34 protein-coding genes and 2 rRNA genes are annotated in these 47,845 nt (G+C 47.1%); 19 read left to right on the forward strand and 17 right to left on the reverse strand.

The annotated features are described in order from the left end of the window. Positions 1-413: ribosomal RNA gene (locus tag VLX91_12135) — 23S ribosomal RNA — on the forward strand; the annotation flags it as partial. Positions 414-549: 136 nt separating this feature from the next. Beyond that, positions 550-666: ribosomal RNA gene (gene rrf, locus VLX91_12140) — 5S ribosomal RNA — on the forward strand. 70 nt (positions 667-736) lie between these two features. Here the strand turns inward: rrf and VLX91_12145 are convergent. Beyond that, entirely contained in the window at positions 737-2,743 is a 2,007-nt protein-coding gene (locus tag VLX91_12145; protein ID HUI30956.1) for an ATP-binding cassette domain-containing protein, read from the reverse strand. 203 nt (positions 2,744-2,946) lie between these two features. Between VLX91_12145 and VLX91_12150 the strand changes: the two genes are divergently transcribed. Next, positions 2,947-3,462, forward strand: a complete 516-nt coding sequence (locus VLX91_12150; protein HUI30957.1) for a GNAT family N-acetyltransferase — start codon at positions 2,947-2,949, stop codon at positions 3,460-3,462. Here VLX91_12150 and VLX91_12155 read toward each other — a convergent pair. After that, positions 3,409-5,499: a M28 family metallopeptidase gene (locus tag VLX91_12155; GenBank protein HUI30958.1), complete on the reverse strand. Its 2,091-nt coding sequence runs from the start codon at positions 5,497-5,499 to the stop codon at positions 3,409-3,411. The genes VLX91_12150 and VLX91_12155 overlap by 54 nt on opposite strands. Positions 5,500-5,688: 189 nt before the next feature. On the opposite strand from VLX91_12155, the gene VLX91_12160 reads away from it, so the two are divergent. From VLX91_12160 to VLX91_12170, 3 genes are read left to right on the forward strand one after another with little or no spacing between them, the layout of a single operon-like run. Then, on the forward strand, positions 5,689-6,426 hold the full coding sequence (locus VLX91_12160) for a TetR/AcrR family transcriptional regulator (GenBank protein ID HUI30959.1): 738 nt from the start codon (positions 5,689-5,691) through the stop codon (positions 6,424-6,426). Between the two features lie 2 nt (positions 6,427-6,428). Then, complete coding sequence (locus VLX91_12165; protein ID HUI30960.1) at positions 6,429-7,493, forward strand: efflux RND transporter periplasmic adaptor subunit; 1,065 nt, start codon at positions 6,429-6,431, stop codon at positions 7,491-7,493. A gap of 36 nt (positions 7,494-7,529) precedes the next feature. Then, positions 7,530-10,697, forward strand: a complete 3,168-nt coding sequence (locus VLX91_12170; GenBank protein HUI30961.1) for an efflux RND transporter permease subunit — start codon at positions 7,530-7,532, stop codon at positions 10,695-10,697. Positions 10,698-10,735: 38 nt separating this feature from the next. Here VLX91_12170 and VLX91_12175 read toward each other — a convergent pair whose 3' ends face one another. Next, the gene (locus tag VLX91_12175; protein HUI30962.1) at positions 10,736-10,882 is read right to left on the reverse strand and encodes a hypothetical protein; all 147 of its coding nucleotides are present in this window, start codon (positions 10,880-10,882) and stop codon (positions 10,736-10,738) included. A gap of 284 nt (positions 10,883-11,166) precedes the next feature. Between VLX91_12175 and VLX91_12180 the strand changes: the two genes are divergently transcribed. The 3 genes from VLX91_12180 to VLX91_12190 all read left to right on the forward strand — a co-directional run bounded on the left by VLX91_12180 (position 11,167) and on the right by VLX91_12190 (position 14,585). Further along, positions 11,167-12,177, forward strand: a complete 1,011-nt coding sequence (locus tag VLX91_12180) for a glycosyltransferase family 2 protein (GenBank protein ID HUI30963.1) — start codon at positions 11,167-11,169, stop codon at positions 12,175-12,177. Between the two features lie 126 nt (positions 12,178-12,303). Continuing rightward, entirely contained in the window at positions 12,304-13,392 is a 1,089-nt protein-coding gene (locus VLX91_12185) for a glycosyltransferase family 9 protein (GenBank protein HUI30964.1), read from the forward strand. A 56-nt stretch (positions 13,393-13,448) separates the two neighbouring features. Further along, complete coding sequence (locus VLX91_12190) at positions 13,449-14,585, forward strand: glycosyltransferase (protein HUI30965.1); 1,137 nt, start codon at positions 13,449-13,451, stop codon at positions 14,583-14,585. A 138-nt stretch (positions 14,586-14,723) separates the two neighbouring features. On the opposite strand, the gene VLX91_12195 is transcribed toward VLX91_12190, so the two are convergent. After that, positions 14,724-17,219: a YfhO family protein gene (locus VLX91_12195; GenBank protein HUI30966.1), complete on the reverse strand. Its 2,496-nt coding sequence runs from the start codon at positions 17,217-17,219 to the stop codon at positions 14,724-14,726. A gap of 80 nt (positions 17,220-17,299) precedes the next feature. Next, the gene (locus VLX91_12200) at positions 17,300-18,148 is read right to left on the reverse strand and encodes a class I SAM-dependent methyltransferase (protein HUI30967.1); all 849 of its coding nucleotides are present in this window, start codon (positions 18,146-18,148) and stop codon (positions 17,300-17,302) included. Between the two features lie 586 nt (positions 18,149-18,734). On the opposite strand from VLX91_12200, the gene VLX91_12205 reads away from it, so the two are divergent. Beyond that, positions 18,735-20,036 carry a two-component regulator propeller domain-containing protein gene (locus VLX91_12205; GenBank protein ID HUI30968.1) on the forward strand — a complete coding sequence of 434 codons (1,302 nt, stop codon included), beginning with the start codon at positions 18,735-18,737 and terminating at the stop codon, positions 20,034-20,036. Positions 20,037-20,434: 398 nt separating this feature from the next. Here the strand turns inward: VLX91_12205 and VLX91_12210 are convergent, their stop codons facing one another. From VLX91_12210 to VLX91_12245, 8 genes are all read right to left on the reverse strand, one after another. Next, positions 20,435-21,562 (reverse strand): glycosyltransferase family 9 protein, encoded by a 1,128-nt coding sequence (locus tag VLX91_12210; protein HUI30969.1) that lies wholly within the window; start codon positions 21,560-21,562, stop codon positions 20,435-20,437. A gap of 131 nt (positions 21,563-21,693) precedes the next feature. Further along, positions 21,694-22,890 carry a glycosyltransferase family 9 protein gene (locus VLX91_12215; protein ID HUI30970.1) on the reverse strand — a complete coding sequence of 399 codons (1,197 nt, stop codon included), beginning with the start codon at positions 22,888-22,890 and terminating at the stop codon, positions 21,694-21,696. A gap of 57 nt (positions 22,891-22,947) precedes the next feature. Continuing rightward, the gene (locus tag VLX91_12220; GenBank protein HUI30971.1) at positions 22,948-23,868 is read right to left on the reverse strand and encodes a glycosyltransferase family 2 protein; all 921 of its coding nucleotides are present in this window, start codon (positions 23,866-23,868) and stop codon (positions 22,948-22,950) included. Between the two features lie 214 nt (positions 23,869-24,082). Then, positions 24,083-24,688, reverse strand: a complete 606-nt coding sequence (locus tag VLX91_12225; GenBank protein HUI30972.1) for a methyltransferase domain-containing protein — start codon at positions 24,686-24,688, stop codon at positions 24,083-24,085. Positions 24,689-25,084: 396 nt separating this feature from the next. Next, a complete protein-coding gene (locus VLX91_12230) occupies positions 25,085-26,275 on the reverse strand; it encodes a glycosyltransferase family 4 protein (GenBank protein HUI30973.1) in 1,191 nt (396 codons plus the stop codon). Positions 26,276-26,277: 2 nt separating this feature from the next. Further along, positions 26,278-27,735 (reverse strand): flippase, encoded by a 1,458-nt coding sequence (locus tag VLX91_12235; GenBank protein HUI30974.1) that lies wholly within the window; start codon positions 27,733-27,735, stop codon positions 26,278-26,280. A 37-nt stretch (positions 27,736-27,772) separates the two neighbouring features. Further along, on the reverse strand, positions 27,773-28,537 hold the full coding sequence (locus tag VLX91_12240) for a methyltransferase domain-containing protein (protein ID HUI30975.1): 765 nt from the start codon (positions 28,535-28,537) through the stop codon (positions 27,773-27,775). Then, positions 28,537-29,451: a glycosyltransferase family 2 protein gene (locus tag VLX91_12245; protein HUI30976.1), complete on the reverse strand. Its 915-nt coding sequence runs from the start codon at positions 29,449-29,451 to the stop codon at positions 28,537-28,539. The genes VLX91_12240 and VLX91_12245 overlap by 1 nt, the downstream gene beginning before the upstream one ends. A gap of 89 nt (positions 29,452-29,540) precedes the next feature. Here VLX91_12245 and VLX91_12250 point away from each other — a divergent pair, with 89 nt between their 5' ends. The 6 genes from VLX91_12250 to VLX91_12275 all read left to right on the forward strand — a co-directional run bounded on the left by VLX91_12250 (position 29,541) and on the right by VLX91_12275 (position 34,579). Further along, on the forward strand, positions 29,541-30,374 hold the full coding sequence (locus tag VLX91_12250) for an NAD+ synthase (protein ID HUI30977.1): 834 nt from the start codon (positions 29,541-29,543) through the stop codon (positions 30,372-30,374). Between the two features lie 64 nt (positions 30,375-30,438). Continuing rightward, on the forward strand, positions 30,439-31,131 hold the full coding sequence (gene rsmI / locus VLX91_12255; GenBank protein ID HUI30978.1) for a 16S rRNA (cytidine(1402)-2'-O)-methyltransferase: 693 nt from the start codon (positions 30,439-30,441) through the stop codon (positions 31,129-31,131). Next, on the forward strand, positions 31,128-31,805 hold the full coding sequence (locus VLX91_12260) for a CDP-alcohol phosphatidyltransferase family protein (protein ID HUI30979.1): 678 nt from the start codon (positions 31,128-31,130) through the stop codon (positions 31,803-31,805). The genes rsmI and VLX91_12260 overlap by 4 nt, the downstream gene beginning before the upstream one ends. Further along, complete coding sequence (locus VLX91_12265; GenBank protein HUI30980.1) at positions 31,771-33,114, forward strand: inositol-3-phosphate synthase; 1,344 nt, start codon at positions 31,771-31,773, stop codon at positions 33,112-33,114. The genes VLX91_12260 and VLX91_12265 overlap by 35 nt, the downstream gene beginning before the upstream one ends. Before the next feature lie 5 nt (positions 33,115-33,119). Next, positions 33,120-33,719 carry a sigma-70 family RNA polymerase sigma factor gene (locus VLX91_12270; protein HUI30981.1) on the forward strand — a complete coding sequence of 200 codons (600 nt, stop codon included), beginning with the start codon at positions 33,120-33,122 and terminating at the stop codon, positions 33,717-33,719. Between the two features lie 35 nt (positions 33,720-33,754). Further along, positions 33,755-34,579 carry a hypothetical protein gene (locus VLX91_12275; GenBank protein HUI30982.1) on the forward strand — a complete coding sequence of 275 codons (825 nt, stop codon included), beginning with the start codon at positions 33,755-33,757 and terminating at the stop codon, positions 34,577-34,579. On the opposite strand, the gene VLX91_12280 is transcribed toward VLX91_12275, so the two are convergent. The 3 genes from VLX91_12280 to rimO are packed head-to-tail and all read right to left on the reverse strand — an operon-like array spanning position 34,573 to position 39,250. Next, on the reverse strand, positions 34,573-36,669 hold the full coding sequence (locus VLX91_12280) for a glycoside hydrolase family 57 protein (protein HUI30983.1): 2,097 nt from the start codon (positions 36,667-36,669) through the stop codon (positions 34,573-34,575). The two genes, VLX91_12275 and VLX91_12280, sit on opposite strands and share 7 nt — an antisense overlap. Further along, the gene (locus VLX91_12285) at positions 36,666-37,964 is read right to left on the reverse strand and encodes a GWxTD domain-containing protein (GenBank protein ID HUI30984.1); all 1,299 of its coding nucleotides are present in this window, start codon (positions 37,962-37,964) and stop codon (positions 36,666-36,668) included. Before VLX91_12285 ends, VLX91_12280 begins: the two co-directional genes overlap by 4 nt. An 11-nt stretch (positions 37,965-37,975) precedes the next feature. Then, positions 37,976-39,250, reverse strand: a complete 1,275-nt coding sequence (gene rimO / locus VLX91_12290) for a 30S ribosomal protein S12 methylthiotransferase RimO (protein ID HUI30985.1) — start codon at positions 39,248-39,250, stop codon at positions 37,976-37,978. 180 nt (positions 39,251-39,430) lie between these two features. On the opposite strand from rimO, the gene VLX91_12295 reads away from it, so the two are divergent. The 3 genes from VLX91_12295 to VLX91_12305 all read left to right on the forward strand — a co-directional run bounded on the left by VLX91_12295 (position 39,431) and on the right by VLX91_12305 (position 47,313). Next, positions 39,431-42,058 (forward strand): GH116 family glycosyl-hydrolase, encoded by a 2,628-nt coding sequence (locus VLX91_12295; GenBank protein HUI30986.1) that lies wholly within the window; start codon positions 39,431-39,433, stop codon positions 42,056-42,058. A 44-nt stretch (positions 42,059-42,102) separates the two neighbouring features. Next, the gene (locus VLX91_12300; GenBank protein ID HUI30987.1) at positions 42,103-43,413 is read left to right on the forward strand and encodes a T9SS type A sorting domain-containing protein; all 1,311 of its coding nucleotides are present in this window, start codon (positions 42,103-42,105) and stop codon (positions 43,411-43,413) included. 645 nt (positions 43,414-44,058) lie between these two features. Then, entirely contained in the window at positions 44,059-47,313 is a 3,255-nt protein-coding gene (locus tag VLX91_12305) for a S8 family serine peptidase (protein HUI30988.1), read from the forward strand. Between the two features lie 122 nt (positions 47,314-47,435). On the opposite strand, the gene VLX91_12310 is transcribed toward VLX91_12305, so the two are convergent. Then, positions 47,436-47,845, reverse strand: a 410-nt coding sequence (locus VLX91_12310; GenBank protein ID HUI30989.1) for a T9SS type A sorting domain-containing protein, incomplete at its 5' end; no start/stop codon positions are given.

Genomic DNA, 47,845 nt, shown 5'->3' on the forward strand with positions numbered 1-47,845 from the left:
CTCGATGTCGGCTCATCGCATCCTGGGGCTGTAGGAGGTCCCAAGGGTTTGGCTGTTCGCCAATTAAAGCGGTACGTGAGCTGGGTTCAGAACGTCGTGAGACAGTTCGGTCCCTATCTGATGCGGGCGTAGGAAACTTGAAGGGTGTCGCTCTTAGTACGAGAGGACCGGAGTGAACGGACCCATAGTGTACCAGTTGTCGCGCCAGCGGCACGGCTGGGTAGCTATGTCCGGAAGGGATAAGCGCTGAAAGCATCTAAGCGCGAAACCCACCCTAAGATGAGGTTTCCCTTTTTCCGCCGCAAGGCGGAGAACTTAAGACCCCTTGAAGATTACAAGGTTGATAGGCTGCAGGTGTAAGCACAGTAATGTGTTCAGCCGAGCAGTACTAATAGGTCGTGAGACTTAACCTAATCTTTTATTGAGATTAGAGAGACGCCAGATACAAATGAGAAATGCTTTTAGTTCTCCTGCATGGTGTACCATCATGTAGGACTTCCCGATTGTCACAAGTTTGCGAAGCAAATCCCGCGCTTCGCGGAGATTTTTTCCGGTAACTATATCGAGGGGGAAACACCCGTTCCCATTCCGAACACGGCAGTTAAGCCCCTCAGAGCCGATGGTACTCGATGGGTAACTGTCCGGGAGAGTAGGTCGTTGCCGGGAGTATTTTAGAAACCCCGTTCAAATGAACGGGGTTTCTTGTTTTTGTTCAGAACGAAAATGTAATAGACTTTTATGAGGGAAAACTTATCCTTTCAATCTCTTCCGTCAATTTTCCCCACCGGAAATATTTGTCTTCCAGCTTTACTTCAAGCTCTTTGTACTCAACGGAAATCTTCTTTGCTTCATCACCATGTTTGTAAAACTCTGGATCTGCCATCATTGTCTCGATTTCTTTTCTTCGATTCTCCATCCGTGATATTTCCTCTTCGACCACTTTCAATTCTTCTTTCAGAGGCTGCAACCTTTTCGATAGCTCATTTCTTCTCTTCGCTTCAGTTCGGCGCCGTTCCTTACTAGACAACTCGGCATTTTGATCGCTACCGTTTCCCGTTTCGCCTTCTTCAACTCTTCTTGCTTCTGACTTCTCTGCCTCTTGTCCCGTCCAAAAATTTGTATGTCGAGATCCCGCTTCGCGTGATTTCCTTTTATGGAGATAGTCGCTCACATTTCCAGGGAAGACTCTTACTTTCCCATGACTGAACTCTGCGACTTTATTAACGATTGGATCCAGGAAAGCCCGGTCGTGAGACACAATAATGTAAGTCCCTTCGAATTCTTTCAGGGCATCCTGCAGTACTTTCTTCGATTTCATATCGAGATGATTCGTGGGCTCGTCCATGATTAGAAAGTTCGCGGGCTGCAAAAGCATCTTTGCGAGTGCAAGTCTGCTCTTTTCTCCGCCGGATAAAACTGAAACTTTCTTGAAAACGTCGTCGCCATGAAATAGAAAAGCGCCGAGTATAGTCCGCAACTTCGTCCGTATTTCTCCGGTCGCTACACTGTCAACAACTCCCAATGCATCGCTTGAAAGATCCAATTCTTCAGCCTGATGTTGCCCGAAGTACGAGGTGATGACATTATATCCGGCTTTGATTTCACCGGAATCAAATGGCTCAACTCCAGCCAGCATTCTCACGAAAGTAGATTTACCTGCCCCGTTCACTCCGACGACCGCAATTCGGTCACCACGTTCAATTGTAAAGCTCAGCCCGTTGAAAACTTTTTTCTCGCCGTAGTTTTTGTGGACATCTTTGACCTCGATGACAACGCTTCCGCTCTGCCGAGCTGGAGGAAAATGGAAGTGTATTTCCTCTTCAGTGTCTTCGATTTCGATGAGATCGATCTTCTCTAATTGCTTTAACCGGCTCTGCACTTGGCGCGCTTTCGTCGCCTTGTATCTGAATCGCTCAATGAATTGCTGTGTCTGCTTTATCTGCTGCTGCTGGTTCTTGTACGCATTCAACTTCTGTTCTCGGCGGATTTCCTTTTCTTTTTCGTAGAATGAATAATTGCCGGAGTATTCTTCCAGTCTCCCGAGACTTAGTGCCCACGTCCGTTTTGTGAGATTATCTAAAAAAGCCCTGTCATGCGACACAAGGACAACTGCGCCGTTGTATGAGGTGAGCTTTTCTTCGAGCCACTGAAGTGTCTCAATGTCCAAATGATTAGTCGGCTCGTCGAGGAGGAGTACCGACGGCTCCTTAAGAAGAAGCTTTGCCATCTCTATTCGCATTTGCCAGCCGCCGCTGAACTCATCCGTCTGACGTTGAAAATCTTCCGACGAGAAACCCAGCCCGACCAATACCTGTTCAATCTTCGATTTCATTCGAAACGCGTCAAGGTCTTCAAACTTATGCTGGAGTTCACCGAGCACCTCAAGGGTATCAAAATATTCTTCAGAGGCAGGGTCTAGTTCACTAAGTCGGGCCTGTGCTTCCTCCAGCTCTTGTCGAACCAATAACACATCCTCGAAGGCAGTCTCCGCTTCCGCGTAAAGAGTTTTGCCAGATGATGCGATGCCTTCTTGGGGCAGGTAACCGACGTTCACATAGTGGGCTTTATTGATAGAACCAGTGTCAGGTTCGGAAATCGAAGCGATAATCTTCAAAAGTGTAGACTTCCCGGCTCCATTTGGTCCGACTAATCCGATCCGGTCATGTGCGCCGATAGTGAACGACACATCGCGAAAGAGGTACCGATCTCCGAACTGTATGGTTATGTTACTAGCGTTTAACAAATCTCATTTGGTTTTGAGAAATAAAATATAATCATTAAGTCCTCAAGATAGGAAGGCGAATTCATCTTAGCGCCGATCTTCGCTATTTGGATCCGGCGCCCTGGTTTGCACTAAGATGTCCAGTGGCTATCTTTTGATAGACAAACCTATATCGTAGATGATGTTGTATTGTTATTGCCACAAAAGGGAAAGGAGAGGACAGGATGATTCGAGTTGCCAGGGCAAAGGATGCGGAATCTATTGCAGGTCTCTGCGCTCAGTTAGGGTATAAAACGTCAAGTGAAGAAGTGGAATTGCGGTTGAACGAAGCTTTGAAGGACGGTCATAGTGCGGTCTACTCGGCTGATTTTGACGGCAAAATTCTCGGATGGCTCCAGGCGGCAAGCAGTCAAACGATTGAGTCCGGCAGGTGTGCCGAGATCACCGGGCTTGTGGTTGACAAAGCTGCTCGAGGTAAGGGCATCGGACGGAGTCTTGTCCAACAGGCTGAGGAATGGGGAAGAATGATGGAGCAGAAAAATATCAGGGTTCGAACGAACATTAAGAGAAAAGATGCGCCTCTATTTTATCGAGCCCTCGGATTTAATGAAGTCAAAAAACAATTCGTCTTTGATAAATCCGTTGTAAGCCTGCAGCAGTTTAATCCTCCGGTTGGCCTGAATGAGTCACTCGCTTGTTTCCCTTGCGATCCGGTCCTCGATCAGAGTTGCATTTTTTAGTACGTCATCGAGAATGCTCAATTCTTCTTTTAGTTTTTCCGCGTCTTTTTTCTCAATAGCACGTGAGACCCCCGGCAACGGCTGACTCGCGTAACCCGTGTAAGACCCCGGTGCATAGATCTGATGCTTGAACCACGGACTCTGTGGCAAACCTTCTTTGTCTGTAAAGGTGCGCTCCACCTCCATCATGGATGAATTTATTTTCGAGTAGTTGTTCAACTTTCGGATGGCGAGAAGGGAGTCTGCGTTGTCCGCAGCCTTCTCAAATTCGAGAGCCGCATCTATAGTCGCTTTGAAATCCACAGACTTAAGATTCTCTTCTTCATCAGCCTTCTTACTAAGCTCATGAACATACTTTTGAATCTGTTTTGCATAATCGGAGTAGCTGAACGGCAACAGAGAGTCGTCGGCGAGTCGGATGGCAGCAACGCCTAGAAGCTTTGCTACGGTCGCATGGTATTGAAACGTCGGGTCTCCCCAGTGTTCCATCCAATAGAAATTGTCGAGTGCTGAATGATAGACACCGTAGGGACCTCCGAAGCCAAAATCGAATGATGGGACCCCGATATGATCCAGGAAAACCGTAAAGTCCGACCCGCTGCCGAGCCTACCAAGTGTCGTCATCGCTGTGTCAGGGACGGCATCATGCTTTTCGAAATACGATTTGTTCTGACTGATGTACCAGGCATCAAACACACTCTTTTGCGTCTTTGGGTCACTAACACTTTTTGTGATGTCCATGATAAATCGGTCAAGCGATGGGACTGCGTTCGCGCCGAAATTAATCCCGCTGACAGGTGCGTCAATGTTTATGTACACCACCGCGTCTTTTGCGAGTTCATCTTCGTTTTGCTCTCCCCACTCGGTGGAGCCGATTAGTCCGTATTCCTCACCGTCCCATGAGCATAGCGTTATTGATCTCTCCGGTTTCCAGCCTTCCTTCAGAAGTTGTCCAAACCCGCGTGCAGTTTCAAGCATCGACGCCGTTCCGCTGTTCGGGTCGACTGCTCCGAACACCCAAGCGTCGCGGTGATTTCCGATGATTACTTTCTCATCGGGATATTTCTGCCCCTCGATCGTTCCAATCACGTCCCATATCGGTCTGATCGCGTAGTCCATCTCAATTTTCATCTTGACTTCTGCCGGGCCTGGTCCGATATGATAAGCGAATGGTAAGCCACCTTGCCAATCGTGTGGCACGACGGATCCCGCAAGATTGCTGAGAATTTTATCGGCATTGCCGTATGAAATCGGAAGACATGGAATGTGCGGAAGGTCGGTGACATCGGCAAGGGGAATTCTCCTGGCATCCTTTGTGGATGCATAGCCGGGGGTGAGCGGATCTCCAGGGTAGACCGTCAGGTCCTGTATGCTGCCCCGCTGTACTGCATCCCATGGACGCATCGGCCCGCGCGGATATATGTCCCCTAGATCGTAGCCATCGTCTTGCGGGTCGGAATATATGATTACTCCAGCCGCGCCGTGCTCCTCCGCCACTTTTACTTTTATCCCACGAAAACTTTTTCCGTACCTCACGAGCATTATTTTGCCCTTAAAAGATATTCCCAATTTTTCCAGATAATCGTAATCCTCCGGCAAACCGTAATTGGCGTAAATAATTTGTCCTGAGAGATCTCCATTCGGTGAGTATGCATTGAAAGGAAGCACCGCATTCGAATTATAGCTGTCTTTGTCCCATGACCATCCTTTTTCCTCTAAATCGAATTTGAACTCTTCCGGTGCGGTCATCTCAAGCTCCTGGGACTTCGGATAAGGGAGATAGACATAATAAGTGAGAATCCGGGAGTTGATCCCATATTCTTTGAAGCGATTGTTTACAAATACCGCAAGCTCGCTGTCGTCCGGACTCCCGGCGATGTGAGGCTGCTGAGTGAGAATAAAAAGATTTTTCCTGCAGCTGTCGGGATTTGGGATACCCAAAAACTGGGTCTCGATGTTTCTACTTGTTTGTCCGTAAGCGAGCATCGCGGGAAAGATCAGACCTGTCACGATTAAAAGGGAATTGTATTTGAACATCTGGGCTGGCTCCTATTTGAATAATTAGAACAAAATTATTGACACGAATGAACAAATCCAACCCTTTCGAAACTTTACCGTTCCATTTAACGTAGTTACACTTGATTTACTCGAATCTAGTCGATTATCTTAGGTGTATAAACTGACTATCAGTCAGTAGTCGTGAATTACTTCAAGTCTGGAGAATTTATGGGAATACACGAGCGCAAAGAGCGCGAGAAGCAAATGCGGAGAGACCTTATCTTGAAAGCTTCGGAGGAGGTGTTCTTCGAAAAGGGTCTTAGAGCGACTACGCTTGATGAAATCGCCGAAAGAGCGGAAGTAAGTAAAGGAACAATATATTTATACTTCGCGAGCAAGGAGGACCTTTACTTTTCTTTGATGACTAAAGGCCTTTCCATGCTGCTGAAAGTCTTTGAGGATACGGATCCTGATGAATCGGATCCTCAAAGTGCCCTTGTCCATTTTGGTGTTGCCTATCAGAAGTTCAGCGATGAACAATCTTATCTTTTCAAGATGCTGGCTGTGGTAGAGAACCCCGCAGTAAATGAGCAAGTGTCGCCAGGTGTGCTGTCCGAGCTCGAGAGGATGAGCGATAAGGTGTTGAGTTATGTTTCGAAGTTCGTGCAAAAGGGAATCGATGCTGGTACATTTCGAACTGATCTGACTCCTTATGAAGCTGTGATTCTTTTTTGGGTTTCTCTAAGCGGCATTCTCAATTTGAAAATGCGTGCAGCAGCTATGCACGATATCGAGCACATCAATAAGGATTCTGTGTTGCACGGGGTTGACTATGATTTGCTATATAAAAAAGGAATGGACTTCTTAATGAATTTTCTCGTGGGCCATGATTCCCGAAATGTCGTGCTTAACAGAGTCTCTAAAAAGACTAGAAGAACTTTAAATCCTGTAAAGGGGGATAAGTGAAAATGAAATCGCGAAGATCAATTCTGGTTGTCGTGATATCGGTGCTTCTTATTGGAACAATAATTGTGCTCAGGCTTCGCTCGCACGCGATGGTGGATGGAGACGCCGGGTCTTCAACAATTGCTGTGACCGTCTCAAAAGCGGAACCCGGCTCTGTTACAAACAAAATTAACGTCACGGGAGCTCTTGAAGGTGTCCATGAGACTGATATTATTTCAGAGACAAGTGGTAAGATTACAAAGATCAATGCCGAGATCGAAGCATATGTCTCTGTAAATTCCAGTGTCGCTGAAGTAGAAAACGATCTGCAGGAAATTGCAGTGGAGGCGGCACATATAAACAGTGACAAGGCAGCAGCAGACTTAAAACGCGTAAGAAATTTGTTCACTCAGAACGCGGTTTCGGAAACGCAGTTTGAGAATGCGGAGGTTGGAGCAAAAGCTGCATTGGCGCAGTTGAAGCTCGCACAGAAAAATTATGATAATACATTCTTGAGGACCCCGATTGCCGGCAGACTCGCGCAAAAATTCGTGGTGGTCGGCCAGATGATAACGCCGGGTACTAAAGTAGCCACCGTTGTCGATGATAGCCGCATGAAGTTAAAAGTAGGCATCCCGGAAAATTACGTATCTTTTGTGAAACCTGGCAGTGATGTACAGGTAACTTCGGATGCAGTTCCAAATCTAATTTTTTCAGGAACGATAAAGACGATTGCCCTTAAAGCCGATCCTCAGACGAGAACTTTTCAGGCCGAAATCGAACTGCTGAACGACCGCAACAGGTCACTGAAAAGCGGAATGTTTGCCAAGGCTGAGATCGCGACATCTGATGGAGGCGTAGCATCGCTTGTCATCCCGGCCGTTGCAATAATTGAGTCGAACGGGAATTCTCCGGCGGTATTTGCCGTGAAAGATTCTGTTGCTTCATTGAAACACGTTACCCTGGGACGGCGAAATGATTCCGTTGTCGAAGTTTTATCCGGGTTGACTTGTGAGGATCTGGTCGTGAGTTTTGGCCAACAGAATCTGAAGGATGGCACAAAGGTTAAGTACAATGTGGAGAACTGAAAGATTTTCACACTGCAGCTAGGGAGTTGAGTCACAATGAGACTTACGGAAATTGCAATAAAAAGACCCGCTTTCATTACAATGGTGTTCGTTGCGTTGGCGGTGCTCGGAATATATTCTTACAATCAGATGGGTGTAGACCTCCTGCCGAAAACCGACTGGCCCATTGTCACCGTGGTAACCGTTTATCCGGGAGCAGGTCCAAAGGAAGTGGAGAACGATATCTCCAAACCTCTCGAAGATGGATTAAGTTCACTCAATAACATAGACAATATTCGCTCTTATTCGAGAGAGAATGTTTCAATTGTTGTCGTGCAGTTTGGATTCAGCACGGATCTGAATACCGCTGTGAACGATGTACAGAGAAATGTGGACATGATCCGGGCGACACTGCCAAAAGAAGCGGAAGCTCCAAAGATTCAAAAAGCTGATCTCAACTCATTCCCGATAGTGAGAGTTTCCGCCGAGGCATCCATGGAACCAACGGTGCTGTATCAATTCATAAAGGACCGCGTACAGCCTGCACTTGAACAGGTACCTGGGGTAGCGACAATTAATTTGGTCGGCGGAAAACAGCGTGAAATCAGGGTAGAGGTCGAGAACTCTCGACTCAGAGCGTATAATATTTCACTGATGCAGGTAGCCCAGGCGTTGGGAGCCGACAATCTGGATTTTCCTGCCGGAACTATCACTGACGATAACCGCGAGTTTACGGTCAGGCTCTCTGGAAAATTTCAAACCCTCGACCAACTACGAAACATGGTGATCGCATCGACTTCTCAGGGTGTAGTTCATTTGAGCGACATTGCAGATGTGAAAGACACCTATAAAAAAACTGATCAGACGTTCAGCAGAATTGCTGGCATGTCCGCTATCGGCTTGATTATCCAGAAAACGTCTGATGCAAATTCTGTTCAGACTAGCGATGGTGTGCAAAAGGAGCTGAAGAATCTTGAGAAGGTATACTCGGACCGAAGTCTGAAATTCACAGTTGCACAGGATATCACCTCGTTCACAAGGAACTCGATAAGCGAGGTGAAGAGAGATCTCGGCCTGGCGATACTGATGGTCGCGATTACGCTTTTCCTCTTTCTGCATTCGGTGCGCAATTCTCTGATTGTCCTGCTGTCGATACCGACGTCTCTCGTCAGCACATTTGTATTCATGTACGCAATGGGGTTCACGATCAATCTTGTTTCCACTATGGGTTTGGCGCTTGTGATTGGAATTCTTGTCGATGATTCCATAGTCGTTCTCGAGAATATTCACAGGCACATGGAGAAGGGCGAGAACAAGAAGACTGCTGCGATAAATGGACGGAGCGAGATTGGATTTGCGGCAATTGCCATTACTCTTGTCGACGTTGTTGTGTTTCTTCCGATTGCAATGGTTGGCGGACTCGTTGGAAAAATTTTCAGAGAGTTCGGGTTGACCATCGTCGTTTCAACTTTAATCTCGTTGTTCGTATCATTTACATTGACTCCGATGCTTGCCTCGAAATGGTCGAAACTCACTAATTATGACCAGATTACTTTTGTCGGCAGGTTCATAATTTGGTTTGAGAACTTCCAGAAACGTCTTGATGCTGGATATAGAAAGCTTCTCGACTGGGCGCTGGGAAAGAGAAAAACCGTGCTGGCGATCAGCGGGGCTGCCTTGCTTATCAGTCTGCTCCCGCTTCCACTCCACCTGATTGGTTCCGAATTCATGACGCAAGCGGACAGAGGAGAGTTTGCGCTGATCATCGAGATGCCGGTTGGAACTCCAATTGAGAAGACCGACGCCACTATCGCTGCGATCGAAAATCAGTTGAAGAAGGATCCTAACATAGAGCAATACTTCAGCACGGTCGGTATGTCGGAACAAATGTTTTCCAAGTCCACGACCCCGAACTTAGGACAAATTCAAATTAGACTTGTACCTTCGTGGAAACGCAAAGTCAGCACCGGGCAAGAGATGGCTTTCGTCAAAAGCATTGCGGACAATTATCCGGGAGTAGCAGGAAGGGCAAGCGTAATTGGAATGTGGGGCACCGCCAATTACTCGCCTCTGGAAGTGGAAATTCAGGGTGCTGACCTTTCGGAAGTAGTGGCAGCCTCCCAACAGATATCGGATGTCATGGCGAAGACGGATGGAGTTACCGACGTCAAAAGCACATGGGAAAACGCGCGACCGGAATTACAGGTGGTTGTGGACCGCGAAAAGGCGGCTTCATTTGGACTGACACTTGGCGACGTGGCAGCGGTACTCCAGACTGCTGTTCAGGGAAATGTTATTACGAAATATAGCGACAACGGAACGGACTATGATGTAAGATTGCAGCTCGCCGAACGGGACAGAAATCAAGCCTCAGATCTGGGAACTCTCACCCTGATGACAAGAACCGGGAGACAGATTTATCTCAATCAAATTGCAGATGTAATCAGTGGAAATGGCCCTGTCGAGATTGACAGAAAAGATCGAGAACGATTGGTCACAATTCTTGGCAACCTGACGGGTTCCAGAAGTTTGGGCGATGCGACGCGCGACATACAGGCCGGCATCGCTTCGTTGAACCTTCCACCGCGAATCAGGGTGTTCTTCGGCGGTGATAACGAAAACATGTCGGACATGTTCCGGGACATGATGCTTGCTTTGGGAATGGCGGTTCTCTTTGTCTATATGATCATGGTCTCGTTGTTTGAATCTTATGCGCATCCGTTCACAATAATGTTTTCACTACCCGTCGCGCTGGTCGGCGGGTTCGTGGCACTTTTCCTGACAGGACAGACCCTGAACACTTTTTCGATGATAGGATTGATCATGTCGATGGGACTCGTGACGAAAAATGCGATCTTATTAGTGGATTATACGAACACACTTCGTTCGCGCGGTTACAGAATGATCGATGCGATCCTGGAAGCTGGACCGACGAGGTTGCGTCCGATTATTATGACGACTGCGACTATGGTTCTTGGAATGCTGCCGCTTGCGCTTGGACTGGGTGCGGGTTCGGACCTTCGACAGAGTATGGCGATAATTGTTATCGGCGCTTTGATCAGCTCAACATTGTTGACTTTGATACTTGTGCCTGTGATGTATACTTACGTTGATGGCTTGAAGATGAAATTCCCGGCGCTCTTCAGGGAAGTGAAGTGGCTCTCTATGCTTAAAGGCAAACCGCGCCCGCAATACGCCGAGTCATTAGTGAGCGCAGGAAAATGATTGCAGTTTTGATCAGAGGTTAGTCGGAAGGACTACTATTATCCGTAAATATTTTGTTCGTCGTATTCTTTTATGAAAAAATTCCTGCCGGATTTGCCCGAACCACCATTAACAAGAGCAAAAACGAAAACGAGAGCAGCAATCGGCAGAAAAATCAAACCGATGATTTTCAGAAACTTGCCCATTTCCACTTCAACCTTTTATTTCGATTGTTTGCATTCAGAATGTGAACTCCGTCTAATAGAAGACTAAACAAGCAATTAGAGTTCTCAACTTTTTATTTGATCAAATTTAAAGCCAAATATTCAATCAATCAAGGTTTCATTCGTTTTGTCGCCGGTATTTCCACCCACTATGTGCTTTTTATCACAACTTTTTAATTCAAAACGACGATATCATTATTCCTCTGCCAAATCCGGTTCGTTGCATCTTTGACCCCGCAGGGCTATTTTGAAAGAAAGATCGCAAAATGAGTGACAGCTACCAAAAAACAAATGAATTCAAAGTCCGTCAACACGGAAATATGCCTGAGCGGGACAGGCCGCCGAGAAGGATCGATATTTCAATCGTAGTTCCCCTATATAACGAGGAACAATCGTTGATGCCGCTTTCACTATCAATCAGAGATGCACTTGACCGGATGAACTATACTTATGAGGTGATTTTTGTCGATGACGGCTCGACGGACAATTCCTTAAGAGTTTTGAAAGACATACACCGGAAAAACCGCCGGTACAAGTTCATAAGTTTTCGTAAAAATTATGGCAAGTCCGCCGCGCTGTCGGTAGGATTTCAACACTCTCTCGGCCGAATTATTGTTACGATGGATGCGGATCTCCAGGATGATCCGAATGAGATACCGCATCTCGTAGAAAAATTAGAAAGCGGATATGATCTTGTAAATGGTTGGAAAAGAAAGCGGCATGATCCCATTTCAAAAACGATTCCATCCAGGTTTTTTAATTTTACGACATCGCTTCTTACCGGCATAAGACTTCGTGACTTCAACTCCGGGCTGAAAGCTTACAAACGCGAAGTAGTGCAGGATATAAAGGTCTATGGTGAGATGCACAGATTCTTGCCGGTCATGGCTCAATGGGCAGGGTATAGAATCGCAGAAATTCCGGTGATCCATCATCCGCGCAAATATGGCAAAACTAAATTTGGACTGAACAGGTTTTGGCACGGGCTTCTCGATCTGATTACGGTTCTCTTCACCACTCGATACAGCAAACGTCCCCTTCATTTTTTTGGAGTGATGGGTTTGCTGACCTCTCTTTTGGGATTTGCAATTGATCTCGAGTTGACGATAGAGTGGCTGATGGGGAAGACCGCGATCAGCAACCGTCCGCTGTTCACTGTCGGAATTGTCCTGATTATCGTGGGGATTCAGTTCGTGTCTATCGGGCTGCTCGGTGAGATGGTTACGCGAACCAATGTTAGCGAAGAATACTCGATCAAAGAAAAAGTATTCAACTGAAAATTATCAATTCTGGACGTTAGATCCCGAGTTACGCGAGTTTCTGACGCATGATAACCGTGCATAATTTCCGCAATTAATTGAGCAGCAAATTTAGGATTCAAAATCTTCCATTCATTTGGAACAATGTCTCCAGTAGAAAAGTTATTCGTAAATACTGACTGCCGTCATTATCGCGGCCACATTCCTTGCAAGCCTCACAAACTATACGGGGTTCATTGTGCCGGCTGCGATTACTACGATCCGGTGCGCGAGCGGTTATTGATCATAAAATTAGGGGCTCTCGGAGACGTAATTCGTACTACTCCTCTGCTAAGAAAAATAAAATCACTTCATCCTCAGGCCGAAATATGGTGGATAACGCACGCGCCTGAATTTCTTCCCGATGAAGTGGACCGCAAGTTGAAGTTCGAAGCGTCCTCTCTGCTTCAAATCGAAGAGACGGAATTTGATTTTCTCTTCAGCCTGGATAAAGATTACGAAGCCGCGGCTCTTGCAAATCGAGTGAAAGCAAGAGTGAAACGAGGTTTCGTTCTCCATGACGGAAAGACTTATCCTGCCGATGATTTCTCTTACCCGAAATATTTGACCGGTCTCTTCGATGATGTCAATAAGGCAAACACAAAAACCTACCTTGAAGAGATATTCGAACTTTGCGGGCTCACTTTTGGAGGGGAGAAGTATCTACTCTCTAATTTCAATACCGAAGGCTACAAATGGGATCTGAGTTTGCCGCGTCCGGTAATCGGTTTGAACACAGGGTGCGGCGGAAGATGGACGAGTCGTTTGTGGAGTGAAGACAATTGGTCACGAGTGGCGAAGACACTGAAGTCAAAAGGATATGGCGTTTTACTCCTCGGCGGTGAGCAGGAAGATGCGCGAAACAAAAGCATAGCGGCGAAAAGCGGTGCGAAATATTTCGGGTACCATCCGTTAAGGCGGTTCATAAATCTTGTCGACCAGGTCGATCTAGTCGTTACGGGCGTCACCATGGGAATGCACATAGCTATAGGACTTAGCAAAAAAATTGTCTTGATAAACAATATATTCAACAAGCACGAATTTGAATTATATGGACTCGGAAAAATCGTGGAGCCGGACAGAGAGTGCAAGTGTTTCTTTCAGCCAACGTGCGTTAACAAAGACTATTTTTGCCTCGACCATTTGCCTTGCGAGAAAGTCATAGATGCTGTCGCCGAGGTGCTGAAATTGTGATAGCGTATCTGCCGCAAAGCAACATCAAGTATCTGTGGTGATTCGTTCGCGATAATATGAAAATCGTAATCATTGGCACTGCGTATCCTCTCCGTGGTGGAATCGCGCACTATGTTTCTCTCTTATGCCGGTATCTATCCAAACATCACGAAGTCTCGGTCGTCACATTTAAAAGGCAATATCCGAAATTTTTGTTCCCCGGGAAATCGCAGGTAGAGGATCCGGTCCGTGGGAAAGTGACCGATAGCGCTGCGGTGCCGGGCATTCAGGTTATCGATACGCTGAATCCATTAACATGGTACAGAGCGGGCAAAATTGTGGCAAAGTCAAAGCCAGATTTGATAATTTTCAAATACTGGATGCCTTTTTTTGCACCTGCATTCGGCGTCATTGCGAAAGTGGCTAAGAGAAAGTCGGGATGCAAGGTGCTATTCATTTGTGATAATGTAATTCCTCATGAACGTATGCCGCTTGATAAAGCACTCACTTCGTGGCTTTTCAAGAAGGGGGACTCTTTTGTAGTGCAGTCGAAGTCGGTGGAACGGGATTTACTTTCGTTGGTTACATCCCCCAAATATAAATTTGTTCCGCATCCCGTGTATGAAATATTCGGCAAGCCGATTGAGAAAGCGGAAGCGAGACGCAAAATGGGGATCCGCGAGAATGAGAATGTGGCACTTTTCTTCGGATATATCCGGAAATACAAGGGGCTTAATGTTTTACTGGACGCAATGAAGAAAGTTCTGGGGAGAATAAACGTGAAACTTCTGGTGGTCGGTGAATTTTACGACGACAAAAGAAATTATATCCGCCAGATTGTGGAGCTCGGCTTAAAAGATAATGTGGTGGTGATCGGCGATTATGTTCCGAACGACGAAGTAGCGAAATATTTTTCGGCTTCGGACGTCGTGGTCCTGCCATATGTCGACGCAACACAGAGCGGAATCGTACAGATAGCGTACAATTTCAATAGGCCCGCGATAACGACGAACGTCGGCGGACTAGCGGAGGTCGTTTTGAATGGGAAGACGGGTATCGTGGTACGGCCGAATTCTGCGGACGAATTATCGGATGCGATAGCAAAATTTTTTCAGGAGAATCTGGGTTTGAAATTTTCCGAGGCCGTCGCGGAGCAGAAGAAATATTACTCTTGGGACAATCTCGTAAGTGCAATCGAGGAATTAGCAAAGTGATGCAGGGAAACCGAAATGTAGTAATCGGCTCCCAGCGGCTGTCTCTAAAAGATCATGGAGACGTCAGGCGGTGATCCCTTTTTTAATAGCCTGCCGCGGCGATCTCGTGTCTGTGATCTAACCTGCCTAATCGTTCGTCTATCGGGCCTCTGCCGGGGTCTTCTTCCTCTTCCTTAATAGAAGCGTGAAACCGGTCCCCACCAATCCGAGAACCAATACAATATTTGTCACGAGGCTTACACTGCGTCCGGCGTAATAAATTGTCGGATGGAAAACCAGACTCACCGTGTGATTCCCCCTCGGGATCAATATTCCTCTCAAGAAATAATCGCTCTGATAAATTTCCGCCGGCTCGCCATCAATCGTGGCTTCCCACCCTTTCGGATAGTAAATTTCGCTCAACACAAGGAAATTGTTTCCGGTGGCATTTACCTGCATTGCCATGGACTGCAATTCATAATCTGAAAATCTTACTCTCGCATCCGTGCCGGGCGCATCAATTTGAATATGCGGGTCAGTTTGGAGGTAAACCGTTTTTGACGGATCGAATGTCCCGTCACGCAGCGACTGGAGGGTCGTGAGTGCGGAGGCGACTTTGCAGTTATTGACAAAGAACGCCCGCGGTAATGCATTGTCATTTTGCAGAACAAATTGCGAACCATGAAATACGATTCGTCCTAATAAACTGTCCGGTTTGTCGGAGATGACGTATTTTACCCCGAGCAAGCGCAGGACATTCGGATTTGTTATTCCCGCCACGTCCATCATGTCCTGGTAATTCCTTAGCTTTGCTCCGGTATATCCATAGGCATTCTGCAGCTGGAAGTAGGCCAGCGTGTTTGAATACTCCGGTTGAAAGTTATGGAATTGAATGACCCTGTACAGCGTAGTGTCGCGCTGGATAAATGACACAAAATCGGGTTTTGTAAACTGCTGTTCCAATCCGGCCTTGTCGCTGTACTCCATCGGTTTTGCATCCACTCGCCAGAGATCGACAAGCAGGACGAGGGTCAGTGCCCCCAAGGCAGTCACCGTTTTCAGCTTTCCCGTTAAGTACAAATAGATTATGCCGCACGTGGCAGTGCAGATCAGCAGCGAAACATAAAGGTCACTCACCATGTTATCGAACAGAATTGGATACGCCTGCTGCGATACCTTGCGGCTGGAATCGATTATGCCGTAATAAAAGTCTTTGATGCTGCCGTTCAATGTGAGGCTCAAGAGTAAAAGTCCGGCGAAGACGCTTCCCGAAATAAAAATTCTCCTTGCAAACTGTTTGTCCGCATTCTCTCTTGCTTTGATCATCGAATCGATTCCGTAAGCCGCAAGGATCGGGATAAATATCTGCACCAGTACCAGTATCATGCTTGGAGATCGGAAGCGGTTGAAATAAGGGAAGTGATAAAACATCAAGTCGAAAAGGACCGAAAATGTATTTCCAAAAGAAAGAAGCAAAGTCACAATTATGGTGAAGAGTGAAAACTGGACGAACCTGTTCTTCCTGTTCGCCACAAACCCGATTATCGCGAGAATTATCGTGATCACTCCCATGTATTCAGGGGCAACCGTAAATGGCATCTGCCCGAAATACGTGTTGACTCTCACATCCTGGTTGCTGGAAAGTGGACCATTATAAGTGTAGTCGCCGAACCCGTAAAACGAAGGCACGAAGAATGTTGTCAACTCTCCCGGACTGAACGACCAGCTGGTAGCGTAATCATAGCTGAGCCCGGCTCCACTTTGAGCGGCTTCGTTCGAGGTCTGAACAATCGGCTGGGAGCCGCGGATGGAATATTTACTGTACTCGAGTATCGACATGTACTTATCCGAAGACATTGCAAACGCGATAACTCCTGCCGCAATAAGGATGGCGGCATTTCTCGTGAGACTCCGCAGATTTTCTTTTTTGAAGAGAGACACCACAAAATTATATAGGTAATACAAGCCTAAAGTCAAAAGTGTATAGTATATCATCTGGACATGCGAGCCTTCGAGCATCAGGTGAATTGCGATGATGAGAGCGATAAAGTAAGACCATCTGAATTTTTTCGAAAGTTCAATGATGAAGATAAAGATGTACGGAAAGAACGAGATGGTTATTATTTTCGTGCCATGTCCCACCATGATCCAAATTATGATGTTCATAGTGAAAACTGTTGCGGTGGCGGCAAAGAAAGCCGCGAACTTTCCGATTCCCAATCGCCTCAGTAAAACAAAAACTCCGGTACCAAAGAAGAAATAGAAGAGCACCGCCCATGCAACATCAATATTGCCGGTCGCGATGGAGAGTGTCCTTATTATCTCGCCGAAAAGATAGTTCGTGAGGTCGTATGCGCGCGTTCCCGCTATCATGAGGCTCGCGAACGAAGGCATTCCGCTGAAAACATAAGGTATCCAGAGCGGGAAGATGTGCTCATTGCTTGCCTCCTGCAGGTAGGTCTGGAAGCTCATTGGTGAAATGACGTCCGGGCTGACGAACACCTTCCCTTCGAAGAAAGCCTTATTGAAAAACACGACGAGCAGAACGAGAATCAGAATTATGAAAAATGGTGTTTCGTATCTTTCAGGGAGCAGTGATTTTTCCTGAGCAATAGATGCCTTGTTGAGTCTTTGCCTTTTGTCTTTTTGTGCCATTTTGCTTTTTCTCCGATGGAAGGGGTGGTGTCACCTCATTTTAATCATTGATATCGCTATCGACAGAGTGCGCTGGCTACTCAAACTTTTATCTTTTCACCTTCGTGTGCTTTGCACGCCACAACCAATAAGCCGCCGCCGCCTTTTGGGGGAAGGAAATAGTCGAGCGCCATGAAAAGGAGCGAGACAGGAAATGTGATAATGTAATAAAACGGAAGAAGAAGAAAATAAACGCTCGATTTGTTCAGAAGGGTTATAGGTGCCTTCATTACGAGCTTCCAGTAAATATTCCCTCCGAATCCGTAAGTAAAAATGATTCTTTCAACCTTGAGATTAGCGGCCTTGAGTTTTTCCGAGATATCCTGCGGCGAATATCCGTCCCTGAAATGTTCATCGATAAAACTCTCAGACTCCAAGTTTGTGGAATGTTCCTCTCCGTGGTTTGTGCCGGCCGACGGAGTAGAAATTATCACTTTGCCTCCTTCGCGCAAGACCGAGGAGAAATTCTTGAAAACCGCCGCATCGTCTTTGATATGTTCCATTACATCGACGGAAACTATCAAGTCGAATTTATAATCGAACATTCCCGGTAAGGCGTTTGATGACAGGTCGGCGACGACAAATTTTGCATTTGACAATTTCTGATCTTGAGCAAAACGATTGCACCTGTCAACCTCGGATTGAATGATATCGACACCCGTGACCTTGGCACTAAATTTTTTTGCAAGATAGTATGAATATTCTCCGGGTCCGCACCCGGCGTCGAGGACGTCCGTGAAGCCATCTGTTTTAAATATTCTCCTGATCTCTCTTTTGACGTGCCATGATCGCAACAGCATAATACCGAGCCCAAAATAGTATAATTTCCTCATCGTGTGATTGGTGCCTATCGCCGATCCTATCTTTTCTTTAATTGGCTCGTATCTCATCTTTTCTTTCCACACAGAGTTCTTCCGAATGGGTTCTTTAGGAAGGCTATGGTTTTCATCGGGCGCCTTTGACTTTCGATAAGCTTATGCTATGCGAATGGCTTTCTCTCGAACTCAGTTCTTTTGCTCCCGAAGTCAAGGCACCTCAAGCATGATGTAGTCATAAGATCGATATAAAGGTTGTCATGGCCGCGGTTCGACCGTGTATCTTCAATGTTCCATGCGTCGGATTGTCTCTCACCATCTGCTTTCAAGTGTCCACAATTTAATAATTATTGACAAAACATTTAAATTGCTGATCACTTTGAGGGGTCATGGTGCATCCCAAATAATTTTCCAACATTGAACGAACGCAGAAATATGCGGCGTATTGAGATTTTGCGAGGTGAAAGAGTTGCTTTTTTATTTGGTCTAAAGTACATTAATCGCGTCTAGGGAATTTCTATTGTGACACCGACATTCAGTACTACTGGTTTGTACCCAGCAATAATGAGAAATGTTTTTTGGACAAATTTCTCACGATTGCTTCCGTTAGTGCTGGGATGAAGTTTTTCCAATCAAAATTAGGAGAAAGGGAGCGGTTACAATGAAAAAAGTCAATTGTGCTGTTGCCGTGAGCTTCGCGCTTCTTAGCTTTTTTGTTATGATGTCTGATTGTGCCTTTTCGCAGACAACGCAATGGGTGGATTTCTATGCTACGAATTCAGGATTACCAAACAACTGGCTTGAGGGAATTTGTGTGGACAGTTCTGCGGTTGGATGGCTTGGTACTTATGGAGGAGGATTGGCGAGGTATGACGGCGCGAGTTGGACGATATACAACTCAAGTAACTGCGGTCTTTTGAGCAATGTAGTAGATGGGGTTATTAAGGATGCACAAGGGGATGTGTGGATAAGTACGTTGGGAGGAGGAATTGGCAAGTTTGATGGGACGCATTGGACGTTTTATGATAGGAGTAATTCGGGATTATCGGAAGATACTACGAGCAGTTTAGGAATAGATAGTGGGAATGTGTGGATAAGCACATATGGAGGAGGAGTCTGCAAATTTGATGGGACGCACTGGACTGTGTATAACAAGAGCAATTCAGGGCTACCGAGTGACTCTGTGATTGGCCTAGTAGCAGACGGAAATGGGAATATGTGGATGGGAACGAGCGGAGCGGGACTGGTTGAGTTTGATGGCACACACTGGACGACGTATAATACAATTAATTCCGGAATACCGGACAATGTTGTATATCATGTAGTGATAGACAGTGCTGGCAATAAGTGGATCGGAACTGAATACGGAGGCGCAGCTAAGTTCGATGGGACAAACTGGACAGTGTATAACACGAGTAATTCAGGATTGCCGACGAACAATGTCAATTGGATAACGATAGACAGTCACGGTAATAAATGGATAAGCGATTGGTATGGAGGCCTTGTAAAATATAATGACACTACCTGGACGGTGTACAACACGAGTAATTCGGGTCTGCCAACCGTACAACTGGGTACCACAAGCATTGATAAATATAACAACAAGTGGATTTGTACCACCTATGGTATGGCTATCTTTAATGAAAATGGAATAACCAGGATCGGGCTAACAGACGTCAAAAGGACTGATGAGATCCCGACATCGTTTTCCCTATCGCAAAACTATCCGAATCCGTTTAATCCATCGACGACAATCGATTTCGCCTTGCCGAAAAGCGCGCATGTTCTGCTAAGGGTCTATGATATTCTCGGAAGAGTAGTCGAAACACTGATGGATACGACAAAGCCCGCCGGGTACTATTCGGTAAGGTTCGATGGTTCGGGATTATCTAGCGGTGTCTACTTTTACAGCCTGGCGACGCAGGGTTTCAATCAGGTCAAGAAGATGATACTTGTGAAATAACCGGATGACAATAGGTGACTTCGTCCCGGCAAGATCGGGACTCCGAGAGCGTCCGAGAAATCGATGAATAATAGGGGCCGGAAGATGTGTTCGTTCATCATGTAACCCCGCCTTTGACAGCGGGGTTACCTTCATAATAATATCTATAAAATTCATAACGAGAAGATTTCCAAAGTGGATCGCAAAACTCACTTCACCAGAACAAGTTTCTTTGTTTGCACGGACGTCCCAGCTTCGATTCTATAAAAATACGTCCCGCTGCATATTGTCTGCGCCTGGACCAATGTTGCTGATGCAGGCAGAAGCGGATTCTATCCCCGGTTATCCCGCTTATGAAATTGCTAAATTTATCATCCGCAAATCTGGTGTAGGGCCAACACGTTCATATTATTATGTCGTTACGGTATATTTTGGTCCAAACGATTCTTTTTTTGTAATTCAAGTAGATAATCCAGCTTCTTCAAGACATCGCTTACTTCGATTGATTTCATAAGCGTCGAATCTTTGGGATCGACTTTCAGTTGACTTTCTGTCCTTTCGCTGCCTGTCCAGACATATTGGAATATCGGAATATTCATGGGGTATGTGACGATGGGAGGAGTCACGCCCATCAGAGCGATGGTTGGTGTACGTTGTGAAATGGCAATCTGCATCGGGCCGGTGTTGACCGAAATGAAGACATCCATCCGCTGAAACAATGCGGCCAGTTCCAGTAAAGTGGTTTTGCCAACTAGACTTATGACTTCATTTTGCGGTTTCACTTTTTCCATGATGGCGTTAACATAGTCAATGTCATTCTTAGAACCTGTGAAAACAACCTTGGCTTTGTAGTGATTGACTAGTTCGTTTGCTAGCGCGGCAAACTTTGTTTGTTCCCATCTCCGCTCCTTCCACGTTTCGCGGCAGTTTGATTGAATACCGACCAAAAGATCTGAGGCAGATACATTGCACTTGTGCAGCAATTCTGATACTCTCTCTTTGTATTCGGCCGTAACGGGGAAGATCATCTCACGCTCAATTATTTTCCACCCAAACGCTTGCTCGAAAAGCTCTACGCATTCATCAATTCGATAACGCGTTTGGGCTGTCCGCGTCGGTATTGACACACGAATATTGTTGAAGCAGCCCCTGTTGCGATAGTCATAACCGAGTCGATACCTGCCGCCGATAATCCACATAAGGAAATTTGTTCTAAGCGATGTGTTGAGTTGAAGCACCAAGTCGAACTTCTCGGCTCGGAGTCGAAAGAGTGTGCTCAGTTGTCGCAGCAAATATGTTTTGGGTATACTGTGAATACGGTCGACATAAGGATTAGTAGAAAGTATTTCTGCAGTAAATGGATATACGAGAGCATCTACCGTCACATTTGGAAGATTGTCTTTCAATGCCTTATAAACCGGTGACGAGAAGAGCATGTCACCTATGTAGTTAAGGTCAACCACAAGAATTCTGCGAACGCGATCGAGTTTCGTCGGCAGAGCATATTTGCCGATAACTTTTCCCAATATTTTTAGAAAGTATCTCATGTGAGTTTAGACGGCGCTAGTCAATGTATCACCCATATCGTCGCACAGTTCAGAAAGAATCTTCGTCTGGAAGGTGCATATTGAGTCATCCATCATCTTTTCAATGTAGCCTTGATTAACATGAGAACCGTTCATTTATTTCGCGTCACTTGCAACAGTTCGTCCACAACTTCAATTACATTTTGCGGCTCTATTCGGTTGATATCCAATTTAGACCATTCGGAGGAGGGCAAAAAAGGTTTTCGTGACCTTTCAATCTTTCGTAGGAGGGAAGGATGGAAAACAAACCGGGCTGGCACTCCCCACGTTTCAGGGTACGGCACGAACCGCAAGTAACTATTCCCGTTTGACACGCATACTACAGGACATCCAACGGCCACCGCGATATGCAGTGCCCCGGTATCGTTAACGAGGGCGAGTGATGCACTCGAGAGGAGGCACGCCAGCTCAACTAAGGATAGTTTGCCGGTGTAGTCCAGTACTTGAAAATCTTTTAGTCTTGACGCGACTTCGTTTGTATACGGGCGGTCCGCCCCCGAGCCGGCCAACGCAACCCCGAAATTGTATTTTTCACAACCATGACGGGCAACTAAGGCAAAATTCTCCGGGGACCACCTTCTCCATTTTCTCCCAGCTCCAGGAAAGACCACCATGTAATTGGTCGGGGGAAGCGTAACCTTCATCGGCCCGCTCGTTAACTGAATGCTGGTGTGCTCAACGTTAATCGTTTCATCCAAAAGACTTTCAATAAAGCTTTTGTTCCTCATAAACTCAAACGTGGTGCGGGGAAGAGAAGGAATCAGTTTATGATAAAATCTATCGGAAATGAACTTGGCTATAAACGAAGAAGCGACAGTGTCCCCGGTTGCTCCAATTTTCTCCCGCGCCCTGGCAAGTCTGACGACCGGGTCGCCATACAAGAATTCTCGCGACATGACTGGCTGCACCACTACATCATAGTCTTTTGCCCGAATTGCTGACAAGATGGACCATCGATAGGAAAGAGAACTTTTAAACTCCCTGCGGTTTATCCAGATGAAATCATCAACTGAACCCGAGTCTAGATCCAGGGCCAAGTCTTTCCATACTTCATTTCCGCATAAGGTTATTCTATGGCCACTGAACCTATTGCTGTGTCTTATGGAATTCAGGAAATTTCTGAAGAGGACATAGTCTCCGATGGCATCCAGTCTCACAATGAGCATCTCCGGCCGCTTTTCGGGATTGCCAGTTCCGCTTTTTTTCTCGGAAACTTTTCTCCACAACAGGAAGGCGAAGTCATAGGTGAAGTAGAACAGAACCCTGATATAGTATCTCGGACCATACATATGAAGAAAATCTCCTAGTCTGGGCCGTTGGTTTTTTCACAGGGTTTCATATTACTCCTAGAGTTTGTAAAGACTCCCTTCGCCATTACTTCCGGTATAATTAATTAGCCCGTCTCTTAGCCCGAGAAATGCAGCGCGTGCTGCCCTGTAGTTTTTATGTTTGAGAATTAGTCTGACAAATTGTCTGCCGTAGAAATAAATGAAATATTGCAGATTGAACAACCATTTTCTCGGATTTCCGTTCTTTCTAAGAAACAAGATCTTGTTTCTCAGGTTGAAATAAACGTAAGTTGGACTGTCCCACCGAATCGAGCTTGAAACCCTGTGATACAACACAGCGGCCGGTTGGTAAAGAACAGAGTAACCTGCCCGTTTTGCCCTTACCGAATAATCAGCATCTTCAAGGTAAAGAAAGTAGCTGTGGTCTAGCTTGCCGATCTTTTCTATGACCTCGCGTTTGATCAGCATACAGCAGCCTGTAACAAAGTCGGTCTCAACGCAATGTTGTTGCAATCCATCGTCCTCTTTGCCGATTCCGATGTGAGTTCCTAGCCCCCTGTCAATATCCAGCCTGCCGCCCGCGTACCATAATGTATTTGGTTTGTCATAGTAATGAATTTTTGCTCCAATGATTCCAGCCTCAGGTTCTTGTTTAGCGGTCTCCACTAATTTTTCGATCGTGTCTTCTTTCACTATTGTGTCGTTGTTTAGAAGCAGGATAAGGTCTGCCCCATTTTGGAGTGCGTAATCAATTCCCATGTTGTTTGCACCGCCGAATCCAAGATTTTGTTCCGTGGATAACACAACCACGCCATGGCACGCCTGCTGAAGGATTTTTCGAGAGTCTGATGTGCCCCCATTGTCTATTATTATTACATTGAAATCCGTGAGCGAGCTTTTGCGCAGGGATTTCACACAATCAATAGTCTGATCCGCTTCTCCGAAGTTTACGAGAATTATGAACAGAGAATTAATCATTTTCTTCGAAACAGTCCAACCTAGGTTCGGAGGAAAAGCCTGCCATAAGATATCATCGCACGAATGTGGCCACGCATAAAAAATATTTGTGGTTGGAATCAGAAATCCAAGCCAGGAAATCAAGTGCCATGATGTGCCGGCCGGGCAATAACTGCAATCAAGCTGTCAGTTGTTGTTTGCGAAATCTCGACATCCTCACGGCCGGACACAGCGATTAAGCAGGCTTTCGCTTGCCAATGATGTGAAAGCTCCAGTATGCGTCTCTACCAGAATTATAATTGATAACTTCGATGTGATTGCTCTTCAAGAATGGTAACAGGACTTCGATACTCGGTTTCCACTTGTGCATGGAAGAGACCCATGGTCCGCGAGGATTCCATAGCCTCATCGATTTGTGAGGAAGATATAGAAAGAGAATACCACCTAGCTTAAGTTTCCGAATCCACAGACGAAGAGCATCTTGCCAATTCTCGAGATGCTCAAGGCAATGAGAACTGAAAACATAATCGAGTGATCCGTCGTCGAGAAAATCGAGTTTGTATGCGTTTTGTTTGGGATCATTCTGGATCGGAATCGCGCCCGGCAGGGGCCACTCGTCAGCTCCAACGTCTATGCCTTTTCCCACACACCATTTCAATGCAAGGTCGGTAATTGACGATCTAGCATTTCCATGATTCAAGTAATCCGGATACAATTCACCACGGTACTTATGATAAATTTCTCCATTGAGAGTGACTCTGGTGAGGAAAAGGCAATTGATTCTCCAGGCAAGGTAAGAGATCACCTTTGAAGGGTGAAGAATTATGTTCTGAATTTTCATGATAATGAAAACCTGTCCAGCAATCGTCTATGTCTTTTCAACTTAAACATGTTTTCACCGTTTGCTTCTCCGTGAATCGCCGCAATTGTGTTCCCCTGCCTGATATGCGAACATGTTATCCTAAACAACAGGCGCCAGAAAATCAAGTGCAATAAAGGGTTTTCCCTTCAAGGAATGTTGTTCCAGGTACAAATCAGCCATCAAGTAAATCTCTCTGGAAGTTTTTCAATCAAGAATCCGTTGTCGTCCCGGAAGCAACTTGATGAGGTCACTCCAAGGATTGCAGGAGATTGTATTCATGAGATTCTCACGGCTAAATCCGGATTTGTGGGTGGAAGAGGCGGAAGCAGACAGCCCACAAATCAACTTTGACGATGTGAGAATCATGGTGGAGAATTAGTTTTTTCGTCTCCCGAGGCATCCCAGCAGGCCTCTCCGCAAGTTCTCACTGATCGCGGCAGGACTAAAAAGGCGCTCTGCTCGATCACGTGCTTTCAATCCAAGCGACATACGTAATTTCCTGTCCAGTATTATCGATTTTAGGCCTTCGTATAATGCCACATGATCATTTGGCTGAACAAGAATGCCTGCGTCTCCTACAACTTCAGGAATCGAACCTGAGAGAGTGGACACTATGGGTTTGCCGCATGCCATTGCCTCGAGAAAGACTGCCCCGAGTTGTTCCTGCCAATATTTGCGGGGTGTGCTTGGTAAACAGAATATGTCCGCCATGTTGTGGACGAGATCTATTTCCGAGCGCGGAATAAAGCCAGTTCTTATGACGTTCCTATCGAGACCGAGCATTTGAATCCGTTTGTCGACCTCTTGTTCTGCGGGACCTTTTCCAGCTATGACAATTTTCAACTTCGTTCGATCTATCATCGGATCATTTAAAAGTCTCTTTGCGGCGTAAATCAGCTCGAAGGCTCCCTTTGATGCCCGCACTCTGCCAACGAAGAGTATAACCATGTCGTCCGGCTTGATTCCATACCGCTCACGCCATCGCAGCCTGCTGCTCTCGTTCGGTTTGAACTTTTCCGTGTCGGTTCCGTTTCTCGTGACGAATATTTTTGATTCGTCAATTCCCTCCAACAGTAACGCAGCTTTCGCTCGCTCGCTCATTGCAAAGAATCCATCGACCTGATCATAAACCCGATATTTGAAGAATTTTGCAATCGGTTTCCTGTCAAGTGCGAACGGAATATTCTGCCAATGGACTGTTGCGAGTTTGAAATCAAGATGCCTCTTCAAACGTGCGACCTGATAAGTCAGCAAATAGTTGTAATCATTAGTATAGGCTACGTCAAATCCGCGAAGTTTATCTCCAAGACCAAATACGAATTCTGAATCGACACCGGTAAGGTTGTTTATGAGGCCGTAAATTTTTCCGTATGCGCCGAAAGATAAGGAGTTCAATCTGCTGTCAAGGCAAGGAAGTTCCACTATTGGAAGACCGACGTTTGTATCCTGATGGCTACCCGGGCTTATGAACAGTGTAATGTCAAATTCGTCTTCCAGCGGTTTGAACAAAAGTGCCTCTTCCCTGGAATAAAAGTGCCCTCTTATTATTGCAAGTCTCGGTCTCATTTCTACCTCACGTTAACTATTATTTCTTTCAGTGGTGACGGTAGAACTTTTGTGAGAATGGGTTTGTCCTCTTCCGTTATTCCTTTCATCAGATAGAATGTTGTGGCATAAACTGCTACAGCGATCGGTATCTGAAGTAACACAGACGTACCCATTGTGAAATATAAGACTATTGCCATCGGTATGCATGACAAGGCTGGTTTCAGAAAGACCTTCGATAAATAGAGTGTATAGTGGAGTCTTCTCAGGTAAAGAAAAGAAGCGGAAAACAGCAAAGCTTCCACCATGACCAATGACAGGGCTGGCACAAACAGTCCAAACTTGGGAATCAAAAGATAATTCGTCATGGCAACGGCAATTCCTGTCGGGATGGTGACGTGCATCGCAAATCGCTGCTTGTTTATTGCAGGGAAAAAAGTGAATAGTATATAGTTGCCATAGCTGATCATGGTCGATATGATAAGCATCTGTAATGCAGGGATAGTTGGGAGAAACGCCACCGTATATATCGCCACGATCAATTTCTTTGCCGTCAGGATCGTCCCAACTGCCAAGGGGATTGAGACTATGAACATATATCTAACGGAAATATTCAGCACCGATTCAAGTTTTTCTTTGTCTGAATTGTGCAGTTCGGCAAAGAATGGGTAAATCACCTGGGTAAAACTCATGGGGATCACGGTTAATATCATTATTAACTTGAGGGCTGCGTTGTAATACCCTGCAACAGCATTTCCACCCATATATTTTAACAGCGCAGTGGTCACATAAAAATACAGTACGATCCCTAATGAACCTATTGCAACCGGATATCCTTCCCGCAACAAATATCTCCATAATTTCCGTGAAGGGCCAAGGATGACCGCGTTAAGGTACTTTTTCGAGAGGTATACGGTGAGCGCGAGTATCAAGAAAGTGACGAGTGCGCTGCCAACCATCAGTCCGAACAATCCATAACCCAAAATCAATAGCAGAATTACCGCGACCGACGTAGAAAAATCTGTCGCAATCGTGACCACCGAAATGAGTTTCATCATCCTGTGCGCCTGAAATGCCCCGGTGAAGACGGTGATCAGCGACGTTGCTCCGGTGATGAAAATGCTGAAAATTACTGCCCAGTTTGTGAGTCGATCGAAGTGCGAAAAGTATGTTGCACCAGCGATTATTATCGAGGTGCCCCCGAATAACAGAAGTTTCAAATGGAGCGCGCCCGAAACGTACTCGGATGTCTTACTCTTATCTGCTGCAATGTCTCGTGTCAATATCTGTCCTAATCCCATGTCGAAGAAAATCGAGAACATCGCGACAAAATAAGTGGCAAACGTATAAATTCCGAAGGTCTCTACTCCCAAATAAATTGCGATGTACTTCAGTCGAATGAGCCCAAGGATCAGGCTGATTACCTTTGCAGCGAAAATAGCCGCCGTATCGAACGTTATTTTTTTTGCTTGTGATGGCACAGTAGTTTTGGTAATTAAATTGCTTTTTCTGTTGTTGCTATTTTACTGCATCAACATAGAGGCTCTCGTGTTTTCGCTCCGGCGAATCGATGCAAATGTCCGGAAGAATTGATCCGCCAAATTTCTGTTCCTGTACACTTGAGAAGCCATGTTTCTTCAAGATGAATGAGAGCGTCTCGAAGTCGTAGGCAAACTTGTGTTGACCCCATTGACGAAAGACGAAGTTAATTAATTCCATACGGGTATTATACGCGAATCCCATTCCGGCTTCGGAATGGTTTTCGCCTAACACTCTCATCTTTTGAAGCTCATCCCAGTCACCCCGACAATATGCCCGCAAGTACGCGCCCGCGTCAGGAACGATAATTCGTATTACTCCTCCTGGTTGTAGCACCCTGCGACATTCGGCAAGGAAATGAGGGACTTCGTCCTGATAGTCCAGGTGCTCAAAAAAATGTTCAGCGAATATTCCTCTCGCTGAACCATCCTGAAATGGAAGGCTTTTTCGGCAGTCGTAAACACAGTTGACATTCGCGCCGGGAACAGCATCCACGTTGATCCACCCAGGTCTTCCTTGTGGCCCGCAACCCAAATTGACAAGCAGATCCTTTGAGTTAGCGAAACGCTTCCTGACATTCTTCTTTGATATTTTCAGCCATGTCAGACGCAGTTCGAATGGTACGTTTCGAAGAATATGCCGAGGGATGACGGAATAGAAAAGCTTCTTTATTTTTCCCCGAGGGTTTTCTATAGCGTTGTCGTAAGATCTGATAAGTGTATCTTGGGTCGCATCGCCTTTCATTATTGTGCCTCTGAAGTTTCTTGATTGTTGAATAGCTTCCGGAAGCTCCCGCCGCGTTCAGCTGCGATCAGGATGTTCTTTGTTATGTATATCGTCATTAAGAACGGTATTGTCAGCCAATGATACCACTTCGCATATCTTGCCATAAGCCTAAGTTGACTCTTTAGCTTGTTCCAATTCTTGAACCATGACAGGTTGCCGCCGGAACTTGCGGAGACTTTGTGCCAGATCATCGAAGTTGGAATGTAAGCCAGTCTGTATCCCGCTCTCGATGCCCTCAGACACCAGTCGACGTCTTCACCATAGATGAAAAAGGTTTCATCAAGTCTCCCGATTTCCTCGATAACCTCCCGCTTAACGAGCACACAACAACCTGTAAGATAATCGACGTACTTTGTCGCATCATACTGCCCGATGTCGATCTCCCTGATTCCGATATGTGAAACCCACCCCTTCCAAAATTCGATCCTTCCCCCGGCGAACCAAATCATTTTTCGAGTAGCCCGGCGGGAGTCGTCTTTGCCATAGTAAAATATTTTTGGTCCGGCCATGCCTATATTTTCGCCGGTCTCAGTCGCATTAATGAGCTCCGATAAAAAATCAGGATCCACTTCGGTATCGTTGTTCAATAGGAGGACGTAATCCGCTTTATGCTTCATGGCGTAATCTATGCCCGCATTATTGCCTCCGGCAAATCGGAGATTCTCAGAGTTTGTTATGATCTTGACCCATGGGAAATTTTCCCTGACAGATTCTACGGTCCCGTCGGAGGACGCATTGTCCACCAGAGTCACAGAAAAGTTCGGATACTTTACCGACTCCACGGATTTAAGACATGCGATGGTGTCTTCTTTGCCGTTCCAGTTTAAAATTATGATGTGGACCAGCGGATGGGACGAGTTACGCTTGATTATTTTGCCTCCTCATAAAAGAATTTAATAAAATCTCCCGGACTTTTCATGAGAAATTGATTAACGTGCACCAGTTTCTTAATTTTGACGTAATGGAAACCCAGGTCAAGGACCTAAGAATAAATTCAAAGCTGGTCAAGGAGTTGCTGGTACGTTTCATAAAAGACGAGACCGAAAAAGTAGGGTTTAAGAAGTTGGTCGTCGGACTCTCCGGAGGCGTCGATTCCGCACTCTCTGCAGCGCTTGCCTCAGAGGCGATCGGAAAAGAAAATCTGCTCTGCGTAATTCTTCCGCATAAATCTTCATCCAGAGAAAGCGTTGAGGATGCAAAGCTCCTCGCAGATGAATTTTGCCTGCGGACGGAAATTGTTGACATCACATCTTCCGCCGATGCTTTGATCAGACGCGAACCCGGGATGGCTAATGTTCGTCTCGGAAATATTCTTGCGCGAATCCGGATGATCGTTCTGTACGACATTTCTGCGCGCGATAATGCGCTGGTACTCGGCACCAGCAACAAAACGGAATTGCTTCTAGGCTACGGCACGCTCTTCGGCGACATGGCACACGCCATAAATCCCATAGGTGATTTGTACAAGACACAGGTGTGGCAGCTGGCGAAATATGTCGGCGTGCCGGAGAAGATTGTCAAAAAGAAACCGACGGCAGACCTGTGGGCCGGCCAGACTGATGAAGGAGAATTAGGATACACGTACCAGGATATTGACAAAGTCCTCTATCTTCTTGTGGATCAAAAAATGAGAGCTGACGAGGTGATTGAAGCGGGCCACCCTCCAAAGATGGTGACAGATTTGCAGAAAAGGATAATGCTAAGCCAGTTCAAACGGCGCCCGCCAATTATCGCAAAGGTCGGTCACAGAACCATAAATGTCGATTTCAGATATCTCAGGGACTGGGGAGCGTAGTGGCCGTTCCGAAGCTGGAAATGAAAAATGAACAGTGATGAGTGAAGGGAGACGGGGTATCACAGTGTCCGATCGAACGAGTGCGACCGGCAAACTTTTTGTCGTTGCTACACCCATCGGGAATCTTTCTGACATAACCGTCCGCGCGATTGAAACACTGAAATTGGTCGATTTAATTGCGGCTGAAGATACTCGGACAAGTTCCGTACTTCTGAAACACTATGGAATCTCGCGACCGATGGTGAGTTTTCATAGCCACAGCGGCTCCGGTCGCAGCGGTGAGATCGTAAGGAAAATATTAAGCGGAGCAAACGTAGCTCTGATTACCGATGCCGGTACGCCAGGAATTTCAGATCCGGGACACGCGTTAGTGCGCGACGCGATCGAATCCGGAGTGGAAGTTGTGCCGGTACCAGGTGCTTCCGCATTTATGACGGCACTGTCGGCGAGCGGATTGAGGACGGACCGTTTTGTCTTCGAAGGTTTTCTTCCGTCTAAGAAAGGGAGACAGACAAAATTGCGTTCGCTGTCCGCGGAGAGTCGCACGATTATTTTCTACGAGTCTCCGCACAGAATTGAAAAGACAGTCAACGAATTACAGACGTTCCTCGGCGATAGAAAATGTGTTGTTGGAAGAGAGCTCACAAAAATTCACGAGAGTTTCTATCGCGGCACACTTTCTCAGATCTTGAAATTGATCGGCGAATCCGAGAGGAGAGGCGAGTTTGTAGTCATCGTGGAAGGCGCCGGGAATTGAAAAGCCTCATACCGGCAAGAGTCGAAAGCTCATTCAAACAACTCCTTGAACCGCTTGCGAAATGGCTCGGTGATAAAAACACAAACCCGAACTGGCTTACTACGCTCGGTTTTATCCTCAGCATTTTTGCCGCTTTCGAGATTGCAAACGGAAGACTGGTCACCGGCGGTGTGCTGGTTTTACTCGATGGCCTGTTCGACATCATAGATGGAGCGGTGGCGCGAAAAACCGGACGCGTCACGAGATTCGGGGCTGTTTATGATTCGACTATCGACAGGTATTCCGAAGTCGCGGTATTTTTTGGACTCGGCTTCTTTTTGATCGGACATCATTTTTATTTTACGTCAGTTGCTGCCGTGTTCGCTATCGGCGGCTCCATCATGGTAAGTTATATTCGGGCCCGGGCCGAGACCCTCGGTTTCAAGGCAAACGTCGGACTGGCGCGTCGCCAGGAACGAGTCGTCATTTTGGGATTCGGCCTTCTCCTCAATATTTTTGACGACTGGTTTGATAAAATCTTTTCTCCTCTAATTGCCGATCTTTTTGGAAGCAGTTTTGTTCACCCGCCCTTTGCGGTTGCGGCGGCAACCGTTCTGCTGGCAGTTCTGACGAACGTCACCGCAATCGAAAGACTATATTATGTCTACAAGCAATTCAAAGAAGAAAATCGTTAAGCCGGCCGGCCGGCTCACCGTCTTCTTGCCGGGCGTCGGTGCCGTGGCAACTACTTTCATGGCGGGTGTAGAATTGATCAGAAAAGGCTTGAACCAGCCGATCGGCTCGCTCGCACAAATGGGCACGATTCGTCTCGGGAAAAGGACAGAAGGTCGGAGCCCGCTGATAAAAGATTTCGTTTCGCTCGCCGGTTTGAAAGATTTGAAGTTTGCCGGCTGGGACATATCTGGTGGTACGGCATTCGATGCGGCGAAAAAAGCGGGAGTACTTACAGAGGAAGACGTCGGCCGGACAAAAGATTTCCTGCAGAAGATTGATTTAATGCCGGCCGTTTTTGAGAAGAACTATGTCAAGCGTCTCCATCCTAAAATTGTGAAAGAAGCGAAATCTAAGATGGACCTTGCAGAGATGCTGAGAGAAGACATACGAAAGACGATGAGACGACACGGCTCCACGAGAGGAGTGATGGTCTGGTGCGGAAGCACGGAAATTTTCATAGAAGAGGGGAAGGTGCATCAGACGATATCGGCTTTTGAGAAAGGTTTGGCGAAGAATGATCCAGAAATTGCACCGAGTATGATTTACGCGTACGCAGCGTTGAAGGAAGGAATCCCTTTTGCGAACGGTGCTCCCAATCTGACGGTCGACATGCCGGCCATGGTCGAGCTTGCTAAGATTCAAAATGTGCCGATTGCGGGAAAGGACTTCAAGACCGGTCAAACATTGTTGAAGACCGTTCTTGCTCCGATGTTGAAGGCCCGAGCACTCGGCCTGAACGGATGGTTCTCCACTAATATTTTGGGAAATCAGGACGGCGAAGTTCTCGACGAGCCCGGCTCATTCAAGACGAAAGAGGTGAGCAAGCTTTCCGCACTCGAATACATTCTGCAGCCCCGTCTTTATCCGCAGCTTTACTCTGATTTTTATCATAAGGTCAGGATAAATTTCTATCCGCCGCGCGGCGATAACAAAGAGAGCTGGGACAACATCGATATTTTCGGATGGCTTGGATACCCGATGCAGATCAAGGTTAATTTTCTTTGCCGTGATTCGATCCTCGCCGCGCCAATTTTGCTCGACCTTGTTCTTTTCATGGACCTTGCGCAGCGGGCAGAGCTTTCCGGTATTCAAGAATGGCTGTCGTTTTATTTCAAGAGCCCGATGTGCGCGCCGGAGATTTATCCCGAGCATGATTTGTTTATCCAGTTAACGAAGCTCAAAAATTTTCTTCGGTATTTGATGGGAGAGGAATTGATAACACATCTCGGCGTGGAGTATTACGAGGAGAGCAGGGGCCGCAAGAAGTAGGTCAGATGAAGGAAGAAGAACGTCATCGGAGGGCTGAAGAAGACGCCGCTCTCGTGAAACGCGCCATCGGAGGCGATCAAACCGCGATAAAGCACCTTATGAGAAGGTACAGAAATCCGGTTGCACAGATCGTCTATAAACTGGTCAGGGACCGCAGCCAGCTCGAAGATCTCACGCAGGAAGTTTTCATCAAAGCGTTTCAGCATCTCGGCGACTTCGATTATCAGCATCAGTTCGCATCATGGCTGTTTAAGATAACAAACAACCACTGCATCGATTACATCAGGAGAAAAAAGTTAAGCGTTTATTCCATCGACGACCACGTCAAGACCGAAGACGGCGAGATCGGATATGAAATCCCCGATTCCACCTATGAACCCGACCTGAATCTGCTGCGAGAGCAGAAGTCCAGGCTCATCCACCAGGCGATAGATTCGCTTCCCCGAAAATACCGAGAGGTGATTGTTTTGAGACATCAGGAGGAGTTGAGCTACGAAGAAATCGCAAAAAGGACAGGACTCCCCGTAAATACGATAAAAGTTCAGCTATTTCGCGCTCGAGAGATGATGTATAAGTCTCTAAGGGACAAAATCAAGCATTATTGAAACTAATTTTCTTACGTTTCGTAATTGAAAGTGCGATGAAAACTATTCTGGCGACGCTGCTTCTGTTCTCTACTGCATTCTGTCAAAAGTCATTGAACACGGGAGAGAACCTGGACGGCGTCAAATCTCTGAAAGCGACAATCAGCGCGGGAACCGTCCAGCTGACTCTGAAGAAAGTTGACGATCCGTCGAAAGCATTTCGCATATACTGCAGCTACTCCGAAGACGAAAAAGTGCCGACGTTGGACTATGAAGTGGAGGGAACCCAAGGCACGCTTTATTTTGCGAACGAGAAGGAGAGTGTTCACTTCCCATGGTTCCACGGTGACAAAGACACTGCGATCGTTGAGCTTGCGAACTCAGTTCCGGTTTCATTGGCAATGAATTTCGGCGTGTGCGATGCACACGTTGATCTGGGCGGTATGGAGATTGCTAACGCGACGTTTTCGACGGGCGTGTGCGATTTCAAACTTGATTTTTCTACGCCGAATCGGATTGAATGTGAAGACCTTCGTATCAAGACCGGAGTCTCGAGCGTCACGGTCAAGAATCTTGCGAATGCTCACGCCAGAAATGTCGAGTTCAACGGAGGGCTGGGGTCATTGAAAATTGATTTCAGCGGCAAGCTTGAAGACGACTGCTCGGTTCACGTGAAGACCGGACTGGGTTCGGTAGAAATTTTCATCCCGTCCAAAATCAATACGGTTATCACTGCGCCGGGAAGTTTTCTTAATAGCGTCGACGTATCGGGATTCTATTCGCAGGGGGACGGCGAATATCGCTCGAACATGGACAAAGGGCCGCAGTTAAGGTTGGATGTGGATTCTGGGCTGGGTTCGGTTACGATAAAAAGTTACTGAACAATTCCGAATCTGGCTGTACCATCATGGGGGAATGAGTCTATGAGCACGTCATTGTTGTAGAGTGCGATCGTCAAATTAAGGTCATCGAATTTTATCTTTCCTAAATTTAGCGCAACCTGGATTGTGTCGTCTATGCGACATTGCCCGCTGAACTCGAAATCGTTTGCCGGGCATTCTGTCCGGAATGAAAAAACTCTACCGAGTTCGACATATACTTGCGGGTCAGAAAGAAAACGGATAACGATTTTCTCGCTGGAAATTTTTTTCGTCGTGTCGATCCGGAGATAGATATTTGTCAGATCGTTTCCCCAATAGACGCGCTTGATGAGGGTTCCCTCCTTCTGCATCGCGCCGCTCGCCTGTTCCACGATGCCCGCATTTTTCCATTCTTTATCAAGGTCTCGCTTTTCGAATCTGGGAGAAATTTTTGACGAAGGTTGCCGTAACAGCTGTGCGGTTTTCTTCTTGATCGGTTCTTCAAGCTCAGCCGGTGCTTCCATCCCCAGAGATTTATGGACTTGTTTCAAATGATATCTGAACAACTCATCGAACTGGCCTGCCTGAGGGGACTTGTGTTCGTCACCGTACCACCAGCACCAGTCCGAGCCTTCAGCGATCATGAGTTCTTTGTGCGAGCTTTTTATTTCGACTGATTGTTTCCCTTTGGATAACTTCTCGAAAGCGTCACGCGCATGAAATAAGAAATCCCAGGCTTTGTTGTCTTCGGGATGGCCGATCCATATTTTGAAATCGCCGTTTATCCAAGAACCTGGAGAGATATGTTTCAAAATGTTGCCTCGTCGCACCTCGATATCCGACGGAAGGGCTGTTTCTATCCTTGTCTCGTTGGAGAGTCTGTAGTAAAGGGTCCTGAGAAAATCCTTCCCGTCGCTTTGATAAAATTCCCACGCATTCTCACCGTCGAGGATTATAGGAACGACGGCATAATCTAATGCGTTCTCACCAAATCGTTTTCGAACTAAATCCCGGATCCCCAGCAGACGTCCCACGAAATCGCTTGCAGCGTCGTCCGGGCTCCATCGCGAATATACGAATCCGATCAAATCGGAAAGGTCATGGTCTCTGAAGAAAATCTTAATGCGGTTCTTCCCGCTGCCGAAATAATAGGCGAAATACTTTTCCAGGAATTCGGCGCCGGTTTTCTTCCTCGATTTCAAAAGAGTTTTCTTGAGAATTAACTCGTCCGTCGCAGTCCATGCGATTTTATTCTTTACCATTATGTTCAAAGCAGCGTCGCTGACGGACCCTTCGCTCGGCCACATTCCTTTCGGACGGACGCCGAAAATCGTTTCGGCATATTTCAATCCTGATTTAACCTGTTCATCTGCGTCTTCCGGATGCCTGAAACGGTTGGCCGGCAATCTCGTTTCAGGATTCGCTTCTCTGCCTGAGTTGCTGTCGCAAAGGAGCGGAAGGATAGGATGATAGAATGGAGAAGCGCTGATTTCTATTTGTCCGCGGTTTGCAGCTTCGATATGGTGCGGCACGATGCGGCGAAGGATATCGAGCTGCGATCTCAGCAGATGAAGCTTCTCTTCTTCGGTGAAATTTCTCTCCTTGTCCAGGTAATATCTGAACGGCGGGTCAAACCGGGAATATTCACCGACCCAGGATAAGTTCCACCATACCTGTAAATCCCGAAAGTCCTGCGATGAAAAACTTTGCACCGCCGAGCTATCGTCACGACCCTTCTTCATCCATTTGTCCAGAAGTTCCGAGTACCTGCGATAACGCCTGATCATTCTCTCCGTGTTTGCGAGAAAGAATACTTTCAGCGCCCTGATTTTGTCTTCCATCGTAAATGAGTCGGGATTTCTTAACGATAAGTCGTACGCGGCATCAGTCGTTTCATGATCCAGATACTCTTGAAGTTGTTCGAGGAGAGACGGCGTGAAGTTGAAGGTCTGCCTTATATTTTGATAGTCGTCTAAAATCCGCACCATATCCCAGTAGTCTTTGATGCCGTGCATTCTGACCCACGGCAGCAGAAACTTTCCGTCAGCTTTGTAGTAAGGCTGGTGGTGGTGCCAGACGAAGAGAATTTTTAGCGGCTTAGCGTCGTTCACTTGCCGAGATAGTCGGGCCCGTATGGAGGCGAATAGACGTCAGATAACGGAGTAACAAGCCTGTAGTCGCCGAAACCGGTTTCGTCCACGAAAACAATTTGTCGGTTTCGATAATAGTAATCCCAGACTTCGTAGGGCTTGCTGTCTACTTCAAACGGATGGCGATCCACGCTGCTCGGCGGCCCGAATATTATGTAGATCATTCCCATGTCGGTCTTCCATCCCTGAAAATAATGAGTGAAGTGTTCGTTCGCGTAAGCGACGCGGTTGAAGTATTCATCCATTACCCGGAGATCTTTCGAAGATTTGTTGGGATTGTATTTCTGCCAGAAGTCTAAGAAGCGTTTTTCCTTTATGAACATGTCCGGCGCCGATTTGATGCTGTCGATGGTGCTGCCGTTTGCGATGTACATCATTTCATCCGCAGCCTTGTCGAGGTCGGTAATCGTCAGAGGCAAGTCGGGAAAATGAATGGTGAAAAAACGGGAAGCGGTCGCCACCACGGGAGATTCTTTCTCCGCAGACGCAAACAGTGTGACGCTCAACTTGTAAAGTCCCATCGGGATAGAATCTTTGGGAATTTCTGCGACGACGCGCTCCACTCTGTTTTTCCCCGTGATCCATCTTGAAACGGAATAAATCGTCCCGTTTTTCTTGTCGGAAATTTCAGTGGTGGCAAATGCGGAATCCTCCGGCTTTGGGAAATAAACTTCGTAAAAGATCGGGAACGAATCGCTCTGCGAGATGACATTTTCGTCTACGTTTGGAATGATAGTCCGCTTGCCATTGAAGAATGTGGAGCTCTTTAAGAGCATGATGTCCGACAAAGATTGTAACGAATCCGCGTAGTTCCTAGCCCTGAAGCCGCGTTGTGCCGCGTAGGATTTTTGCGTCTCGGAGTCGGTCACGGTAATTTTCAAAGTATATGCGCCGGGTCGCACGATGAATTGTTTTTCCGCAGAGGAGTAGATCGTGTGGCTCGTCGTCTCATCGAAACTCTGGCAGACCGGCCTTTCGCTCCACGTCTCTTCCAGGGCACGATTCCCGTCATCATCTATCAGTTGCAGCGATATTTCGTAAGAGGCCAGGAATTCATTTCCGGCTTTGACAAACTGTATGTCGTCATAAGGCATCTGGAAATAAAAATCCATTCTGCTCTTGCCGTCGTCAGACTTGAAATTCAACGCATCAAAGTAAAAATGCGGGGCCACATAAGTAAAAGATTGCTGCATCTCTACCTGGGCGAACGCTGCCCCCGACAAGAGCAACCATATTGCCCAAATTCTTCTTCCCATTTTTAACCTCCTTAAACACCGTACAGATCATGTTCGTGTGCATCGTGGATCTTTATATTTACGAATTCGCCCGGCAAACTTTTTGAGTTGAAAATGACTTCGGTATCGATCTCCGGAGCATCATGGCTCGTTCTGCCGACGCAGTTATCCCCCTCGTTCTTATCGACGAGCACTTTCAGCGTTTTCCCGATTTTCCTGCCATTCAGTTCTTCGATTATCTGTCTCTGAGCTTCCATTATGGCTGCGTGGCGTCTTTCCTTCTCGTCCTGCGGAACTGGATCTCCGAGAATGGACGCCGTCGTTCCGTCCTCCGGCGAATATGTGAATGCGCCCAGCCTGTCGAACTTGAATTCTTCGACGAATTTAATAAGTTCTTCAAATTCCCGTTCCCCTTCGGCGGGATAACCAACGATCAAAGTGGTTCTTATTGCCACTCCGGGGATGCTTTCGCGGATTTTATAAAGAAGCTCTTCGAGTTTTCTCCTCGTTATGCCGCGCCGCATCGATCTGAGAACATCATCCGATACATGCTGGATCGGAATATCGATGTATTTGCAGATTTTTTCGCCGTCTCGAATTACGTCTAATAATTCTTCTGGAAACTTTGCCGGATAGGCATACATCAATCGTATCCATTCGATCCCGTCCAACTTGTTCAGCCTTGTCATGAGTTCCGGGAGTTCTCGCTTGCCGTAAATGTCCAGGCCGTAATATGTCGTATCCTGTCCGATGACTATCAGCTCCTTGACGCCTTTTTGAGCAAGGAGCTCGGCTTCATGGACGACTTGTTCGAGCGGCTTCGAGACATGTTTGCCGCGCATGAGCGGAATAGCGCAGAACGAACATGGGTTGTCACATCCCTCGGAAATTTTCAGATACGCATAATGGCCCGGGGAAGACAGAAGACGCTCCCCGAGCATCTCATATTTATACTCTGCGCCGAATTCTTTGAGAACATTCCCGATTTCATTCGTGCCGTAGAATGCATCGACCTCATGCAAGCCCTCGCGAAGCTCCTTCTTGTACCTTTCCACCAGACAACCGGTGACGATAACCTTCTTCAAACCGTTTGATTTCTTGCGCTCAGCTACACGAAGAATCGTTTCGATGGATTCTTGTTTCGCGGCATCGATGAAACCGCATGTATTGATGACCGCAACCTCTGCCGATTCGAGAGAGCTGGTGATGGAGTAACCGTTTGCCTTTAGCTGCGCCGAAAGCTCTTCGCTGTCCACCTGGTTCTTGGGGCATCCGACAGTTATTATGTGAATCTTTTTCTCGCTCACAATTCAATTTACCCTTGTCTCAAGTTGTTTTCAATGTTTAAGTCCCGGAAAAAGCGGATTTAGTCGAACTCCAGGATGCTTTGCGGAATATTTTGTCCTCATTAGTTGACTCTTGCTATAATGTGCCGGTTTTGTTATCCTATTTAGTTCCAACATTTCATCATAGAAAGGTGAGGCACCGTGGGATACCGGGTGTGCGCGAGTAGTATTGCGATTATTGTTTCATCGCTCTTGATTTTTCCGTCTCTCCTCGATGCGAGAGTAAACCAAAGAAACATCTGGCCCGTCCCTGCATGTGCATGGTCGAGGTCTCTTGGGAACCATCCTAACGGAGCGACGACATGGAACAAGCGCGGAGTGCCGCTCGGAGGTTTCGGTGCGGGAAATTTCATGTACAATTACTGCGGAACGTTCGGTCCTTGGGAATTCCAGACCGGCAATCATGAAGAGAAGTTTCTCTCTCAGGCGGCCTTTCATGTATTCGAACAAGTTTCTGGAGTGCCCGACGTCGTGAAAACACTTGCGACTGAGGATGTACTGCCGGCATGGAATAGACTTCCGCAGGACTCGGGAACATATTATGCTCTTTATCCGAAGGCATGGTTTGTCTACTCCGGAACTACGGCGGATGTTTCACTTAAACAATTTACTCCTATCATCCCTAACAACTATCGGGAGACGAGCTACCCGGTAAGTGTATTTCAATTTCAATTGTCCAATCCGACGTCCGATACTCTGAAGATAGCTGTCATGTTCACGTTCCCCAATGCGCCGTACGGAAGTGATACTCGAACGGGCCTTGTGAATCAAGCGGTGCAGCAAGATGATATAACCGGCGTGGTCATGAAAGCGAGCAGCTCAGAAAATCCTGCTACGACTCAAAACACGGAGTGGTGCATCGCGACGCAAGCGGTCTCCGGTGCGACAGTTTCGTTCTGCACATCATGGAACGGCAATGGAAACGGCCAGGATATATACGACCGATTCGGCGCAAACGGCGTATTGCCGGACAGTGCAATTGACACCTCTTCGACTGCATCCGCCATCGCGGTGGAAATATCGCTTGCTCCCGGGAGCACGGCAGTTGTGCCGTTCGTGCTCTCCTGGGATTTTCCGAGAGTCCGTTTCGGATGGGGCACGGAATGGTACAGGCGATATACGGAGTATTTCGGATTCACGGGAGATCATTCGTTCGACATAGCTAAAGAAGCTCTTATGAGTTCAGAAGAATGGGAGAGTGAAATCGACCGATGGCAGAATCTCATCATCAATGAACCATTATACCCGGACTGGCTGAAGCAGGGAGCGCTGAACGAATTGTATTTCGATACGTTTGGCGGAGTGTTTTGGGAAAACGGATGCATCACAAAACCTGCCGAGTCTTCGTACGGAACTTTGCCCGCCGACGATCACAAATATTTCTGCACGGAGTGCCCCGACTATTTGTTTCTCGAGAGTTTCGATGTCCGGCAGTATGGAGCACGCCACTATCTCGAGCTTTGGCCCGATATCGACCGGGACGTCTTAAAGTGGAACGCGGACTACGTTGCAAACGATCCGACCGGTGATGTGCCGCACGATGCCGGACGCGCGGGGGAAGATCCATTTTTCCATTACAGTGTAGCTTGCGGCTGCCAGGGCTGGCAGGATATGCCCAACAGATTCATTCAGCAGGTTTACGCATACTATCAAAAAACCCGCGATGAATCTTTCCTGGACTTTGTGTGGCCGGCATGTCTGAAGGCTTACAACCGAGCAAAATCGTTCGACACAAACCATAATGGGATTCCCGACAATGGCAATACGACATATGACACCTTCCCATTCACCGGCGATAATCTGTTTACCGGCGGACTGTTCGTAGCGGCAACCGAAGCGATGGAGCGGATGGCGCTGGCGAAAAATGATACGGCATTTTCAAGGGAGCTGCACCAGGATTACTTGTCTCTGAAATCGACGCTGGATACTCTGTTCTGGAAACCGGACCAGCAATACTACAAGATCGATGCGGGTTCGGCCGGCATAATGGCAGATGGATTGAACGGACAACGCTATTGCGAGACGACAGGATTGGATCCGATACTCCCGCCCGACCGTATTGCATCCCATCTCAACAAGGTTTATGAAATGTGCGTCGCACCACTGCGCGACTACGACGGCGACGGCGAAGGCGACGAGGGAATGGTTAACGGGAGGAATTCAGACGGAAGTCCTATCACCTATGGTCAGCAGCCGGCAGAAGTGTGGAGCGGGACAACGTACTTTGTCGCGGCCATGATGTATCACTGGGGAAGACTCACGAACGACGCACGACTCGAGGAGCGTGCCTTGAAAGCGGCGCACGGGGCTTACTTCCAGACATGGGTGAACGACAGCACTGCGTACTTCTTCGATACGCCCGAGGCATGGTACGCCGACAATCCGCGACAGTTTCGCGCACAGCAGTATCAACGGCCCCGCGCCATCTGGGAGCTATTGCTCGAAATAAAAGATCCATTCGATACTTTGACCTCGATTCATCCACCTGCTTTCGATCATGCACCGGCAAAGTTTGCTCTCTATCAGAATTATCCGAATCCGTTCAACCCAGGTACCGCAATATCATTCAGCATTCCTTCAAGATCATTTGTCAATTTGAAAATATACGATGTCCTCGGAAGGGAGGTCACATCGGTTGTTTCGGAAGAATTATCGGCAGGAAATTACACGCGGCAATTGAATTGCTCTTCATGGCCAAGCGGCGTTTATTTCTGCCGGCTTCAGAGTGCAAACTTCATATCGACGAAGAAATTACTTTTGCTCAAATAGCATCGGATGAGAATATGTTCAGTTTCAATAAAGGAAAGGCGCTCATGAAAGCGTGCTTTTTATTCTCCATTATCTCATTGCTCATGACTCCGGCTGTCGTGTTCCCGCAATGGCAGCAGCTTAATTGCTCCAATCAAAGCGACGTACAATGTTTCGCCGTCGATTCCTCTTCAGCGGGCCCAGACTCAACTGTGATTTTCGCCGGAACATGGGGAGATGGAGTCTTTCGCTCATTAGACCAGGGAGAAACCTGGACTCAAATCAACGCGGGACTTGCCGATTTATACATCAATACGCTTGCTGTCATTCGAAGCAGAACGAATCAATCCGAACTCTTTGCAGGCACCAACTTTGGCCTCTTCATTTCCACGAACGACGGAGCAAACTGGATCGAAGCAGACTCAGGTCTCACGAACATGACCCTTTGTTCCGTTGCTTCAGTAGATACAGTTCTGGTCGCGGGTACCTGGGGCGACGGAATTTTCCGATCAACAGACAATGGAAAAAGCTGGAGTCAGCAGAGCTCCATGCTTGCGGGCAAATTCATCACTTCAATCATTACATGCCCCACGCGGGATGGATCCGGCAGATCCGGTCTCTTTGCCGCGACCGACAACAGCGGCGTGTTTCTCTCGAGCGATAAAGGCGTAACCTGGACTTTTGTGAGCGGAGGGATTTACGGATACATACATTCTCTCGCCATCAGCGTCACGCCGGCAGACACAACGCTTTTTGTGGCGAGGGACGGAATCGGAGTATATTGCACCGCAAACTACGGTAAGAAATGGACGCTCAAGAGAACGGGACTGACAAACTGGAGCACGATGTCATTCGCGATGGATAGAACCCCGACCGACACAACTCTCATCCTGGCAACGTGGGGCAGCGGAGTTTTTCTTTCTCACGACAACGCAGCAAACTGGACTGCAGTAGATACAGGTTTATCTGATCCATATGTCTGGAGTATTTGTGTCGGACCGTCTTCAGGTGCCGGAAGGTACCTTTTTGCAGGGACTAACGACCATGGTATATGGAGGCGGCCGATGTCGGAACTTGCCGCCGAAGTCAGGGCCACCGTGGGTGAGAATTCCAAATTGTTTTCGCTTAATCAGAATTATCCCAACCCGTTCAACCCATCGACGGTGATCAGTTACCAGTTGCCGGTGAACAGTCAGGTCACTTTGAAGGTGTACGACGTGCTGGGAAGGGAAGTAGCTACTCTCGTGAACGCTCGCCAGACTCCCGGCGAGCATTCCGTAACTTTTGATGCACGCAATCTCCCGAGTGGAATTTACTTTTACCGCATATCAGCCGGGGGGTACACTGCGACGAGAAAAATGTTGTTGGTGAAGTAGTTCAAAAGGCTTTACCATTTCTTCGCACAGGAAGAAGACCGGAGTCCAAGCAAAACGGATTCCCGGCTTCTCGTTACACCAAGGTGAAATCAGGGCAGTAATTTTTCTCCTATTGCTATTATTACGTATCCTCTGCAACTTAGAAACCAAGATGCGGAGAGGATTGCGATGTTCATTTCACTTTGTCATTTCATTTCAGCGTGTCATCCACTACGAGTTGCCAACCGCCCTTTGTTGCCCGCAATTGAACGAAAATCTTGCGTGGCAGGGACATTCTTTTTCATTGTTGTTATAATCTGTCCGAAGGTCTACTCCCAGACGATGGCGAATGGGAATCGTTCTCCTGTCCACAGCGACTTTCATAAGACCATACTTGATTCTAAACCTGGTCAGGAAACCACCATTCTTATTTCCCGCAACGGCTCCTCAAGGGTAAATCAAGTCGATCTGACACAACAAGTAAATCTTATCGTCGAGTTTAAAGATGAACCATTATTTCTCCAGCAACTCCACTCTCCTTCTCGAATGTTTAAATCTCCAAGCCCTCAGCCTCGCTTCTCGCAGTTTGGGTCTGACCTAGCATCCTTGCACCAGTCTGCAATCAAGGGGCTCAAAATACAATTGTCGGTTCCAGCAATCAGGAGGGTGTTCTATAAAGTGTTTTATGGTGCCGCGGTCACTGTCCCGCGTGCCATGATGCCCCAGATCGCACAGCTCAGTTACGTGAAGAAAGTCTACATCGATGAGCCAATGAAAGCTACATTGGAACAGAGTGTCCATCAAATTCGTGCAGATTCTGTCTGGACTAAATTCGGGACAAAGGGAGACAGCGTTCTAGTTGGGATCATCGATACGGGAATCGATTATACCGACTCGGCTCTTGGAGGTGGAATCGGTCCGGGATTCAAAGTCGTTGGTGGTTATAATTTCATAAACGACACGCCGGACCCTATGGACGACAACGGCCATGGAACGCACGTAGCGGGAATAATAGCTGCTGATGGCGGTGGCCTCGAAGGCGTCGCTCCGCATGCGAAGCTTATGGCGCTCAAGGTTTTGGATCAATATGGCGGCGGCACCGAATCCACTGTCATCGCAGGCATAGAGCGTGCTGTGGATCCTGACAACGACGGAAACGATAGCGATAAAGTCGATGTCGTGAATATGAGCCTTGGCGGGCCGGGTAATCCGGATGATCCATTGTCCATAGCCGTCGATAACGCTGTCAAGTTAGCGATTACATTTTGCATCGCGGCTGGAAATTCAGGAAGCTTCTTTGGCATCGGAAGTCCGGGTGCTGCACGACTTGCAATTACGGTTGGTGCTGTGGACAGCCTGGACGAATTGGCGATGTTCAGCTCGAAGGGTCCCGATTCGACAATCTATTCAATCAAGCCGGATGTGCTCGCTCCCGGAGTCAATATTTTGTCCACATTCACTCGCAATACCGTCTTCACTTTGAGTGGTACTTCGATGGCAACACCTTTCGTCACAGGAGTTTGCACTTTATTGAAATCACTCCATAGAAACTGGCCACCTGCAACAATTAAATCAGCGATAACGACAACTGCGGTCGACATTGATCAGGATGTTATGGTACAAGGGGCTGGCCGGATAGATGCTTTAAGCGCGGCAGAAGTTTCCTCATTTGTATATCCGTCTGAACTTAGTTTCGGTTTCGACAGCAGCTCATTTTCAATTTGGACTATCGTCGACACGATGTGGGTTTCGAACGTTTACTCACAAAGTCAATCTTTCACGATGTCTTTCAATAATCTTCTATCCGGCGTTTCGATAACTGCAAACCCTTCGACCTTTTCTTTGGCAAGCAACGATTCGCAAATGGTCATGATTTCGCTCCAAGTGAACAACCCAATAGTACCTTATCCATCGCGAGCCTCATCTGCGTATAGCGGCGAAGCGTTTCTGTATGGAAGCAAAGATACGCTGCATATTCCATGGGCATTTGTCAAGATGCCGAGGATTTTGTTCACGTTTGACCTACCGGGTCCGACCTTCGTGCTGACAGATTCTGATTACGGATTTACAGACGCCAATGCCACTTGGAACGATCAATATAATGCGCAATTGCAGATGCCGAACGGGAATTATGATCTGGCGGCTCTCTTCAACGGGACAACTGCCGATCATCTGGTTGTAGAAGAGCATATACCCATCGCAAACGTGTCTCATATTTACGTGAGCTCTGCAGGTGCAACAAACTCAATTCTGTTTCACGCACTCGACATAAACGGGCAACCGCTTAATACATATCCTTCTACGACGAAAATGCTTGCTCTCAATTTCCCTGATTTAATGTATTACAACGTTTTCGGCTTCTGCGCACCTTTGTCAGATACTGTTTATTGCTCGAATTATTCCGATAATATCTGGTTATCTGGTGCGGAGTTCGCTAACGACGCAAACAGTCTTTACTCTGTTCAGTTTGACTCAGTTTCCAGATTAGAAAAGAACATTACTCTCAGTAATGTGCCATCTGATTTCTACGCTCAAAGCGTTCATGTTGATTTTCCGCCTTATTCTGAAGGCGCGTCTAAGGAAATGGACTGCTGGAACTTGTCCCTATTTACGAACCCCCTCACCGGCCAGGTGGAGTTCTACGGCGGGTCAATGTCGAAAATTACCAGTGGATTTAAAGGTGATTGGAGCGGAGACCTTTACTTGACAAAAGACAGAAGCGAAAGGTTTGCCTTTCCGCTGCAACTAATGGCGCTTGACAGCACGCAAGCGGATTCAGCCACGTATCCCGAGTGGTTGCAAACACCTTTGGTGAAAGTTATCGACGATAGTATAGAATACTTTGGCACGGGCGAACCATTTCCCCGCATCTTGTCACCGAGTGGTGGATACTCAGACATTGGACACACGCCTTTTTTCATCAGGGATTGGTTTATGAACGAGAATTTCACTCAACCGGCTATCATTGAATCCGGTGGCTACTTCGGCGAATTTGATGAGAGCCTTGTTTCCACAGGTGACAGCGCGTTCTATTCCATTTATAATGACCAAGGAAGCGCGATTGCTTCGGGCGTTGGGTTAGGCACACCTGGCAATGGAATAACCGTTCCTCCCGGCGCTTATACGTTTCAACAGACCACTCACAATTATTTCCTCAGGGGTGTGCAGGGAGCGGCGGCGTTGACAGCCAAATTTGATTTCCGGAGATCCGATCCGAACCCTCCGATGTTCACATCGATTCGTTTGTTGAACAGCAAGGACATTGCTGTCGACTCTCTCTCAAAGAATGAGAAAGGGACCTTGATGTTTTCAGCGCTCGACATGGGGCCGGTTGTACGGCAGTTTGGCAATCTTACCTATATCAAGTTTGCTGTAGTAAACAGCGATTCTACCAAGCTGTTCTACAAAGTAAACGGCACTTCGAATTGGGTGCTCATACCGGTCACAAAAGTGTACCAGGATACTTTAGACAATATTATGTATAGTGCAGATATCACTCCGACTTCCGATTTCGATTCAGCGGGAATAGATTTAAAGATAGACGTGCAGGATCAATCGGGAAACACTTCCGAATGGCTAATGGAGCCCGGATACTGCATCGGCAGGTACGGTGCTTTGCCTAGAGTCAAAGGAAATCCCGAAGAGAACTCAACACCAACGGTTTTTGCCTTGTACCAAAATTATCCCAATCCTTTTAACCCGACAACAATCATCAATTATCAATTAGCAATGAACAGTTTCGTTACTATGAAAGTATATGACGTTCTTGGGAGAGAAGTAAAGACGCTGGTGAGTGAGCGGCAGACTGCCGGCAATCACGCAGCGAGATTCGACGCGCGCAGTCTCCCGAGCGGAGTGTATTTCTGCCGGCTGGAAGCCGGAAGCTTTAGCGATACGAAGAAGCTGCTGCTGTTGAAGTGAACGGGTATGATTGAACGATTTGCCGGCAATTCTGCGGAGAAAACAGAAGCGATATTTGTGTTTTGTGATTTGGAGAATTCATAGCGCCCACGCGGGTGGGCGCCATGAAAACGGATTTAATTCTACTTCAGAAGTAAGAGCTTTTTTCCTGCAGTGAATCTCTCCCCGTCATTTCCGGTTATGTCGATCCTGTAAAGGTATACTCCGCTGGATAACCCCTCCATGTTGACGGACTTCTCATAACTTCCTGCACTCATTTTGCCGCATGTCTCTTCTACCACTTTCTGTCCAAGCACATCATAAATACTAAGGGCAACGACAGAAGGCTCCTTGAGGTCGAATCGGATCGTGGTCGAAGGATTAAACGGGTTAGGATAGTTCTGGTAAAGTGCAAACTGTTTCGGGATCCCGCCAGGGTTGTCAACGGCATCTATCCCTACTCCGGTCGTGAACAGCGTTGCAGCAGAGTAGGCGCTCGTTCCTGCGGTACCGGTCGCACTGATGTGCCAGTAGTATACAGTAGTAGCCGTAA

This window comes from Candidatus Acidiferrales bacterium, from assembly GCA_035515795.1.
Classification (GTDB): Bacteria; Bacteroidota; Ignavibacteria; order Kryptoniales; family JAKASW01; genus JAKASW01.

What these genes read in the sequence shown, in the direction of transcription:
- VLX91_12150 (HUI30957.1), top strand. Translation starts at nt 2,947, where the DNA reads ATGATTCGAGTTGCCAGGGCAAAGGATGCGGAATCTATTGCAGGTCTC.
- VLX91_12155 (HUI30958.1), bottom strand. Translation starts at nt 5,499, where the DNA reads ATGTTCAAATACAATTCCCTTTTAATCGTGACAGGTCTGATCTTTCCC.
- VLX91_12160 (HUI30959.1), top strand. Translation starts at nt 5,689, where the DNA reads ATGGGAATACACGAGCGCAAAGAGCGCGAGAAGCAAATGCGGAGAGAC.
- VLX91_12165 (HUI30960.1), top strand. Translation starts at nt 6,429, where the DNA reads ATGAAATCGCGAAGATCAATTCTGGTTGTCGTGATATCGGTGCTTCTT.
- VLX91_12170 (HUI30961.1), top strand. Translation starts at nt 7,530, where the DNA reads ATGAGACTTACGGAAATTGCAATAAAAAGACCCGCTTTCATTACAATG.
- VLX91_12175 (HUI30962.1), bottom strand. Translation starts at nt 10,882, where the DNA reads ATGGGCAAGTTTCTGAAAATCATCGGTTTGATTTTTCTGCCGATTGCT.
- VLX91_12180 (HUI30963.1), top strand. Translation starts at nt 11,167, where the DNA reads ATGAGTGACAGCTACCAAAAAACAAATGAATTCAAAGTCCGTCAACAC.
- VLX91_12185 (HUI30964.1), top strand. Translation starts at nt 12,304, where the DNA reads ATGTCTCCAGTAGAAAAGTTATTCGTAAATACTGACTGCCGTCATTAT.
- VLX91_12190 (HUI30965.1), top strand. Translation starts at nt 13,449, where the DNA reads ATGAAAATCGTAATCATTGGCACTGCGTATCCTCTCCGTGGTGGAATC.
- VLX91_12195 (HUI30966.1), bottom strand. Translation starts at nt 17,219, where the DNA reads ATGGCACAAAAAGACAAAAGGCAAAGACTCAACAAGGCATCTATTGCT.
- VLX91_12200 (HUI30967.1), bottom strand. Translation starts at nt 18,148, where the DNA reads ATGAGATACGAGCCAATTAAAGAAAAGATAGGATCGGCGATAGGCACC.
- VLX91_12205 (HUI30968.1), top strand. Translation starts at nt 18,735, where the DNA reads ATGAAAAAAGTCAATTGTGCTGTTGCCGTGAGCTTCGCGCTTCTTAGC.
- VLX91_12210 (HUI30969.1), bottom strand. Translation starts at nt 21,562, where the DNA reads ATGAGATACTTTCTAAAAATATTGGGAAAAGTTATCGGCAAATATGCT.
- VLX91_12215 (HUI30970.1), bottom strand. Translation starts at nt 22,890, where the DNA reads ATGTATGGTCCGAGATACTATATCAGGGTTCTGTTCTACTTCACCTAT.
- VLX91_12220 (HUI30971.1), bottom strand. Translation starts at nt 23,868, where the DNA reads ATGATTAATTCTCTGTTCATAATTCTCGTAAACTTCGGAGAAGCGGAT.
- VLX91_12225 (HUI30972.1), bottom strand. Translation starts at nt 24,688, where the DNA reads ATGAAAATTCAGAACATAATTCTTCACCCTTCAAAGGTGATCTCTTAC.
- VLX91_12230 (HUI30973.1), bottom strand. Translation starts at nt 26,275, where the DNA reads ATGAGACCGAGACTTGCAATAATAAGAGGGCACTTTTATTCCAGGGAA.
- VLX91_12240 (HUI30975.1), bottom strand. Translation starts at nt 28,537, where the DNA reads ATGAAAGGCGATGCGACCCAAGATACACTTATCAGATCTTACGACAAC.
- VLX91_12250 (HUI30977.1), top strand. Translation starts at nt 29,541, where the DNA reads ATGGAAACCCAGGTCAAGGACCTAAGAATAAATTCAAAGCTGGTCAAG.
- VLX91_12265 (HUI30980.1), top strand. Translation starts at nt 31,771, where the DNA reads ATGTCTACAAGCAATTCAAAGAAGAAAATCGTTAAGCCGGCCGGCCGG.
- VLX91_12270 (HUI30981.1), top strand. Translation starts at nt 33,120, where the DNA reads ATGAAGGAAGAAGAACGTCATCGGAGGGCTGAAGAAGACGCCGCTCTC.
- VLX91_12275 (HUI30982.1), top strand. Translation starts at nt 33,755, where the DNA reads ATGAAAACTATTCTGGCGACGCTGCTTCTGTTCTCTACTGCATTCTGT.
- VLX91_12285 (HUI30984.1), bottom strand. Translation starts at nt 37,964, where the DNA reads ATGGGAAGAAGAATTTGGGCAATATGGTTGCTCTTGTCGGGGGCAGCG.
- VLX91_12300 (HUI30987.1), top strand. Translation starts at nt 42,103, where the DNA reads ATGAAAGCGTGCTTTTTATTCTCCATTATCTCATTGCTCATGACTCCG.